This window comes from Mycobacterium colombiense, from assembly GCF_001672755.1.
Taxonomy (GTDB): domain Bacteria; phylum Actinomycetota; class Actinomycetes; order Mycobacteriales; family Mycobacteriaceae; genus Mycobacterium; species Mycobacterium colombiense_C.
On the sequence record NZ_LZKI01000052.1, the window covers coordinates 1 to 57,671 of the forward strand.

General features: G+C 67.6%; 52 protein-coding genes (1 of these 52 running past the window's edge). 34 read left to right on the plus strand and 18 right to left on the minus strand.

What is annotated here, in order from left to right:
* Positions 1-781: SDR family NAD(P)-dependent oxidoreductase (locus tag A5708_RS06740; RefSeq protein ID WP_065027878.1), on the minus strand; the 781-nt coding region annotated here is incomplete at its 3' end.
* Positions 782-988: 207 nt separating this feature from the next.
* Between A5708_RS06740 and A5708_RS06745 the strand changes: the two genes are divergently transcribed.
* Positions 989-2,032 carry an alpha/beta hydrolase gene (locus A5708_RS06745; protein WP_155765918.1) on the plus strand — a complete coding sequence of 348 codons (1,044 nt, stop codon included), beginning with the start codon at positions 989-991 and terminating at the stop codon, positions 2,030-2,032.
* Positions 2,033-2,193: 161 nt separating this feature from the next.
* Positions 2,194-4,860, plus strand: coding sequence for an ATP-binding cassette domain-containing protein (locus A5708_RS06750; protein WP_081292843.1), 2,667 nt, complete (start codon positions 2,194-2,196; stop codon positions 4,858-4,860).
* 7 nt (positions 4,861-4,867) lie between these two features.
* Here the strand turns inward: A5708_RS06750 and A5708_RS27155 are convergent, their stop codons facing one another.
* Positions 4,868-5,032: a hypothetical protein gene (locus A5708_RS27155; protein ID WP_167540309.1), complete on the minus strand. Its 165-nt coding sequence runs from the start codon at positions 5,030-5,032 to the stop codon at positions 4,868-4,870.
* 253 nt (positions 5,033-5,285) lie between these two features.
* Between A5708_RS27155 and A5708_RS06755 the strand changes: the two genes are divergently transcribed.
* Genes A5708_RS06755 through fadD1 form a run of 9 tightly spaced genes read left to right on the plus strand, consistent with a single transcriptional unit; the run spans position 5,286 to position 14,372 of the window.
* Positions 5,286-6,464, plus strand: a complete 1,179-nt coding sequence (locus tag A5708_RS06755) for an acyl-CoA dehydrogenase family protein (protein WP_065027880.1) — start codon at positions 5,286-5,288, stop codon at positions 6,462-6,464.
* A 21-nt stretch (positions 6,465-6,485) separates the two neighbouring features.
* Positions 6,486-7,604 (plus strand): acyl-CoA dehydrogenase family protein, encoded by a 1,119-nt coding sequence (locus A5708_RS06760; protein ID WP_065027881.1) that lies wholly within the window; start codon positions 6,486-6,488, stop codon positions 7,602-7,604.
* Entirely contained in the window at positions 7,601-8,101 is a 501-nt protein-coding gene (locus tag A5708_RS06765; RefSeq protein ID WP_065027882.1) for a MaoC family dehydratase, read from the plus strand. The genes A5708_RS06760 and A5708_RS06765 overlap by 4 nt, the downstream gene beginning before the upstream one ends.
* Positions 8,102-8,108: 7 nt before the next feature.
* A complete protein-coding gene (locus A5708_RS06770; protein WP_065027883.1) occupies positions 8,109-8,567 on the plus strand; it encodes a MaoC/PaaZ C-terminal domain-containing protein in 459 nt (152 codons plus the stop codon).
* Positions 8,564-9,766: a thiolase family protein gene (locus tag A5708_RS06775; protein ID WP_065027884.1), complete on the plus strand. Its 1,203-nt coding sequence runs from the start codon at positions 8,564-8,566 to the stop codon at positions 9,764-9,766. Before A5708_RS06770 ends, A5708_RS06775 begins: the two co-directional genes overlap by 4 nt.
* Before the next feature lie 2 nt (positions 9,767-9,768).
* On the plus strand, positions 9,769-10,170 hold the full coding sequence (locus A5708_RS06780) for a Zn-ribbon domain-containing OB-fold protein (protein WP_065027885.1): 402 nt from the start codon (positions 9,769-9,771) through the stop codon (positions 10,168-10,170).
* Between the two features lie 27 nt (positions 10,171-10,197).
* On the plus strand, positions 10,198-11,160 hold the full coding sequence (locus A5708_RS06785) for an alpha/beta hydrolase (protein ID WP_065027930.1): 963 nt from the start codon (positions 10,198-10,200) through the stop codon (positions 11,158-11,160).
* On the plus strand, positions 11,157-12,752 hold the full coding sequence (locus tag A5708_RS06790) for a flavin-containing monooxygenase (protein WP_065027886.1): 1,596 nt from the start codon (positions 11,157-11,159) through the stop codon (positions 12,750-12,752). Before A5708_RS06785 ends, A5708_RS06790 begins: the two co-directional genes overlap by 4 nt.
* A 24-nt stretch (positions 12,753-12,776) precedes the next feature.
* Positions 12,777-14,372, plus strand: coding sequence for a fatty-acid--CoA ligase FadD1 (fadD1, locus tag A5708_RS06795; protein ID WP_065027887.1), 1,596 nt, complete (start codon positions 12,777-12,779; stop codon positions 14,370-14,372).
* Between the two features lie 9 nt (positions 14,373-14,381).
* Here fadD1 and A5708_RS06800 read toward each other — a convergent pair whose 3' ends face one another.
* Entirely contained in the window at positions 14,382-15,254 is an 873-nt protein-coding gene (locus A5708_RS06800) for a DMT family transporter (protein WP_065027931.1), read from the minus strand.
* A 242-nt stretch (positions 15,255-15,496) separates the two neighbouring features.
* Here A5708_RS06800 and A5708_RS06805 point away from each other — a divergent pair, with 242 nt between their 5' ends.
* The 12 genes from A5708_RS06805 to A5708_RS06860 all read left to right on the plus strand — a co-directional run bounded on the left by A5708_RS06805 (position 15,497) and on the right by A5708_RS06860 (position 27,525).
* Positions 15,497-16,594, plus strand: coding sequence for a ferredoxin reductase (locus A5708_RS06805; protein ID WP_065027888.1), 1,098 nt, complete (start codon positions 15,497-15,499; stop codon positions 16,592-16,594).
* A gap of 16 nt (positions 16,595-16,610) precedes the next feature.
* A complete protein-coding gene (locus A5708_RS06810) occupies positions 16,611-18,017 on the plus strand; it encodes a fatty acid desaturase family protein (RefSeq protein WP_065027889.1) in 1,407 nt (468 codons plus the stop codon).
* A 55-nt stretch (positions 18,018-18,072) separates the two neighbouring features.
* Entirely contained in the window at positions 18,073-18,813 is a 741-nt protein-coding gene (locus A5708_RS06815) for an SDR family oxidoreductase (RefSeq protein WP_065027890.1), read from the plus strand.
* A 225-nt stretch (positions 18,814-19,038) separates the two neighbouring features.
* Positions 19,039-20,316 (plus strand): molybdopterin-dependent oxidoreductase, encoded by a 1,278-nt coding sequence (locus tag A5708_RS06820; RefSeq protein WP_065027932.1) that lies wholly within the window; start codon positions 19,039-19,041, stop codon positions 20,314-20,316.
* Complete coding sequence (locus A5708_RS06825) at positions 20,309-20,803, plus strand: hypothetical protein (protein WP_065027891.1); 495 nt, start codon at positions 20,309-20,311, stop codon at positions 20,801-20,803. The genes A5708_RS06820 and A5708_RS06825 overlap by 8 nt, the downstream gene beginning before the upstream one ends.
* 145 nt (positions 20,804-20,948) lie before the next feature.
* Positions 20,949-21,245, plus strand: coding sequence for a hypothetical protein (locus A5708_RS06830; RefSeq protein WP_155765919.1), 297 nt, complete (start codon positions 20,949-20,951; stop codon positions 21,243-21,245).
* A gap of 36 nt (positions 21,246-21,281) precedes the next feature.
* A complete protein-coding gene (locus A5708_RS06835) occupies positions 21,282-22,904 on the plus strand; it encodes a class I adenylate-forming enzyme family protein (protein ID WP_065027893.1) in 1,623 nt (540 codons plus the stop codon).
* Complete coding sequence (locus A5708_RS06840) at positions 22,891-23,664, plus strand: class II aldolase/adducin family protein (RefSeq protein ID WP_065027894.1); 774 nt, start codon at positions 22,891-22,893, stop codon at positions 23,662-23,664. Before A5708_RS06835 ends, A5708_RS06840 begins: the two co-directional genes overlap by 14 nt.
* 64 nt (positions 23,665-23,728) lie before the next feature.
* Positions 23,729-24,997 (plus strand): amidohydrolase family protein, encoded by a 1,269-nt coding sequence (locus A5708_RS06845; RefSeq protein ID WP_065027895.1) that lies wholly within the window; start codon positions 23,729-23,731, stop codon positions 24,995-24,997.
* Between the two features lie 159 nt (positions 24,998-25,156).
* Positions 25,157-26,152, plus strand: a complete 996-nt coding sequence (locus tag A5708_RS06850; protein ID WP_065027896.1) for an alpha/beta fold hydrolase — start codon at positions 25,157-25,159, stop codon at positions 26,150-26,152.
* 87 nt (positions 26,153-26,239) lie between these two features.
* The gene (locus A5708_RS06855; RefSeq protein ID WP_065027897.1) at positions 26,240-26,707 is read left to right on the plus strand and encodes a GbsR/MarR family transcriptional regulator; all 468 of its coding nucleotides are present in this window, start codon (positions 26,240-26,242) and stop codon (positions 26,705-26,707) included.
* Positions 26,704-27,525, plus strand: coding sequence for a class I SAM-dependent methyltransferase (locus tag A5708_RS06860; protein ID WP_065027898.1), 822 nt, complete (start codon positions 26,704-26,706; stop codon positions 27,523-27,525). Before A5708_RS06855 ends, A5708_RS06860 begins: the two co-directional genes overlap by 4 nt.
* A 4-nt stretch (positions 27,526-27,529) precedes the next feature.
* Here A5708_RS06860 and A5708_RS06865 read toward each other — a convergent pair whose 3' ends face one another.
* Positions 27,530-28,549 carry a nitronate monooxygenase gene (locus A5708_RS06865; RefSeq protein ID WP_065027899.1) on the minus strand — a complete coding sequence of 340 codons (1,020 nt, stop codon included), beginning with the start codon at positions 28,547-28,549 and terminating at the stop codon, positions 27,530-27,532.
* A gap of 115 nt (positions 28,550-28,664) precedes the next feature.
* On the opposite strand from A5708_RS06865, the gene A5708_RS06870 reads away from it, so the two are divergent.
* Positions 28,665-30,266, plus strand: coding sequence for an arylsulfatase (locus tag A5708_RS06870; RefSeq protein ID WP_065027933.1), 1,602 nt, complete (start codon positions 28,665-28,667; stop codon positions 30,264-30,266).
* A 28-nt stretch (positions 30,267-30,294) separates the two neighbouring features.
* On the opposite strand, the gene A5708_RS06875 is transcribed toward A5708_RS06870, so the two are convergent.
* Complete coding sequence (locus tag A5708_RS06875; RefSeq protein WP_065027900.1) at positions 30,295-30,960, minus strand: class I SAM-dependent methyltransferase; 666 nt, start codon at positions 30,958-30,960, stop codon at positions 30,295-30,297.
* A 105-nt stretch (positions 30,961-31,065) separates the two neighbouring features.
* Here A5708_RS06875 and A5708_RS06880 point away from each other — a divergent pair, with 105 nt between their 5' ends.
* Positions 31,066-32,058 carry a Gfo/Idh/MocA family protein gene (locus A5708_RS06880; RefSeq protein ID WP_065027901.1) on the plus strand — a complete coding sequence of 331 codons (993 nt, stop codon included), beginning with the start codon at positions 31,066-31,068 and terminating at the stop codon, positions 32,056-32,058.
* Here A5708_RS06880 and A5708_RS06885 read toward each other — a convergent pair.
* Both A5708_RS06885 and A5708_RS27865 read right to left on the minus strand, forming a co-directional pair.
* Positions 32,046-32,885, minus strand: a complete 840-nt coding sequence (locus A5708_RS06885) for a sugar phosphate isomerase/epimerase family protein (protein ID WP_065027902.1) — start codon at positions 32,883-32,885, stop codon at positions 32,046-32,048. The genes A5708_RS06880 and A5708_RS06885 overlap by 13 nt on opposite strands.
* The gene (locus A5708_RS27865) at positions 32,882-33,418 is read right to left on the minus strand and encodes a SecDF P1 head subdomain-containing protein (RefSeq protein ID WP_331250434.1); all 537 of its coding nucleotides are present in this window, start codon (positions 33,416-33,418) and stop codon (positions 32,882-32,884) included. Before A5708_RS27865 ends, A5708_RS06885 begins: the two co-directional genes overlap by 4 nt.
* A gap of 308 nt (positions 33,419-33,726) precedes the next feature.
* On the opposite strand from A5708_RS27865, the gene A5708_RS06895 reads away from it, so the two are divergent.
* The 7 genes from A5708_RS06895 to A5708_RS06925 all read left to right on the plus strand — a co-directional run bounded on the left by A5708_RS06895 (position 33,727) and on the right by A5708_RS06925 (position 42,117).
* Positions 33,727-34,410: a TetR/AcrR family transcriptional regulator gene (locus A5708_RS06895; protein WP_065027904.1), complete on the plus strand. Its 684-nt coding sequence runs from the start codon at positions 33,727-33,729 to the stop codon at positions 34,408-34,410.
* A 244-nt stretch (positions 34,411-34,654) separates the two neighbouring features.
* On the plus strand, positions 34,655-35,857 hold the full coding sequence (locus tag A5708_RS06900; protein WP_065027905.1) for a cytochrome P450: 1,203 nt from the start codon (positions 34,655-34,657) through the stop codon (positions 35,855-35,857).
* Positions 35,857-36,693, plus strand: a complete 837-nt coding sequence (locus tag A5708_RS06905) for a mycofactocin-coupled SDR family oxidoreductase (RefSeq protein WP_065027906.1) — start codon at positions 35,857-35,859, stop codon at positions 36,691-36,693. Before A5708_RS06900 ends, A5708_RS06905 begins: the two co-directional genes overlap by 1 nt.
* Positions 36,694-36,722: 29 nt before the next feature.
* Positions 36,723-37,691 carry an enoyl-CoA hydratase/isomerase family protein gene (locus A5708_RS06910; RefSeq protein ID WP_064877274.1) on the plus strand — a complete coding sequence of 323 codons (969 nt, stop codon included), beginning with the start codon at positions 36,723-36,725 and terminating at the stop codon, positions 37,689-37,691.
* A 19-nt stretch (positions 37,692-37,710) separates the two neighbouring features.
* Complete coding sequence (locus tag A5708_RS06915; RefSeq protein ID WP_065027907.1) at positions 37,711-40,062, plus strand: CaiB/BaiF CoA transferase family protein; 2,352 nt, start codon at positions 37,711-37,713, stop codon at positions 40,060-40,062.
* Positions 40,059-40,820: an SDR family NAD(P)-dependent oxidoreductase gene (locus A5708_RS06920; RefSeq protein ID WP_065027908.1), complete on the plus strand. Its 762-nt coding sequence runs from the start codon at positions 40,059-40,061 to the stop codon at positions 40,818-40,820. Before A5708_RS06915 ends, A5708_RS06920 begins: the two co-directional genes overlap by 4 nt.
* A 19-nt stretch (positions 40,821-40,839) precedes the next feature.
* The gene (locus A5708_RS06925; RefSeq protein WP_065027934.1) at positions 40,840-42,117 is read left to right on the plus strand and encodes a hypothetical protein; all 1,278 of its coding nucleotides are present in this window, start codon (positions 40,840-40,842) and stop codon (positions 42,115-42,117) included.
* Here A5708_RS06925 and A5708_RS06930 read toward each other — a convergent pair.
* From A5708_RS06930 to A5708_RS06965, 8 genes are all read right to left on the minus strand, one after another.
* Positions 42,114-43,475 (minus strand): HNH endonuclease signature motif containing protein, encoded by a 1,362-nt coding sequence (locus tag A5708_RS06930; protein ID WP_065027909.1) that lies wholly within the window; start codon positions 43,473-43,475, stop codon positions 42,114-42,116. The two genes, A5708_RS06925 and A5708_RS06930, sit on opposite strands and share 4 nt — an antisense overlap.
* A 75-nt stretch (positions 43,476-43,550) precedes the next feature.
* On the minus strand, positions 43,551-44,672 hold the full coding sequence (locus A5708_RS06935; RefSeq protein WP_065027910.1) for a M24 family metallopeptidase: 1,122 nt from the start codon (positions 44,670-44,672) through the stop codon (positions 43,551-43,553).
* Positions 44,662-45,897, minus strand: coding sequence for a M24 family metallopeptidase (locus tag A5708_RS06940; protein WP_065027911.1), 1,236 nt, complete (start codon positions 45,895-45,897; stop codon positions 44,662-44,664). The genes A5708_RS06935 and A5708_RS06940 overlap by 11 nt, the downstream gene beginning before the upstream one ends.
* Positions 45,894-47,066 (minus strand): amidohydrolase family protein, encoded by a 1,173-nt coding sequence (locus A5708_RS06945; RefSeq protein WP_065027912.1) that lies wholly within the window; start codon positions 47,064-47,066, stop codon positions 45,894-45,896. Before A5708_RS06945 ends, A5708_RS06940 begins: the two co-directional genes overlap by 4 nt.
* 34 nt (positions 47,067-47,100) lie before the next feature.
* On the minus strand, positions 47,101-50,604 hold the full coding sequence (gene car / locus A5708_RS06950) for a carboxylic acid reductase (RefSeq protein ID WP_081292844.1): 3,504 nt from the start codon (positions 50,602-50,604) through the stop codon (positions 47,101-47,103).
* A gap of 19 nt (positions 50,605-50,623) precedes the next feature.
* Positions 50,624-51,571, minus strand: a complete 948-nt coding sequence (locus A5708_RS06955; RefSeq protein WP_065027913.1) for an SDR family oxidoreductase — start codon at positions 51,569-51,571, stop codon at positions 50,624-50,626.
* On the minus strand, positions 51,565-52,788 hold the full coding sequence (locus tag A5708_RS06960) for a cytochrome P450 (protein ID WP_065027914.1): 1,224 nt from the start codon (positions 52,786-52,788) through the stop codon (positions 51,565-51,567). The genes A5708_RS06955 and A5708_RS06960 overlap by 7 nt, the downstream gene beginning before the upstream one ends.
* Positions 52,785-53,507 carry a TetR family transcriptional regulator gene (locus A5708_RS06965; protein ID WP_065027915.1) on the minus strand — a complete coding sequence of 241 codons (723 nt, stop codon included), beginning with the start codon at positions 53,505-53,507 and terminating at the stop codon, positions 52,785-52,787. Before A5708_RS06965 ends, A5708_RS06960 begins: the two co-directional genes overlap by 4 nt.
* Positions 53,508-53,642: 135 nt before the next feature.
* On the opposite strand from A5708_RS06965, the gene A5708_RS06970 reads away from it, so the two are divergent.
* Positions 53,643-54,119 carry a nitroreductase family deazaflavin-dependent oxidoreductase gene (locus A5708_RS06970; RefSeq protein ID WP_065027916.1) on the plus strand — a complete coding sequence of 159 codons (477 nt, stop codon included), beginning with the start codon at positions 53,643-53,645 and terminating at the stop codon, positions 54,117-54,119.
* 43 nt (positions 54,120-54,162) lie between these two features.
* Here A5708_RS06970 and A5708_RS06975 read toward each other — a convergent pair whose 3' ends face one another.
* The 3 genes from A5708_RS06975 to A5708_RS06985 all read right to left on the minus strand — a co-directional run bounded on the left by A5708_RS06975 (position 54,163) and on the right by A5708_RS06985 (position 56,230).
* Positions 54,163-54,654, minus strand: a complete 492-nt coding sequence (locus A5708_RS06975) for a DUF2231 domain-containing protein (protein ID WP_065027917.1) — start codon at positions 54,652-54,654, stop codon at positions 54,163-54,165.
* 29 nt (positions 54,655-54,683) lie between these two features.
* Positions 54,684-55,307: a hypothetical protein gene (locus A5708_RS06980; protein WP_065027918.1), complete on the minus strand. Its 624-nt coding sequence runs from the start codon at positions 55,305-55,307 to the stop codon at positions 54,684-54,686.
* Positions 55,308-55,420: 113 nt separating this feature from the next.
* Positions 55,421-56,230 (minus strand): SigB/SigF/SigG family RNA polymerase sigma factor, encoded by an 810-nt coding sequence (locus A5708_RS06985; protein ID WP_065027919.1) that lies wholly within the window; start codon positions 56,228-56,230, stop codon positions 55,421-55,423.
* Positions 56,231-57,078: 848 nt separating this feature from the next.
* Here A5708_RS06985 and A5708_RS06990 point away from each other — a divergent pair.
* On the plus strand, positions 57,079-57,671 hold the 5' portion of the coding sequence (locus A5708_RS06990) for an SDR family NAD(P)-dependent oxidoreductase (protein ID WP_065027920.1). 295 nt of this gene lie beyond the right edge of the window; the window shows 593 of its 888 coding nt (coding positions 1-593); its start codon is at positions 57,079-57,081; the stop codon falls past the right edge of the window.

The window sequence follows — 57,671 nt, forward strand, 5'->3', positions numbered from 1 at the left end:
CGGCCGCGCCGGTGCCGCCGTCGGTCGGGATGACGTGGCCGGTGACGAAGCCCGAGAGGTCGGAGGCCAGGAACAGGATGACCCGGGCCTGGTCCTCGGGCAGGCCCATCCGGCCGACCGGAACCCACTGCGGCCATTGCGCCTGTTCCTCGGCCGAAAGCCATTGCGAATAGGGCACTTGAAGGGATTCGGTGACGTCGGGCGCGATGGCGTTCACCCGCACCCCGTCGTTGCCCACCTGAACCGCGAGGCTGCGGGTGAACGCGTTGACGGCGGCTTTGAAGGCGGCATACACCGGATCCTCCGGATAGCCGCGCAGCCCCTCGACCGACGAGACGTTCACGATCGCACCGGCGTGTCGCTCGACCATGGCCGGCAGGAACGCGTGGGTCAGCAGGAAAACGTGGTGCAGGTTGATCCGGTAGAGCTCGTCCCACAGTCGTGGGTCGGTGCCGGCGAAGTTTCCGGGGTGCCGCAGCCAGTGGCCCACATTGTTGACCAGCACGTCGACCCGGCCGAACCGGTCGAGGACCGTTGCGGCCAGGCGGGAGACCTGATCGGGATCTCGGACGTCGGTGACGATCGCCAGCGCCGACCCGCCGGCTTCGGTGATCGAGGCTGCCGTCGCGTCGGCGAGTTGGGTGTCGATGTCGGCGATGATCACGTCGGCGCCGTGTTCGGCGAACAGTCGGGCGGTGGCGCCGCCGATTCCTCCCGCGCCGCCGGTAACGACCGCCACCCGGTCGGTCAGCAGCGGGTCGGGATGCGTACCGTGTGTCACCGCTCATATCTTCGGGCATTCAGGGGGCTGAGCAACAGCCGGTCCGATTGGATTGGGCCCGCGCGGCAACCGCTAAAGAGATAACGGGGTGATACCCATCTCTGCGCGCAGCAAACAGTGATGTACCTGACATTTCTCCCGCGTTAATTTCCCGTTAGCCCGCTGCGACGGCGGGTACTCGCCCTCCACTTAGGAGGTTGAAACCCAATGGTGAGTACAGCCGAACCGACACATATATTGCCGAGCGTGGCGACGACGAGGCACATTCATCATCGCCACAGCCCGCAATCAGTCGCCGTGGGACTCGCCAGCCGGTTGATCGTGAAGAACGCCATCCGCGCGTGGGCGTTGACGCCGAATCTGCATTGGCCCTTCGAATATGTCGACACCGTCGCGGGCTTGTTCCCCCGTGTCGGATACGCGGCGAAAACAGAATCGATTCGGCTCGACAACTGTGCCGCCGAATGGGTTCGCGCGCCCGGCGTATCGGGGGAGCGGGCAATCCTGTATTTGCACGGCGGCGCATTCCTCACCTGCGGCCTCAACACCCACCGCTCCATGGTGACCCGCTTGTCGAAGGCGGCCGATGCCCCCATCCTCGCTGTCGCGTACCGGAAGCTGCCCGCACACCAGATCACCGACGCCATCGACGACGGGATCAGTGGCCTGCGCTGGCTGCAAGATCGGGGCTATGACGGCGACCAGATCGTCGTGGCCGGCGACTCCGCCGGCGGATACCTGGCGTTCATGACCACGCTCCTGGCGATCCAGGACGGCATCATGGAACCGGCCGGAGTCGCGGCCGTCTCGCCGTTCACCGACGTGGATCCGGTGCGAAAACTCAAGCACCGCAACGCCCGCAAGTGCTCGATGTTCACCCGCCGGGCCTTCTCGCGGTTCGCCCAATTCCTCAGCAACGCACAGGTTGTGGACGGCGAAGGCGACACCACGGTCGCGTCCCCGGTGGACGCCGATTTGTCCTTGTTGCCGCCGGTCATCATTCACGCCAGCTCGGACGAGCTACTGCTCGCCGACGCCGAGCTGATGGCGAAGCGCTTGGAAGCCAGCGGGATCCACTGCGATCTGCATCTGTGGGATGGACAGATCCATGACTTCCCTTTGGCCGCAGACGTTTTGCCCGAGGGCAGGCGCGCCATCAAATACCTTGGTGACTTCGTCAAGGACGTCACCGCTGTTCGCGCCAAGGTCCCGAGTGTGCGCAGTCTGCGCAATGCCGCGGTGGCCGGTTGAAGGCGTCGAAAGTAACTGCGCCGCAAGCCGGTTCGCTGTCCAGTCGCTTCGGTGACCCCGTGCCGTGTCCCGGCGCCCGCTCTCACCTGTGGCCGCGCGAAACGGCGCCCGGTGAACAACCCAGCGCATAAGTTGCGTCGCTGCCGTTACAGTTGGTCCTGATGACCCCACCAGCCCCGCCTGCGCTGACCGTGCGGTACGAGGGAGCCGAGCGCACCTTCGCGCCTGGCAACGACGTAGTGATCGGGCGTGACCTGCGCGCCGACGTGCGGGTCGCCCACCCGCTGATCTCCCGCAACCACCTGATCGCGCGGTATGACCAGGGCCGATGGGTCGCCATCGACAACGGCAGCCTGAACGGGCTGTATGTGCACAACCGCCGCGTCCCGGTCGCCGACATCCAGGACGGCCTGCGTGTCAACATGGGCAATCCCGACGGTCCGGCGCTCACCTTCGAGGTCGGCCGCCACCAGGGCTCGGCCGGCCGGCCCCCGCTGACCACGTCGATACCGATCGTCAGCAACCCCAGCGAACCGATGGCGCGGGCGCCGCAGAGCCAGCCGTTCGGTACCCAGTGGCCGGGCCAGCCCCAGCAGCCGGCGTCGGCCTCGTTCCGCCACCCCGTTCATCCGCCCACCGCCGCGCCGCCGAGCCAGCCCGCCGGCGGTCCCACACCGAGCTCTCCGTCCGGACCGCAGCCCCGGTACCCGACCAGCGGTCTACCGAGCGCCCCGCCCAGCGGCTCCCAGCACGCCCCGCAGATCTACCGGTCACCGTCGGCGCATCCCGCGCCGCCGACCACCGCCGAGCCGGCGGCGCCCCAGACGGGCCGCATCGGCGGCGACTCGTCCGTCATCGCGACGTCGATGATGAAGATCCTGCGGCCTGGCAAGACCGGGCTGGACGTGCCCGGCGCAATCAAGATCGGCCGCGCCAACGACAACGACATCGTCATCCCCGAGGTGCTGGCATCGCGCCACCACGCCACCCTGGTCCCGACGCCCACCGGCACCGAGATCCACGACAACCGCAGCATCAACGGCACCTTCGTCAACGGTGCCCGGGTCGATTCGGCCGTGCTGCACGACGGCGACGTCGTCACGATCGGCAACATCGACCTGGTTTTCCACGGGGGGCACCTGGCCCGCCGGGACCAGGCCGCGACGGCGACGCGCAGCGGCGGGCTCGACGTGCGCGGGGTGACCTGGACGATCGAGAACAACAAGACGCTGCTGGACAACATCTCGCTGACCGCGCTGCCCGGCACGCTGACGGCGATCATCGGGCCCTCCGGCGCCGGCAAGTCGACCTTCGCCCGGTTGGTCGCCGGGTACACCCACCCCACGACCGGAACCGTGTCGTTCGAGGGGCACAACGTGCACGCCGAGTACGCCTCGCTGCGCAGCAGGATCGGGATGGTGCCCCAGGACGACGTGGTGCACGGGCAGCTGACCGTGCACCAGGCGCTGATGTACGCCGCGGAACTGCGGCTGCCGCCGGACACCACCAAGGACGATCGCGCCCAGGTGGTGGCCCGGGTGCTCGAAGAACTCGAGATGACCCAGCACCTGCACACCCGCGTCGACAAGCTGTCCGGTGGTCAGCGCAAGCGCGCGTCGGTGGCGCTGGAGCTGCTCACCGGGCCGTCGCTGCTGATCCTCGACGAGCCGACCTCCGGCCTGGACCCGGCCCTGGACCGACAGGTGATGACCATGCTGCGGCAGTTGGCCGACGCCGGCCGTGTGGTGCTGGTAGTCACCCACTCGCTGACCTACCTGGACGTGTGCGACCAGGTGCTGCTGCTGGCGCCCGGCGGCAAGACGGCGTTCTGCGGGCCGCCCAGCCAGATCGGTCCGGCCATGGGCACCACCAACTGGGCCGACATCTTCAGCACCGTGGCCAGCGACCCCGACGGGTCCCGCGCGCGCTACCTGGCCCGCACCGGCCCGCCGCCGGCTCCGCCACCCGCGGAGAGACCCGCCGAACTGGGCGATCCCTCGCACACCAGCCTGTTCCGGCAGTTCTCCACGATCGCCCGGCGCCAGATGCGGCTGATCGTCTCGGACCGCGGCTACTTCGTCTTCCTCGCGCTGCTGCCGTTCATCATGGGCTCGCTGTCGATGTCGGTTCCCGGCGACGTCGGCTTCGGCATTCCGAACCCGATGGGCGCCGCGCCCAACGAGCCGGGGCAGATCCTGGTGCTGCTGAACGTCGGCGCGGTGTTCATGGGCACCGCCCTGACCATCCGCGACCTCATCGGTGAGCGCGCCATCTTCCTGCGCGAACAGGCGGTCGGGTTGTCCACATCGGCGTACCTGCTGGCCAAGGTCTGCGTGTACACGGTCTTCGCGATCGTCCAGTCGGCGATCGTCAGCATCATCGCGGTGCTCGGCAAGGGCGCCCCGACCCAGGGTGCCGTGGCGCTGGGCAAGCCGGGTCTGGAGCTGTTCGCCGACGTCGCGCTGACGTGTGTCGCGTCCGCCATGCTGGGGCTGGCCCTATCGGCCGTCGCGAAGTCCAACGAGCAGATCATGCCGTTGTTGGTGGTGGCCGTCATGTCGCAGCTGGTGTTCTCCGGCGGGATGATTCCGGTCACCGCGCGCATCGGGCTGGACCAGATGTCGTGGGCTACACCGGCGCGGTGGGGATTCGCGGCGTCGGCCTCCACCGCCGACCTGACCAAGCTGGTGCCTGGCCCGCTCACGCCGAAGGATTCGCACTGGCGCCACACCCCGGCGACGTGGTGGTTCGACGTCGGCATGCTGTTCGTCATCAGCGCCGTCTATCTGGGTTTTGTGCGCTGGAAGATCCGCCTCAGGGGCGGCTGAGCGACTGTCAGGCGCCCTTGCGGACCAACTGCTCGGCCGCGGCGCGCATGCGGTCGGACAGCTGCAGCAGATCGTGCTCGCCCACGCCCAACGGCAGCGTGTATGCCAGCTGCCGCAATTCGACGGCGTAGTTGCGCAAGTCTTCGCGGAGGCGCATCTCAACAGTGGGCATGACTTCTCCCTTAGGCCGGGCAGAATGCCTGGTCTGCGTCGACCAGCCGATCTGAGAATTTTCGCAGGCCGTCCGGGTAACCGCGAGAGTGCCGACGCGTATTAACGGGAGTTTGACAGCGAATTTACAGTTCGCGCGCCGCCGAAGTCGTCGCTCGCGCGTGCCGCAATACGGAAATTCCCTGCGCCAGCTCGCCGTGGCGTTACGCTGACGACGCTCGGTGAAAAGCATGCGGAAAGGCACAGGCGCCGGAATGGATTTCGAACTCGACGCTGGGCAGCGCGCCTGGATCGCCGAGGTTCGTGAATTTCTGCAGCAGAACGCCACCCCGGAATTGCGCGCCGAGCTCGCCGAGCACGACCTGGAATTTCGCGGCGGCGAGGTCGCCCGCTTTCGCCGCAAGATCGGGGCCAAGGGCTGGTTCGGGCTGAACTGGCCGCGCGAATATGGAGGACTGGGGCTCGGCCCCATTCACCTGCATCTGCTGATGAGCGAATTCGAATATTGGGGCGTGCCCGGCCCCGACCTGACGGTGACCTCGGTGGCGCCGATGATCATGCGGCACGGCACCGAGCGCAACAAGACCGAATGGCTGCCCCCGATCGCCCGGGGCGAGATGATCTGCGCGGTCGGCTATTCCGAGCCGGAGGCGGGAACCGACCTGGCCAGCCTGCGCACCAGCGCCACGCTTGACGGCGAGGAATGGGTGATCAACGGCACCAAGATCTGGAACAGCGGTGCCCAGCGCGCGACGCACGAATGGCTCTGTGTGCGTACCGATCCCGGCGGTGCCCGGCACCGGGGAATTTCGGTCATCATCGTGCCGATCGACAGCCCGGGCGTCGACATCCGCCCGCTGTACGCTTGGTCGGGCTATCGGACCAATGAGGTGCACTTCCGTGACGTGCGGGTGCCGGCCACCAACCTGGTCGGCGAGGTCAATCGCGGCTGGACCTACATCACCGGCGCGCTCGATCTCGAACGCGGTGCGCTGACCAACGCCGGAGACCTGCGCCGCGCCGTCGAGGAGCTGCACCAGCTGGCGCGGCGACCGCGGCGAGACGGGTCCGTGCCCGCCGACGATCCGTCGCTTCGCCACCGGTTGGTGCGGGCCGAGGCCGACGTCGCGGTGGCCGTCCTGATGGGCTACGAGGCGGCGTCGATCCTCGACAGCGGCGTCATTCCCAGCGTCGAGGTCAGCGTCGAGAAGGTGTTCACCAGCGAGCTGCGCCAGCGCATCGCCGACCTGGCGCTCGACCTCCTCGGCCCCGACGGGCTGTTGGCGCATCGCAGCGAACAGGCCCCGCTGGCAGGCAAATTCGAGCGGCTTTACCGGGCCGCCCCGCTGATGCGCTTCGGCGGGGGCACCAACGAGGTGCTGCGCGACATCATCGCCCAGCGCGGGCACGCGATGCCCTCCTATGGACGCTGACCCCGAGCCCACGCACCGCCGATGAAGACGATCCCCACCGCTGAACAGCGCGAGTTCGCCTCGGCGTTGCGCGCCCTGCTGGCCGCCGAGAACCCGATCGCTCTGGTGCGCGCCCTCGGCGAACCCGGCGCGGACCGCGGCACGCCGGCGCTGTGGAAGGCGCTGGCCGATGCCGGCGTCTTCGGCCTGGCCATCGGTGAGGAGTACGGCGGCGCCGGCGGCTCGCTCGACGACCTCGCGGTCTTCTACACCGAGGCCGGTCGCGCGCTGTGCCCGACGACGGTGCACAGCAGCGTGCAGGCCGCGCTGGCCATCGACCAGCTCGGCCCGCCGGACGCCAAGGCGCGCTGGCTGCCGCCGCTCGCGTCCGGGAGCATCCGGGCCACCACCGCGCTGTGGAACGCCCGCGACGCCGCCGTCATCGCCCCGCCGCTGCATGCCGACCCCGCCGGAGAGCGGTGGCGGCTCAACGGAACCGCGGACTACGTCCTCGATGCCGACGTCGCCGATCTCATCGTGGCGTCGGCCGCGGCCGACGGGCGCGCCCTGCTCTTCGTCGTCGACGTCCGGGATGTCAGCGTGCAACCGCTCGACATGGCCGGTGGGTTCCGGGCCTGCACGGTGCGCTTCGACGACGTCATCGCCGACGCGGCGTTCGACGGGGTCACCGCGCCGGCGCTGCGCCGGCACGCCAACACCGCCGTGGCGCTGGGATCGCTCGACCTGGTGGGCGTCGGCCAGGCGGTGCTGGACCGCACCGTCGGCTACACCAAGCTGCGTCATCAATTCGGCCGGCCCATCGCGTCGTTCCAGGCCGCCCAGCATCTGGTCGCCAACATGCACATCGCGCTCGCGGCGGCGCGATTGGCCGCGCACGCGGCGGTGTTCTGGCTGGGGCGCGGGCGCCTCGCGACCAGGGAGACGGCGGTCGCGCGCATGCATGCGGCCGCCGCCGCGCGGCTGGTCACGCTGGACGCCCACCAATTGCACGGCGGCATGGGCTATGTCACCGAGACCGACCTGCACCTGTGGAGCGAACGCGCACGGCTCGGCTCGACATTCGGCGGTGGAGCCGACGTCGCCGCGTCCTGGCTTGAGCGGAGCATGCACGACGAGACAGACGGAGGGGAGCGCCGTTGAGCGAGGACAGTTTGATCGATGCGGAATCGGCATCGCGGGTGGGCACCGTCGCCGCGTCGGCGACCGGCGAGGTGAACCGCCGCGATTGGCAACGCTGGGCGGCGGCGGTGGGTGACCACAACCCGCTGTATTTCGACCCGGATTACGCCAGGGCCAATGGATATCGCGACATCATCTGCCCTCCGTTGTTCCTGCAGTACGCGATCCTCGGCGTCTCGCCGCTCGAGTCGCTGCGACCCGACGGATCATCCGGCGCGGTCTCCGGCAGTCTGGCCTTTCCCCGGGCCCCCAAGCGGATGGCCGGCGGTGAGAGCTTCACGTTTCACCTGCCCGCCTATCACCGCGACGAGATCGAGATGGTTCGCACCATCGAGTCGATCGTCGAAAAGCAGGGCCGCTCCGGCACATTCGTTCTCGTCACCTGGCACACGGTGTACCGCAACCAACATCGCGATCTGCTGGCCGAAGCGTCGACATCGATGATCGCCCGTCCCTAGGAGCGCCATGACCGAATCGCAGGTGTTCTACCAACCATTTTTCGAAGACGTCGCGGTGGGTGAGGACATTCCCACGCTGACCGTCACCGTCGACGAAACCCAGATGTTCTTCTTCAGCGCCGCCACCTACAACGGCCACCGCATTCACTACGACAAAGAGTGGGCCCGCGACACCGAAGGCTACGACAACGTCCTGGTCCACGGTCCGCTCCAGGCGGCGCTGTTGGCCCGCGCCCTGGGCGACTGGATCGGCGGGCGCGGGCGACTGGTGTCGTTCTCGGTGCAGAACCGGGCCGTCGCCTATCCCGGCGAATCGCTCAGCTTCGGTGGCGAGGTCACCGGTAAACGGCTGAGCGACGAGGGAACCGGGCTGGTAGATCTTGTCATTGCCGGGCGCCGCGACGACACGATATTGATGCCGGGGATGGCGACGGTCGAGCTGCCGATGCGGGGAGCCCGGCCGTGACCGGGCTGCGCGGCGAGGCGGCCATCGTCGGGATCGCGGAGTTGCCCGCCGAACGGCGGCCAACCCGTGCGCCGCTGTTCACCCTCGACCAATACGCGGTGCTGGCGAAGATGGCGATCGAGGACGCCGGAGTCGACCCCGCCTGTGTCAACGGCCTGCTGACCCACGGCATCGCCGAGTCGGCCATGTTCGCGCCGGCCACCCTGTGCGAATACCTGGATCTGGCCCTGGATTTCGGTGAACGCGTGGATCTCGGCGGGGCGACCGCCGCCGGAATGATCTGGCGGGCCGCGGCGGCCGTCGAACTCGGCGTCTGCGAAGCGGCGCTCGCCGTCGTGCCCGGATCGGGGTCGGTGCCCCGATCCGGGCGCCGACCCCCGCCCGACCCGAATTGGTATGGGGCGTCGTCGAACAACTACGGCTCGCCGCAAGCCGAATTCGAGATCCCCTACGGCAACGTGGGCCAGAACGCGCCCTACGCACAGATCGCCCAGCGTTACGCGGCGGAATTCGGTTACGACGCCGCCGCGGTCGCCAAGATCGCCGTCGACCAGCGCACCAACGCGTGCGCGCACCCGGGCGCGGTGTTTCACGGCACCCCGATCACGGTGGACGACGTGTTGGACAGTCCGATGATCGCCGACCCGATCCACATGCTGGAAACGGTGATGCGCGTGCACGGGGGAGTGGGCGTGCTGATCGCCAACGCCGACATCGCGCGCCGCTGCCGCCACCGCCCGGTGTGGATCAAGGGTTTCGGCGAGCACATCGCCTTCAAGACCCCGACCTATGCCGAGGACCTGCTGTCCACCCCGATCGCGCGCGCGGCCGACCGGGCCTTCGCGATGGCCGGGCTGAGCCGGTCCGACGTGGACGTCGCGTCGATCTACGACTGCTACACCATCACGGTGTTGATGAGCCTGGAGGATGCCGGATTCTGCGCGAAAGGCAAAGGGATGTCCTGGATTACCGAGCACGACCTTTCGTATCGCGGTGACTTCCCGCTCAACACCGCCGGCGGCCAATTGTCGTTCGGCCAGGCCGGCATGGCCGGCGGCATGCACCATGTGGTCGACGGTGCACGCCAGATCATGGGCCGGGCCGGCGGCGCGCAGGTGACCGACTGCCATACCGCGTTCGTGAGCGGCAACGGCGGCATCATGAGCGAACAGGTCGCGCTGCTGCTGCGGGGCGACTAGCCATGGCCCGCCCCATTCCCGAGCCCACGCCCGTCTCGCGGCCGTTCTGGGACGGCCTGGCGCAGCACCGGATCCTGGTGCAGTACTCGCCGTCGGCACAGCGCTACGTGTTCTATCCGCGCACGCTGGCCCCGGGCACCCTGGCCGACGATCTGGAATGGCGCGAGATCGACGGCGCCGGAACGCTGTACACCTTCACGATCGCCCGCCGGCCCACCGGACCGCCGTGGCAAGACGCGTTGCCCCAGCTGCTCGCGGTGGTGCAGTGGGATGTCGGGCCGAAGTTCAGCACCGAGCTGGTCGACGTCGACCCGGGCGACATCCGGATCGGGATGCGGGTGCAGCCGGTGTTCTACGATCTGCCAGAAGAGGGCATCACCCTCCTGAGATATCGGCCCGCATGACCTTGGGCGACGAGGTCGGAGGTGCACATGGATGACCCGGTCAACGGCGTAGTGCAGGCGATGCTCGATCAGTTGAATGCCGGATTCCCGCGCGTCGAGCACCTGACCGGTCCGCAGGCGCGCGCCGCGGTGGCGCAGCGGCGCATCCCGGTCGAGAACCTCGACGACGTCCGCAGCGCCACCGACCGCGTGGTTCCGGGGCCCGGCGGCGCGGTCGCGGTACGTGTCTACGAGCCGCACGGCGAGCCGTCGGCGGAGCGTGCCGCGATCGTGTTCTACCACGGCGGCGGATTCGTCTTCTGCGACATCGAATCTCACGACGGGTTCTGCCGGGCCCTGGCGCGCGGCAGCCAGGCCGTGGTGGTCTCGGTCGATTACCGCCTGGCCCCCGAGCATGCCGCCCCGGCTGCGGCGCTCGACGCGTTCGCGGTGTTTGGCTGGGCGGTCGAGCACGCGGCCGAGCTGGGCATCGACGCCGCACGCACCGCGGTCGCCGGCGACAGTGCCGGCGGCAACCTGGCCGCGGTCACCGCCATCCTCTGCCGCGACCGCGGCGCCACCCCACCCGCCGCGCAGTTGCTGATCTATCCGGCGATCGATCCGAGCTTCGACACCGACAGCTATCACCGCTACGCGACGGGCTACTTCAACACCCGCGCCGCGATGCAGTGGTACTGGAACCAATACCTCGGCGCGCAAACGGTTTTCGATCCGCCCTATCTGGTGGCCCCGGCCCGCGCCGACAGCCATGCGGGCCTGCCGCCCGCGGTGATCGTGACGGCAGGGCTCGATCCCCTGCACAGCGAGGGCTGTGACTACGCCCGCCGGTTGCGTGGCGCGGGAGTGCCCGTCGTGCACCGGGACTTTCCCGGGCTGTTCCACGGCTTCATGACGATGCAAACGTTTCCGCCGGCGGCGTCGGCGCAGCATCTGGTCTGCGCCGACTTGCGCGAGTTGCTGCATCCGGCGGACCGGAGCGCGGCGTCGTGACCGAAGACAGCGACGTCATCATCATCGGCGCCGGGTTCGCCGGGCTCTACGCCGTGCACCGGGCCGCCTCGGCGGGCCTCTCGGTGACCGCCCTCGAGGCCGCGCCCGACGTGGGCGGCACCTGGTACTGGAACCGTTACCCGGGCGCACGCTGCGACGTCGAAAGTGTGGACTACTCTTACTCTTTCGACGAGGAGCTGCAACGGAGCTGGCAGTGGACCGAACGCTTCGCCGCCCAACCCGAAATCCTGGCCTACCTGCGGCACGTCGCCGACCGTTTCGATCTGCGCCGCCACTACCGATTCGGGGTCGACGTCGTCGGTGCCACGTTCGAGCGGGGATGCTGGCATGTCGACACCGCGGCCGGGGAGAGCTATGCCGCACAGTTCCTGCTCTGCGCGACCGGTTGCCTGTCGGCGGTGAACCGGCCCAATATCCCGGGCGCCGAGACGTTCTCGGGCGAGGTGTATTTCACGGCGGCCTGGCCGCGCGAGGATCCGGAGCTGCGCGGCAAGCGGGTGGGCCTGATCGGCACGGGATCGTCGGGCATCCAGGTGGCGCCGATCATCGCCGCGAACGCCGATCACCTGGTGGTATTCCAGCGGTCCGCGAACTACACCATCCCGATGCCCAATCGGCCGTGGTCGGCCGAGGAGCAACGAGAAATTCAGGAGCAGTATCCCGAGCGTCGCCGGGTCTCCGCCTACGCCGCCGCGGGCACACCGCACGGCACCTACCACAAGAACGCCCTGGACACCGAGGCCCACGAGCGGTCCGAGGCGCTGTGGAAGCGCTGGCGCGAAGGCGGCGTCCTGTTCGCCAAGACGTTCCCCGACCAGACCAGCGACCTGTCCGCCAACGACGTCGCCAGGGTCTTCGCCGAGGAGCGGATCCGGGAGATCGTCGCCGATCCCGTCGTCGCAACGGATCTCATCCCGGTTGATCACCCGATCGGAACAAAGCGGATCTGCACCGACGACGGCTACTACGCCACCTTCAACCGCGACAACGTTCGGCTGGTGAACCTGCGCCGCGAGCCCATCGAGGCGATCACCGCCGACAGCGTACGCACCGGCGAAGCGACATATCCCTGCGACGTGCTCATCTTTGCGACCGGCTTCGACGCCATGACCGGGGCGCTGACCCGAATCGACCCGAAAGGGCCTGGGGGACAACGACTGCGCGACGTCTGGGCCGACGGCCCGGTGACCTTCCTCGGCCTGATGGTGCCGGGGCTGCCCAACCTGTTCACCGTCAGCGGGCCGGGCAGCCCCTCGGTGCTGGCGAACATGGTGCTGCACGCCGAGGTTCAGGTCGACTGGGTCATCGATCTGGTGCGGGCGGCGCGGCGCCAAGGGGTGAGCGAGGTCGAGCCACGCCGCGACGCGGCGCTCGCCTGGACCCGGCACGTGGGCCAGGCGGCCGACCGGACGCTGTTCCCCAAGGCTGCGTCCTCGTGGTACCTGGGCGCCAACATCGAGGGCAAGAAGCGCGTCTTCATGCCCTACATCGGCGGCTTCGGCACCTACCGGCGCCACTGCGACCGGGTGGCCCACAACGATTACGCGGGGCTGGTGCTGACCACCCGATGACGGCGTCGAAGAGGAAGTGAACCCGTGCCGGAGACGGTTCAGCAGCTACTGCGGCAACGTCGCGATGATGACGCCCCGGCGCTCGCCCACGGCGACCAGACGTGGACCTGGCGCGAGCACCTCGCCGAGGCGGAGGCGGAGGCCGCGGCGCTCATCAAGCTCGCGGACCCGGCACGGCCGCTCCATGTCGGTGCGGTACTGGGCAATTCGCCGGCCATGTTGCGGTCCATGGCCGCGGCCGCGCTCGGCGGCTACGTATTGTGCGGCATCAACACCACGCGGCGCGGAGGCGGGTTGCTGGCCGACATCCGGCGATCCGACTGCCAGATGCTGCTCGTCGACCCCGACCACCTGGAACTGCTGGATGGGTTGGACCTCAACGGTATTCAGGTGCTCGATGTGACCGGCGCACGCTACGCCCAAGCCGTCGCCGCGGCGCCACCGCTGATCCCCGTGCGCGAGGTGGCGGCCGCCGACACCCTGATGATGATCTTCACCTCGGGCACCAGCGGTGACCCGAAGGTGGTGCGGTTCGCCCACGGCATGGCGGTCATGTGCGGCGCCAGCCTGATCTATCAATACGGAGTCACCGCCGACGACGTCTGCTACCTGGCGATGCCGCTCTTTCATTCCAACGGTGTCGCCGCCGGGTGGTCGGTCGCCATCGGCTGCGGCGCCACCATGGTGCCGGCCCGATTTTCGCCGACCCGTTTTCTCGACGACGTCCGCCGCTACCGGGTGACATACGTGAACTACGTCGGCAAGCCGCTGGCCTTGATCCTGTCCACTCCCGAGCGTCCCGACGACGCGGAAAACACCCTGCGGGTGGCATTCGGCAACGAGGCCACCGATCGCGATATCACCGAATTCGCAAGGCGTTTCGGGTGTCGGGTCGTCGACAGCTTCGGCTCCAGTGAATTCGCGGTAATCGTGGTGCGCGAAGACGGCACCCCGCCAGGCTCCATCGGCAAACCGTACCCGGGCGTGAGCATCTACAACTCGACGACGCTGCGCGAGTGCGAGGCCGCGCGGTTCGACGAGCACGGGGCGCTGACCAATTTCGATGACGCGGTCGGTGAACTCGTCAACACCCAGGGCGCGGGCCCGTTCGCCGGCTACTACAACGATCCGGGCGCCACCGCCGAGCGGATGCGGCACGGGATGTACTGGTCGGGCGATCTGGCCTACCGCGACGCGGACGGCTGGATCTATCTCGCCGGTCGGACCGCCGACTGGATGCGGGTGGACGGGGAGAACCTGGCCGCCGGCCCGATCGAGCGGATTCTGGCGCGGCTGCCCGACGTCAGCCAGGTCGCCGTCTATGCGGTCCCCGACGACCGGGTGGGCGACCAGGTGATGGCCGCCCTGGTGCTGCGGCCCGGGGCAAGCCTGAACCCGGATGATTTCGAGAAATTCCTCGCCGCCCAGGCCGACCTGTCGCCGAAGGCGTGGCCGCGTCACGTCCGCATCAACGATCAGCTGCCCGCGACCGCGACGAACAAGATCCTCAAGCGAGCGCTGATCGCCGCGGGTGTCACCGCGCAGGACGGCCTGTTGTGGACCCGGCCCGCGCGCGGTACCAGCTACGCGCCGGTGGGCGACATCGCCGACGGCCGTTAGCGGGCGGCCTCAGCCCGCTTCCTCGGCTGGCGCAGGTTCGGGCGCTTCGCCGAAGCGCGCGAGCACCAGAGTTCCGGACACGGCGACGGCGAACCCCACGATCACCAGCCAGCCGAGCCCGTCGCGCGCGGTGTCACCCAGCCACACCACCCCGACGAACGCGGGCGCCAGAGTTTCTCCGACCACCATTCCCGCGACGGCCGTGGTCACCGATCCGCGGTGCAACGCCGAGGTGAGCAACAGAAACCCCGCGGCGCCCCCCGCGGCGGCCGCGTAGAGGGCGGGGTTGGTGTAGAACGAGCGTTTGCTGGGATCGATCGCGTCGATCAGGCGCACGCCCACCTCGACGACGCCGAAGCCGCTTCCGGCGCCCAGCCCCAGTGCGAGCGCACGGGCGCGGTCGGAGAGGCGCCCCGCGGCGGCGCCGCCGACGAAGATCGCGGCCACCACGCCCAGTAGGGCCCAGCCGAGCCCGGCCGGGGCGTGCCGGAAGTGGCCCGGTCCGGCGGCCAGGGCGAGGACGACCAGGCTGACGCAGACGACGCCGACGGCCGCCCACTCGGCCGACGACAAGCGCGCCGACAGCACCCACGCCGCGGCGACGCCGGTGACCGCGATCGAGGCGGCCAGCGCCGCCGCGACCATATAGATCGGGACCAGGCGCAGCGCCGCGACCTGCAGCGCAAACCCGGCGACGTCCAGGCCGACACCGACCAGGTAGCGCCACTGCCGCACAGCGCGCAACAGCAATACCGCGTCCACACCCGAGCCGCTGCCGGCTTCCACCTCGCGCGTCCCCGCCGCTTGCAGCACGGTCGCCGTCCCATAGCAAAGCGAGCAGCCCAGCGCGAGGAGGAAGCCGATCAGCACATCCACCGACACTAGGCGCCGCGACGGGCGGCCCGCGCGGCGGATGACCTCGCGAAACAGCTGAACAAACGTTTGGGCGCCCCTGGCCCGGGGCACCTCACAGGTATCTGTCGACAAGCCCAAAACCGAGTGACCAGCGGTCAGTGAACGGCCGAGTGGTATCGGCGCGCTCATTATTCATTTGTTTAGCGTTGTGCAGCAACAAGATTCAAAATTGCGTTTAAGTTCGGTGCACAGCTGTGTACTCTGTCGACATGGCTGAACGCGGTGCTGAGCCCCAAGTCCCATGGGGACGTCGGTGGTTCCTGCGAGCGGTGCGGCGGCTGTTCAGCCCGCTACAGCCCGACGATTACCTCGAGATGATCAACCCGCTCTGGACCACCAAGGAGCTGCGCGGGAAGGTCGAGGGCATCGAGGCGCAAGGCTCGGAAGCAGCCAGCGTTCTGATTCGCCCGGGATACGAGTGGCCCGGCCATAAGCCCGGTCAGTACGTACGCCTCGGGGTGGTGATCGACGGTGTTTACCACTGGCGCGCGTACTCGCTGACTTCGGACCCCAGGCCCCAAGACGGGCTGATCAGCGTCACGCCAAAGAGGGTCGACGGCGGAGTCGTTTCGCCGTATCTGGTGCACAAGATCCAGCCGGGGGATCTGGTCCGGCTGGGCGAGATCGAAGGCGTTTTCACGCTGCCCGAGCCCGTGCCGGCCAAGATGCTGTTCATCAGTGCCGGAAGCGGCATCACGCCGATCATCAGCATGCTGCGCGACCTCGACCATCGCGACGAACTGCGAGACGCGGTGGTCATTCATTCCGCGCGGACTCGCGAACAGGCCATGTTTTTGCCCGCCTTGGAAGAGTTGAAGGAACGTCACGAGGGAATGACGCTGGATCTGCGCCTGACCTCCGAGCAGGGGCGACTGACACCCGAGGACCTCGATGACGTGTGCCCGGACTGGCGCGAACGCGAGGCATTCTGTTCGGGCCCCGGCGAGATGCTCGATGCGCTGATCGAGCACTGGGAAGCCAATGGGGACTGCGAGCGCCTGCACTTCGAGCGGTTCCAGCCCAAGATCGGCGGCGACGCCAACGCCGGCGAGGGCGGCACCGTCTGCTTCCTCGACAGCGACAAGGAAGTCGAATGTGACGGCGGCACATCAATTCTCGAGGCCGGCGAGAAGGCCGGTCTCAATCTCGCGTTCGGCTGTCGAATCGGAATTTGTCATACCTGTGTCGGCACGCTGAAGTCGGGCAAGTTACGTGACCTGCGCTCGGGCGACGTGATCGAGCCGACGGAACAAGACGTGCGGATCTGCATCAACACCGCCGAAGGCGACGTCGAACTCGAACTGTGATCGAAAGGAGCGGCTTGTGACAACTGCCGTCAAAAGGGCCGGGGAAACACCGCTTTCCCGGCTGGGGGAACAAGAGCTGGAAAAGCTCGCGAAGGAATTCGACGCGATCCACGACGAGGTGTTCGCCGACCTTGGCGATCGCGATCGCCGGTACATCAAGAACGTCATCTCGGCACAACGACAGATAGTCGTGGTAGGCCGTGTGCTGTTGCTGGCGTCGCGCTCGAAGACCGCGTGGCTGCTGGGCACCGCCTGCCTCTCCATGGCCAAGATCTTGGAGAACATGGAAATCGGCCACAACGTGATGCACGGCCAATGGGACTGGATGAACGATCCCGACATCCACTCCTCGGTGTGGGATTGGGACACCGCGTCGACCGCCGAGTCGTGGAAGCACTCGCACAATTACATCCACCACACGTTCACGAACATCCTCGGCAAGGACAAGGATCTCGGCTACGAGATCATGCGGATCGACCCCAATCAGAAATGGGCTCCGCGCTTCCTGTTCCAGCCGATCTACAACGCGCTGCTCACCCTGTTGTTCGAATGGGGTGTGGCAGTGCACGACATGGACATCGACGCCATCCGTAAGCGCGAGAAGCCGTGGTCGGAGGTGCGCAAAGACTTGCGGGGCATCGGCGTCAAAGCGCGCGCGCAAATCTATAAGGATTACCTCGGCTGGCCGGCCATCAGCGCAGGCGCGTTCGGGCTGACCCAGCTGGCGTTGCGCGGCCGGCTCGAGCAGCCGAAGCATTCCCGTCTCGGCAAGAGGCTGCGCAGGGTATCGAAGGGCGGCCGCGTCGGCGCCGCGGCGGACTTCCTCGACAAGGTTGCGCCCGGGGTCGAGAGCACCTACCTGCGCACCATGACCGCCGATGCGGTGGCCAACGTCATCCGCAACATCTGGGCGCACGCGATCATCTTCTGCGGCCACTTCCCGGATCAGACCTACACGTTCACGCAGGAGGAGACCGAGAACGAGACGCGCGGCGGTTGGTATGTACGCCAATTGCTCGGCGCCGCGAACATCGACGGCAGTCCGCTGTTTCACATCATCAGCGGCAATCTCGGTTACCAAGTCGAGCACCACCTCTACCCGGACATGCCCAGCAGCCGGTACTCGGAGATCGCGCCGCAGGTCAAAGACATCTGCGAGCGCTACGAGCTGCCGTACAACTCGGGCCCATTCGGCAAGCAATGGTTCATGGTGCACCGCAGCATCTTTCGCCTGGCCTTCCCGGGTGGAAAGCCCCGGCCAAAGCCCGGTCCTTACCACGGCAACGTTCACCGGCCCGACCCCCAGCGTCCCAGTGAGGGCACCCGATCCCGTGACCGCGTCCCCGCCGAACACCCGGCGGCCGGCCCCGAACACGAATCCGGCGGTGTCGAGGTGCAGCCGCCGCCGCGCGGTGAGGACTGACACCCGCGGCTAGCCTTTCGCCACAAGGCGAGTCGACGGCACACGGGGGAGCGCGATGACGGGCATCGAAGGACGGGTCGTCGCTATCACGGGCGCCAGCAGCGGAATCGGTGCGGCGACCGCGCGGCTGCTCGCCGATCGCGGTGCCCGGGTGGTGCTGGGCGCTCGCCGGATCGAACGGCTCGATGCCGTCGCCCACGAGATACGCGAGCGTGGCGGGTCCGCCGCGACCTGTGCAACCGATGTCGCACGCCCTGACGACCTCGAGCGGCTCGTCGGGATGGCCGAGCAGGCGTTCGGTCGCCTCGATGTGCTGGTCGGCAATGCCGGCATCAGCAAGATCGGGCCGCTGGCAGATCGCGATGTCGATGGCTGGTCGGCGATGATCGACGTCAATCTGCGCGGAGTGCTGCACGGCCTCGCCGCTGCGCTACCCATCTTTCGGCGCCAGGGGCAAGGTCACTTCGTGACGACGGTGTCGACGGCCGGACTCAAGATCGTGCCCAACATGGCGGTGTACGCGGCCACCAAAAACGCCGTCCGGGCCCTGATGGAAGGGCTGCGCCAAGAATCTACCGACGGCGTGATCCGGACGACCGTCATATCACCGGGATTCGTCGATACCGAACTCGACAGCTCCATCGACGATGCGACAGTTCGAGAGCAAATCCGGCGCAACATGAACGACTTCGGTCTGCCGCCGGCGGCGGTCGCGCGTGCCGTCGCGTTCGCCATCGAACAGCCCCACGACGTGGAAATCGGCGACATCACCATTCGACCTACCGTCCAGGGCTAACGGCCTCACCGCGAACCTGGGGCGGCGGAATCTGAGCGATTTCGAACCATTTCGATCGCCGGGGCGTGAAGACTGTTGACGGCGCCATGGACGTGGTCGCCTACCGCGAATTAGGTCCAGATGAAGCGAGCTCTGACAACCCAGACGACCCGTGGACCCGATACCGGCGACATCGCATCGACGAACGACGGTGGCGGCTACGGTTTTCCCGCGCGGCTGTGGCGCATGCTGGATCGGCATCCCCCTCCCGGGGTCACGCGGGCCCAGCGATGGCGCAGCCCGTTGCGGGGCCCGTGGCTGACGTCGGCGTTCGCCTCGGTGCTGTTGGTGACGTTGCCGATCGTCATCCTCACCGGCTTGCTGTCCTACATCGCTTACGGGCCGCGGTTCGGCCAGGCGATCCCCGGCGATGTCGGCTGGCTCAAGCTGCCGAGCTTCGACTGGCCCACCGATCCGTCGTGGCTGTACCGGCTGACCCAGGGGCTGCACGTCGGGCTGGGGCTCGTCCTCATCCCGGTGGTGCTGGCCAAGCTGTGGTCGGTGATCCCCCGGCTCTTCGTGTTTCCGCCGGTGCGGTCGATCGCCCAACTGCTGGAACGGGTTTCGTTGCTGATGTTGGTCGGCGGCATCCTGTTCGAGATCGTGACCGGCGTGCTGAACATCCAGTACGACTACATCTTCGGGTTCAGCTTCTACACCGCGCACTACTTCGGCGCGTGGGTGTTCATCACCGGCTTCGTCATGCACGTCGCGATCAAGAGCCGGCACATGTGGGCCGGCCTGCGCTCGCTGTCGCTGCGCGACGTGCTGCGTACCGGGCGTGCGGACACCGAGCGCGAGCCATGGCAGCCCGACGGCCTGGTCGCCGCAGACCCCGCCCCGGCGACGATGAGCCGCCGCGGCGCCCTGGCGCTGGTGGGCGGCGGCGCCCTTTTCCTGGCGGTCATCACGGCCGGCCAGACGCTGGGCGGCTACGCCCGGCCCGTCGCGCTGCTACTGCCGCGGGGGCGCCGGCCCGGAGGCGGACCCAACGACTTCGAGATCAACCGCACCGCGGCCGCGGCCGGCATCTCCACCGCGGACACGGCGGAGCGCTGGCGGCTCACCCTGAGCGGCGGCCCCCGGCCGGTGGCGCTGGACCGCGCCGCCCTGCTGGCGATGCCACAGCACACCGCCGTCCTGCCGATCGCCTGCGTCGAGGGCTGGTCGACCACCCAGACGTGGACCGGTGTGCGGCTGGCCGACCTCGCCCGGCTGGCCGGTGTGCCGGCACCGGAATCCGCGCGGGTGTCGTCGCTGGAACGCTCGGGCGCATTCACCGGCGCGACGCTGCAACGCAACCAGGTGCTGCACCCCGACGCGATGCTGGCGCTGCGCGTGAACGGCACCGACCTGTCCCCCGATCACGGCTTTCCGGCGCGGATCATCGTGCCCGCGCTCCCCGGCGTGCACAACACGAAGTGGGTGGCCTCCATCGCTTTTCGAACGGCCGCATATGCCTAGCGCCTTCGCGCGGATCTACGGATCCCACCCGCTGCACCTGCTGACGATGATCGCCGGGTTCGCCCTGCTGGGCTACGTCATCGCCGTCGTCAACCCCGTCACGCTGTGGAACCCGCACGTCTGGTGGCAGTCGATCATCGTCTGGTTCGCGGCCGCCATCATCGCCCACGACCTCATGTTGTTCCCCGTCTACGCCCTCGTCGACCGGATGCTGTCACGCGGGCGCGCCCGGCCCGCGCGCGCCGATGCCGCTGTGCCGGTGCTCAATTACCTGCGGGTGCCCGCGCTGGGGGCGGCCCTGACACTGCTGGTATTCCTGCCCGGCATCATCCGGCAAGGCGCCACCACCTACCGGGCCGCGACCGGCCAGACTCAGGACCCGTTTCTCGGCCGGTGGCTGCTGTTGACGGCCGCGATGTTCGCGGTCAGCGCCGGGGTGTACGCCCTGAAGCTGGCAGCGGTGCGCCGACGGACGCGGCCGCGCTGACCCGGCTCCGGAGGCGATCTCCACCCGCCGGGCCCGGTATTCGCGGTCGGAGATGGCGCCCCGCGCTTGAAGAATCCTTGGAGTGTGCTCGTAGTTCGATGTCGTGGCCTGCGCGTCTACTGATGAGCAACTAGTGTTGTGCCTCATGCGGACCCGGAGCGCGACGGCACGTGCCGCGCTGTGCGGGTGCGTGACAGCCGTTGTCTTTACCGCCGGCCTCGCGTCGGGCGCCGCACCGGCGGCCACCGCCACGCCTTCGGTCGTGACGCCCGCGCCACCGGCCCCGGGCGGTTCCGTGCCGGTGCAACCCGTCGGGGGAGGCGGCTGCATCATCGGCCTCAACTGCGGGTGCATTCGCAACGTCACCTGCCCGTCGCCGCACCCGCGCCGGCCGAACGTCGACAACAACCAGCACGCCGCGCCCGCCCCGCCGAATCCCTAGCGCTGAAACCGCGCGCGGCTTTCCTATCATTTGGTGATGGGTGCCGGTGGGCTGGAAACCGTGGGCTCGCCGGCGTTCACCGACGAGGACTCGGCGCGCTTTCGTGCGGCCGGCTGGTGGTGCGATACGACGCTGTCGGACGCGGTGCGTCGCAACGCCGCACGGACACCGGACCATCCCGCTTATGTCGACCACCGCGGATCCGCGTTCACCTGGCATGAATTCGACCGTGCCGCAAGCGGTTTGGCCGAAGCATTGGCCGGGGCCGGCGTCGCCCGCGGTGACCGCGTGGCGGTATGGCACGGCGACTCCGCCGCCATCCACGTGCTGTTCGTGGCGATCGAACGCTGTGGAGCGGTGGTCGTCGGCATCGGCGCGCGCGCCGGCACCCGTGAGGCGACGGCGATCCTGCGCACAGCCCAGCCGAAGATCCTGATCAGTGACGCAGCCCGGGCGGGCACCGCCGCGGACGTGGCCGACGAACTGCGGGTGCCCGGCGTGGTGTTGAGCCACGACGGCGGGACGCTCCGGATCGACGTCGACGCCGAGCCCACGGCACCGGCGGCCGACTGCGAACTCGGGCCCGACGACGTGTTCCTGATCAACTCGACGTCCGGCACCACCGGGCTGCCAAAGTGTGTCGTGCACACCCAGAACCGTTGGCACTACTTCCACCAGAAGGCCGTCGCCAACGGGCTGCTGACGAGCGACGAGGTATTCCTGCCGGTCATCCCCACCCCGTTCGGGTTCGGGCTGTGGACCAGTCACACCACCCCGATCTACCTGGGCGCCGCCGCGGTGATCCTGGACCGGTTCACCACCAGAGCCACCTGCGAGGCGATAGTTCGACATAAGGTCACCGTATTATGTTGCGTCAGCACGCAATTGACCATGCTGATGGCGGACCCGGCCAGCCGCGGCCACGACCTGAGTTCGCTGCGCGTCGTGTACACCGGCGGGGAGGCGTTGCCGTACCGGCCCGCGGCCGAGTTCGAGGAACTCACCGGCGCCAAAATCCTGCAGTTCTACGGCTCCAACGAGACCGGGATGCTCAGCGCCACCACCGTCGACGACTCGCGTGAGCGCCGGCTGCGCACCGGCGGCCGTCTCATCCCCGAAATGCAGGTCCGGCTGTTCGACGGGGACCGCGACGTCACCGCGACGGGGCGCGGCCAGCCCGCGTGCCGGGGCCCGGCGACCAGCCTCGGTTACCTCGGCGGCACCGACCACGACAAGCTGTTCACCCGCGACGGGTGGATGCGAATGGGCGACATCTGTGAGATCGACGCCGACGGCTACCTGCGCGTCACCGGGCGCACGTCCGATTTCATCGTGCGCGGCGGCAAGAACATCAGCGCCAGCCAGGTCGAAGACGCCGTCATGACGCATCCCGCCATCGCGATCGCGGCGGCCGTCGCCATGCCCGACCCGGTGTTCGGCGAAAAGGTCTGCCTCTACGCCGAACTCACCGATGCCGCCACCGTCGACCTGCCCGGACTCGTCGAACACCTGCTGGCGCTGGGTGTTTCCAAGGAGCTGCTGCCCGAGCGGCTCATCGTGGTCGACGAGTTGCCCCGCTCATCCGGCGGAAAGATAGCCAAAGGCCGGCTGCGCGAGGATATTGGAGCCAGAATGGAGGCCGGTCATGAACGCTCCTGATGCTCGCCGCGGCGGGTTGGAAGTCTGGGCGCCGTCGGTGGTTCCCCCCATCGGCGTCGACCTGTCGAATCAGCAGGCGCTGGCCATCGCGTTCCGCCACCTGGCCGGCATCGGGTTCGCCGAGAACATGGCCGGACACATCACGTGGCAGCTCGACGGCCAGACCGACATGTTCGTCAACCCGTGGGGGCTGTGGTGGCAGGAGATCACGGCGTCCGACATCTGCGTGGTCGACGGTGACGCGCGCGTGGTCAGCGGGCGCTGGGACGTCACCCCGGCCATCCACATCCACACCGAACTGCACCGGGTGCGCGACGACGCCCGAGTGGTGATCCACAACCACCCGTACCACGTCTGCGTGCTCGCCGCGTTGGGCAGGCTGCCCGAGTTGGTGCACCAGACCGGTTCGCTGTTCCTCGATGACCTGTGCCTGGTCGACACCTACGACGGCGAGGTCGACAGCCCCGCGCGCGCCGCGGAACTCGCCGCGCGGATCGGCGGCGCCAACTTGACGATCCTGGCCAACCACGGCGTCATCGCGACCGGCCGCAACCTGCCCGAAGCCGTCTACCGTGCGGCATCCATCGAACGCGTCTGCAAGCTGGCCTACGACGTCCTGCTCACCGGCCGCGATCCGGTTCCCATGAACTGGTCGGATATGGCCGGCATGCAACGGTCGCTGATCGAGCGGGCGGCCGACGTCTACTGGGCCGGGGCGGCGCGCATGACCATCAAAGCCGACGCCGATGTGCTCACCTGAACGAGTGCCGGCCTGCCGATCAATCCTGCCGATCAATGACGCCGCCCCGCAAGGAGATTGACGAGTGAAATCGATCGACGAGCTGGCCACCGACCTGAACTTCACCACGGCCAAGACCGGCACGGAGCGCTCGGTCACCTTCCTGCCCGACCCGCCCCGGGCCGCGCGCCGCTACACGGTGATCTCGGTGGACGATCACATCGTCGAACCCCCGGACACCTTCACCGGCCGCCTGCCCCGCAAGTACGCCGACCGGGCGCCGAAAGTCGTCGACACCGACGGCGGGGGGCAGACCTGGGTCTACGACGGCAAGGAACTGCCCAACGTCGGCTTCAACGCGGTGGTCGGCCGGCCGGTGGCGGAGTACGGTTTCGAGCCCGTCCGATTCGACGAAATGCGCAGGGGTGCATGGGATATCCACGCGCGTGTCAAGGACATGGACCTCAACGGCATCTACGCCTCGCTGAACTTCCCGTCGTTCCTCCCAGGCTTCGCCGGGCAACGGCTGCAGCAGGTGACCAGCGACCGCGACCTGGCACTGGCCTCGGTGCGGGCTTGGAACGACTGGCATTTCGACGTCTGGGCGGGGTCGTATCCCGACCGGATCATTCCCTGCCAGTTGCCGTGGCTGCTCGAGCCCGAACTCGGCGCGACGATGATCCGCGAGAACGCCGAGCGCGGCTTTCACGCGGTCACGTTCAGCGAGAACCCGGCAATGCTGGGGCTGCCCAGCATCCACACCGAGCACTGGGATCCGCTGATGGCGGCCTGCGCCGAGACCGGCACCGTGGTGAACCTGCACATCGGATCGTCGGGGTCGTCGCCGTCCACCACCGCGGATGCGCCACCGGACGTGCAGGGTGTGCTGTTCTTCGCTTACGCCATTTCCGCCGCGGTCGACTGGCTGTACTCCGGGTTGCCCAGCCGATTCCCCGACCTCAAGATCTGCCTGTCCGAAGGCGGAATCGGTTGGGTGGCCGGCCTGCTCGATCGCCTCGACCACATGCTGAGTTATCACGCGATGTACGGCACCTGGCAGGCGCTCGGTGAGCCCTTGACCCCGGCGGAGGTGCTGACGCGCAACTTCTGGTTCTGCGCGGTCGAGGACAAGTCCTCATTCGTACAGCGTGACCGGATCGGCGTAGACAACATCATGCTGGAAGCCGACTACCCGCACTGCGACTCGACGTGGCCGCACACCCAACAAACGATTCACGAGCAGATCGGCGAGCTACCGCCCGACGTCATCCGAAAGTTCAGCTGGGAGAACGCGTCTCGGCTATACCGGCACCCGGTTCCGGTCGCGGTGCAAGAGGACCCCGAGGCGTTCTGACCGGGCGCGCGCCGCCCGCGCATAATGCGCAAAAGTGCGAAAATCGCTCGTTGCGTGGCTATCGCGCACAAGCGAGTCATGGCTCGTGCCGGTCCGTAACTTCGATCGCAACGAGGTGCCGGAACCCCCCTCGGCATCGCCAAAGGTCAGGAGTTCGCCGTGTTCATTGAGCCAGAACTGATTACGGGATCGAACGCGTACCGCTCGACCAACGTGACGCCGCCACAACGGCTGCAGGCCAAGCGCGACGGCTATGTCGAGCGGACGGTCACCACGAGTGACGGTGTGCGGCTTGCGGTCCGCGACTACGGCTCGGCCGCCGCCCGCGAGCACACCATCGTTCTGCTGCACGGCCTCTGCCTGACCCAGTCGAGTTGGGCGCTGCAGATTCGGCATCTGCTGCGCCGGTGGGGCAGCAGCGTGCGGATCATCACCTACGACCACCGCGGCCACGGCGAATCGACCGGCGCCGACATGCGCACCTACCGCATCGACCGGCTGGCCGATGACCTCGCCGAGGTTCTCACCGCATTGCGCGTCACCGGGCCGCTCACATTGGCCGGTCACTCCATGGGCGGCATGACCGCGCTGGCCTACCTCGGCCGTCCCGCCGCCGATCGTCCGGTCGAGCCGCAGGGCCTGGTTCTGGTCGCCACCGCGGCGGGCCGGCTCGCCGAGCGGGGCCTCGGCCGGCTGCTGAACACGCGCGCCACCGAGATGCTCTTCGAACTCGTCCACCACGTTCCCCACCGTGCGATGGACCGGGCGATCAACGGGCTGGTGCGCCCCCTGTGCGGCGGCCTGGCCAAATATTCCGGTGCCGATTGGCGGGGCGCGGCCGCACTGACGGTGTCGGCCATCCGCACCACGCCGTTAACCACCGCGGCCGGTTTTCTGCCCAGCCTGAAGCGCTACGACGAATACCATGCGCTCGCCAGCATCGGCGCCAACACCGTCATCGTCAGCGGCGGCGCCGACCGGACCACCCCCGCTGCGCACGCGCGCGACATGGCCGCGGCCATCCCGGGCGCCACCCACCTGCACCAGCCCGACGCCGGGCACATGCTGCTCGAAGAGCGACCGCGGTGTGTCAGCGACGCGATCGACAGCGTGCTGGGCCTGCGCACTCTGTCCGCGCGGGGCGCGGTGAGCTGACCCGAAGCGCCCGCGCCGAACGCGGTTCCCCGAACCTGCCAATCGGTGTAAGTTACGTTTAGTACGTACTGAACGAACTGGAGGCGCATGTCCCCGGAAGAGGCCGAGTTCGTCGACCGCCTCGGGCTGTTCTTCGAGCTCCTCGGCGCAACCCGCACAATGGGCCGGGTCTATGGCTGGCTGCTGATCTGTGATCCGCCGCAGCAGTCGTTGACCCAGCTGACCGAGGCGTTATCGGTGAGCAAGGCCTCGATCAGCACCGTCGCCCGCCAGCTGCTGGACGGCGGCATGGCCGAGCGGCTACCCAGCTCGAACCGTCAGCACCTCTACCGCGTGCGGCCGGGCGGGTTCACCAGCGTCCTGGAAACCCAGCTGTCACTGATGCGGCTGGGCATCGAACCCGCCGACTTCGCGCTGTCGGTGCTGGGTGAGGACCGCGCCGAACAACGCCAGCGCGTCGAGGACTTCCGCGACTTCTGTGAGTTCTGCACTCAGGCCTACGGCGATCAGCTCATGAAAATGTGGGCCGAATACCGGAAAAGGAAAAAGCCATGACCGCGACGGACATAGTCGACTTCAGCTCCGTCCCTTGGGGTTCGGTGGAGTGGACCAACCTCGTCACGCTGTATCTGCGCGCGCATGAGAGCCGCACGGAGCGGCCGATTCTGGGGGACCGTGCGGCCGCGGAAGCGGTGGACCGGATCGCGTATGACTTCAAGAGAATTCACCGGATGTCGTGGCCGGCGGCCAACCAATACCTGGTCGCGCTACGGGCCAGGCAGCTCGACGACTGGTGCGCCGATTACCTTGCGTGGCACCCGGATGCCGTTGTGCTGCACCTCGGTTGCGGCCTCGACGGCCGCTTCTTCCGGATCGCTCCACCGCCGTCGGTCGTGTGGTTCGACGTCGATCAGCCGAGTGTGATCGGGCTCCGCCGCCGGCTCTACGGCGACACCGACCGCTACCGGATGATCGGCTCGTCGGTCACCGAACTGCAGTGGCTCGATCAGGTCCCGACCGGACGCCCGACGCTGATCATCGCCGAGGGCCTGCTGATGTACCTGTACGAGGACGAAGTGCGGCGACTGCTGCAGCGCCTGACCGACCGATTCACCGGCGGCGAAATGCATTTCGACACGCTCTCCGCGCTGGCGCCGCTGATGTCCAAGCTCTTCACCCGGGGAATCATCAAATGGGGCATCCGGGACGTGCGCGAGATCGCCACGTGGAATCCCCGGCTGCGGTTTCTCGAGCAGGCGCCCGTGCTGGCCGACTACAACCGGATCCCGACGGCCGCGGTGCGGTTGATCTACCGGTTGACGTGGATGACGGCCGGTCGTCACTACGACGTGCTGAACCGCTTCGAATACTGACTGATCAGAGATCGGATGCCAGCCGGCGCAGAATGTCGACGGCGGATTCCGCGGTCGCGTGCCGGTATCCGGTGCCCGCCCAGAGGTGAACGAAGTCCGGCCTGCCGGCCGCCGCGGCGGCCTTGCGCAGCGGGCTGGTCAGATAGTGGATCGCGGGATAGCCCGCCGGCGCCTCGGCTTCGTGGGCATCGATGAACGCGTTGCGCAGGCCGCGGGCCGGCCGGCCGGTGAAGGCGCGGGTCAGCACCGTCTCGGTGTAGGCGGGATCGACCAGGGCCGCCTGATGAGTGGCCGAGGCGCCGCTCTCGGTGGCGCGCAGCAGCACGGTGCCCACGGCGGCTGCGGTCGCGCCCGCGCGGATCACCTCGGCCACCGCGGCCGGGGTGGCCAGCCCGCCGGTGGCCATCACCGGCAGCGGCACCTTGGCGACGACTTCCTTGACCAGGTCGACGATCGGGACCGGCGTCAACGGTCGCTGCGGCGAGAGGGTGCCGGAGTGGCCGCCGGCGTCGGCCGCCTGCACGGCGAGCATGTCGACGCCCGCGTCATGCGCCCGCGCCGCCTCGTCGGCCGTGGTGACCGTCTGCACCACAACGCTGTTGGCGCGTTGCAACGCGGCAATCACTTCGCGTGGCGGAATGCCGAAAGTGAACGACACCATCGGAACCGGGTCGTCGAGCAACAGCCCGATTTTCTCGTCGAACCTGTCGTCGTCCTCGATGGGCTCGGGTGGCAGCGTCAGCCCGAACTGGTCGGCCTCGGCCTGGACGATCGCGGCGTAAGCGTGGTAGCGCTGCGGGTCGACCGGCACCGGGTTGGGTGCGAAGACGTTGACCCCGAATGGGATCGCCTCGACGCGAACGGCTTTGATCTCGGCCTCGATAGCCTCGACGGTCTTGTATCCGGCCGCGAGCAGGCCCAGCGCGCCAGCGCGGGTGGCGGCCGACACCATGGCCGGGGTGGTCGGCCCGCCCGACATCGGCGCCGCCACCAGCGGAACGGACATTCCAAACTGCGCCAACATGTCCAGGCCCTTTCTCTGTGCCGCCGCGGTAAATGTCGTCTGCCTCGACCATATCGGCGCCCGGCCGGTGTGGCAGCGTTCCGCGGCGTCGGCCGACCTGGCAGGATGCGTGAGCGTGACGCGGCCCAACTTCCTTGTGATCGTTGCAGACGACCTCGGGTTCTCCGACATCGGCGCGTTCGGCGGCGAGATCGAGACGCCCAACCTCGACCGGCTGGCCCACGCGGGGGTCCGGTTCACCGATTTCCACTCCGCACCGGCCTGCTCACCGACCCGGGCGATGTTGCTGACCGGGACCGACCACCACATCGCCGGCATCGGCACCATGCTCGAGGTCGCGTCCCCCGACTTCCGCGGCGCGCCCGGGTACGAAGGCTATCTGAACGACCGCGTGGTCGCGCTGCCCGAACTGTTGCGCGACGCCGGGTATCTGACGCTGATGTCGGGCAAGTGGCACCTGGGCGCCACCATCGAGACCTCACCGTGGGCGCGCGGTTTCGAGCGCTCGTTCGCCCTGCTCCCGGCCGGCGCCAGTCATTACGGCGGATCGGGGGCACGCGGATTCTCGCCCGTGCCAACGCGTTACACCGAAGACGACCAGTTCGTCAGCGTCGGTGACGACTTCTATTCGTCGGACTCCTATACCGACACATTGCTGCGGTATCTGGACGAGCGCGCCCCCGACGACGACCGGCCCTTCTTCGCCTATCTGCCCTTCCAGGCGCCACACTGGCCCCTGCAGGCGCCCGACGAATCCGTCGCGAAATATCGGGGCCGCTACGACGCCGGGCCGGACGCGCTGCGCGAGGAGCGCCTGGCCGCGCTCAAGCGGCTCGGCCTGTGCCCACCCGACGTGGTCGCACACCCGGTGGTGGCCGACGGCGCACCGGAGTGGGCCGACATGACCGACGAGCAGCGCGCGCGCTCGGCCCGCAGCATGGAGGTCTACGCCGGGATGGTCGACCGGATGGACTACAACGTCGGCCGGGTCATCGACTACCTCTCGGCCAGTGGCGAACTCGACAACACCGTCGTCGTCTTCATGTCCGACAACGGCGCCGAGGGCGCGATCGTGGAGGCGATGCCGCTGCGCGGCCCGCAGATCGCCGCGCAGATCGAAAAGCACTGCGACAACAGCCTGGACAACCTGGGGCGGCCGACGTCGTTCATCTGGTACGGCCCCCGCTGGGCGCAGGCCGCCACCGCGCCGTCGCGGCTGCACAAGGCGTTCACCACCCAGGGCGGAATCCGCGTGACCGGTTTCGTCACCTGGCCCGGCTTCGCCCGGCAACAACAGATCGGTACCGCGTTCAGCACCGTCATGGACATCGCGCCGACCGTGCTGGAGCTGGCCGGGGCCACGCACCCGGGCACGTCGTATCGCGGCCGCGAGGTGGCCCCCATGCGCGGGCGCTCACTGGTGGAATACCTGACGGGCACCGCGGAGACCGTGCACGATGCGGGCACCGGCACGGGCTGGGAGCTGTTCGGCCGCCGCGCCATCCGGCAGGGCGACTGGAAGGCGCTCTACCTCCCGCCGCCGTACGGGCCGGGCCGCTGGCAACTCTACAATCTGTCTTCCGACCTCGGCGAGATCGACGACCTGGCCGAGGCGCGACCCGACAAGCTGGCCGAGCTGCTGGCGCTGTGGGATCGCTACGTCGAGGAAACCGGTGTGATCCTGGATCCCATCTCGGTGTACGACGTTCAGCTCTGAACGCTCTGAGCAGCGCGTTCACGCTAGATCACGCGTTGGGTCGAAGGGCCTCGAATAGCTCGACCGAACCACTGTGCCGTGCAACCAAGACTTCGAGTCCCGCATCCCTGAGCCAGCGCTGCACGTCACCGGCCTGGGGCGTGATCCCAAAAAAGCCCGCCGCCTGCAACGCCGCCACACAACGATCCTGACGCCAGCCGCGACCACGTACACACGTGCTCCCGCGAAGAATCCCACCTGGCTTGAGCACGCGGGCAAGCTCGAAAACCGCCGCTCGCGGGTCGGGAAGACAATGCAGGCCGTTGAACGTCAATGCCAGGTCAAAAGTGTTGTCCTGGAAGGGTAAATCTGTGACGTCAGCCTCGGTGAACTCCATCAGGTCGGCCACACCCAATTGAGTTGCCCGGCTGCGCGCCCGCCTCAGCATGTCCGAGGAGATGTCAGCGGCCACATAGCGGCAATCCTGTCCAGAGCGCAAGCCACGAAAGGCAAAGCCGCCACCGCACGGAATGTCAAGTACCTGGGCGCCGGCGCGAGCTTCACCGACCCGCTGAACCTCATCTAAAAGGTCATGTAACGTCAATCCCCACAACGCCTTTGCGCCCACCGCAGCGACGCTGTCGTGCGTTGCGGCCGTGTTGTACAACGCCGATGCCACCCGAGCGGCGCGCCAGCGGTCCGTTACCTGCCCCATCCGCCGACTCTAACTGGAAACCAAGGCGTGGCAACCCCAGCTGGATTCCGCCGGCGATCCTGGCGGGCGATAAGCTCAGTGGCGTGTACGGACAGCAGGACCGCGATGGCTGACCCCCCGATACGCATCGGCATCCTGGGGGTGGCAAGCATCGCGCCGTCCGCGTTGATCAATCCCGCAAAGAAGAACGCGGAGGTGGTGGTCGCCGCCGTGGCGGCCCGCGACGTGCCGCGTGCGGAGGCGTTTGCCGCAAAGCACGACATCCCCAGGGTGCACGGCGATTACGGGGCGTTGATCGCCGATCCCGACATCGACGCCATCTACAACCCGCTGCCGAACGGCCTACACGGGCGCTGGACCCGGGCCGCACTCGCCGCCGGCAAACACGTGCTGTGCGAAAAGCCGTTCACCGCCAACGCGGCCGAGGCCCGCGAAATCGCACAGCTGGCAGCGGATTCGGACCGCGTGGTGATGGAGGCCTTCCACTACCGCTACCACCCGCTGACGCTGCGCGCCGAGGAGATCATCGCCTCCGGCGAGCTGGGCACGCTGCGGCACGTGGAGGCCGCGCTGTGTTTCCCGCTGCCGAAGTTCTCCGACATCCGCTACGACTACGCGCTTGCCGGCGGGGCGACCATGGACGCGGGCTGCTACGCGGTGCACATGGCCCGCACGTTCGGTGGGTCCTCCCCGGAAGTCGTCTCGGCACACGCCAAACTGCGCGACCCCCGGGTCGACCGGGCGATGACCGCCGAGCTGCGATTCCCGGCCGGCCACACCGGGCGGGTGCGCTGCTCGATGTGGTCGCCGCGGTTGCTGCAGATCAGCGCCCGGGTGATCGGCGAACACGGGGAACTGCGCATCCTGAATCCGGTGCTGCCACAGTCTTTCCATCGGCTGTCGGTGCGATCGCGGCGGGGCAGACGGATGGAACGGTTCGGGCGCCGGGCTTCCTACGCGTATCAACTGGACGCGTTCGCCGCGGCGGTGTTGCGCGGCGAACCGGTCAAGACCACCCCGCACGACGCGATCGACAACATGACCGTCATCGATGCGATCTATCGCGCCGCGGGTCTCCCGCTGCGCTACCCGAGCTGAACGTCCGACAGCAACCGCTGTGCGGCCTCGACACACGGGCGCAGGCGGTCGATCGGGCTCACGCCGGCCAGCGCCAATGATCGCCTGGGCACTTCGATTTCGAGCACGGTGTCGCGGGGCAGCGCGGACAGCAGGTCGTGCAACGGAAGTTCGCCATCACCGGGCACCATCCGCTCGAACATGGCCTCCTCCATGTAGTTGTCGACGCGCGGCCGCAGCGTTGTGTCGTTGAGCTGGGCGTAGCCGATCTGCTCGGCATCGATGGCGGCCAGCTCGGCGGCCCCGGCGCCAGACCGCACCAGGTGCATGGTGTCGATCAACAGCCGGAATTCGCTGCGGCCAACGTATTCCGTGGCCGCCAGCGCGGCGTCCAGGCCACCGATGGTCAGGCCGGGCACCGGTTCGACGACCGTGCCGATGTCACGCTGCGCGGCGAGCTCGGTCAGTGCGGCGAGCTGATCGAGCGTCCGGGGCAGATCGGGGTCGAGGCTGACCACGTTGATGCGCGGGACACCGAGCTCGGCCAGCACGTCGAGGTCGCCGCCCAGCGCGCTCACGTCGGCGCCGGGCAGCACCAGGAATCCGTCGCCGAGCGAGATGCTCACGCCCCGGTCGTCCATCGCGGCGAGCAGGTCCTTGCGCAGAACGGTGTCGTCCTTCAACGAGAACGGGGGATAGCCGAGCGGCACCAGCGGCATCCCCTGCACGGCGACCGAGACGTAGCGGCACCCCAGATCAGCGGCGAGATTCACCAATTCGATTGGCGGCAAACCGAATACGCTGAGCATGCCGATGCCGAGGCGATCCGGACGCCCCGGGGTCGTCATGCGGGGCGACCCACCAACTGGGCCAATTGCGCCGCGCCCTGGGCTGTTTGGGTGGTCAGCACGATCCGCCCGGACGTGGCCGGTTGTTCGATGATCGGTGCTTCCAGGACCATGTTGTCCCGGACGAAGGCCATGTGGTCCTGGAGATGAGCGCCGGTGAATGCGGTCCACGCGGCCGCCGACGGCGGGTCCAGCACCAGGGTCAGCTCGTAATAGTCCGCGGTCAGCGACTTCGGTGGGTCGACGCGGACGAGCCCGAGCTGCATGGTCTCGGGACCCAACGTATAGACGGTGGTCCGCCCGATGTCACAGGTGGTAAGGACGTCGGTCGGCTTGACGGGAGTGTTCGGATCCGTGGCCGGGCACTTCACCGCGGGCGTCGTCGGCTGTGACTTCGTCACCGGCCGGACCGGCAACGGGGCGATCTTCACGACCGGCGGCGGTGGCGGGGGTGGCGGCGCGGTGGTGCTGGGCGGCGCGGTGGTCGACGAGGTGGACGGGGCAGGCTTGTGCGTCTGCTGGCAGCCACACATCGCCGCCGCGAGCAGGCCGATGGACCCGAGCCAGGCGGCGGCACTCTGCGCGCTGAATCGACGCACGCTCAATCGACGGTGAATCATCGTCGATGGACTCTACCCGCAGGATCTTTGATTCCATGTCCGATGGGAACTCCTGCACCGCAATTTCTTTGGGGATCGCCGGCGCGCCGCGTAGAAATCGCGCAATTCGCTGAAGGTTGCCGGACCGGGCTGGCCTGCATGCATGCGGCATTCCGGCGCGCACGGAAACGCGCCCTTTACTGACACTACGAAAATAGAGTAGGGTCGCGGTCTAGACGATTATGGATAAACGCCGAAAGCCCAACCCCGCCGAGCGCCGCCGCGATCTGTGCGATGCGGCGATCCAGTTGTTGGCCGATGACGGGGCCAAGGGACTGAGTCATCTGAAGGTCGACCGCGCGGCCGGGGTGCCGGACGGCACCACCTCGTTCTATTTCCGCACCCGGTCGGCGCTGTTGCGCGCGGTGGCCGAGCGCTCGGCCGAGCTCGACCTCGCCGAGTTGCAGGCGATCGCGGACAGCTCCGAGGGCGCGGGTGCGGATCGCGCGCCCTCGCGGTTGTCGCAGGTGGTCATCCAGGCGGGCAGCGATCCGCAGTTGTATCGGACCAGGGCCCGCTACGAGCTGACCATGCAGGCCACCCGCGACCCCGCGCTGGCCGCGATTCTGCAGCAGTCCACCGACGAGTTCACCAAGCTGCACCGGGAGATCCTGGTGCAGCTGATGCCGCACGGCGCGGACCTGGATCCGGCCGTCGTCGAGGATCTGAGCAACGTCACGCTGACGTTCATCAACGGCCTGCTACAGCGGTTCGCCCATGGCGACCGGATCATCGACAGCGCCGAACAGCTCGACGGGATCCTCTCGGCGATCGCCACCGGCATCCTGAAGAGTTCGGACAAGGGGCGGCTGACCCAGGCCGGCGGCCTGCGGGTGTTGCGCCGCGGGGCGGCCGGGTCCGCGTGAGGACGCCGCCGGAACACGCGGGCTATGGATCTTGCCACGGCATCCGCTGTATGGTTCTCTACGAGAATAGAGTAGGCCTACGTTCATGCGTCGTTTTCTCCCGCGCTTGTGCAGAAGTCAGAGCGACGCAATTAAGCGGAGTGTATAAATTGCCCTCGACCGAATCCAGCGCTGCGACGCTGGCAGCGCTAGCCCTGGTGCAGGTCATGCGGGCATCCAAAACTGCAGCGGTAGGAGGGTTTTCGTGACGGCGAGCACCGATAGCCATGTTCGGTTCGATCCATACGATGTCGGGCTGATCGCCGACCCGTATCCGATGTTCGCGCGATTGCGCGAAGAGGCGCCGCTTTATTACAACGCCGAATACGACTTTTACGCGGTGAGCCGCTACGCCGACGTCAGCAGGGCGCTTGTCGACCACGACACCTACAGCTCCGCGCGCGGCGCGATCCTCGAGCTGATCAAGGCCAACCTCGAAATCCCGCCGGGCATGTTGATCTTCGAAGACCCGCCGATTCACGACGTGCACCGCAAGCTGTTGTCGCGCATGTTCACCCCACGCCGGATTGCCGCGCTCGAGCCGATGATCCGCGACTTCTGCGCTCAACTGCTGGATCCGCTGGTGGGCTCGGGCCGTTTCGACTTCGTCGCCGATCTGGGTGCGCAGATGCCGATGAAGGTGATCAGCATGCTGCTCGGCATCCCCGAAGACGACCAGGAGTACATCCGCGACCGGGGCAACGCCCAGTTGCGCACCGAGGCCGGCAAGCCCATGAGCGCCGCCGAGCACGGCCTGGCCGTGGGTGAGCAGTTCGAGGCCTACATTGATTGGCGCGCCGACCACCCGTCCGACGACATCATGACCGAGCTCCTCAACGTCGAATTCGTGGACGAAACCGGGACCACCCGGCGGCTGTCTCGCGAAGAGATCCTGGTGTACCTCAACGTCGTTGCGGGGGCTGGCAACGAAACGACAACGCGGCTGATCGGTTGGTCCGGAAAGGTTCTCGCCGAACACCCCGATCAGCGCCGGGACCTCGTCGAGAACCCGACGCTCATCCCGCAGGCCATCGAGGAATTGCTGCGATACGAGCCGCCGGCACCGCACGTGTCGCGCTACGTGACCCGTGACGTCACGGTGCACGACCAGACGGTGCCCGAAGGCAGCGTGATGATGATGCTCATCGGATCGGCGTGCCGCGACGAGGCCCAGTTCGGGCCGGACGCAGGCGATTTCAACATTCATCGCACCGTCCGTCCGCACCTCACCTTCAGCATGGGGACTCACTTCTGTCTGGGATCGGCGCTGGCCCGCCTGGAAGGCCGCGTCGCGCTGGAGGAGATCCTGAAACGATTCCCCGAGTGGGAGGTCGACCTGACCAAAGCAGTCCTCAGCCCGACCTCCACGGTCCGCGGCTGGGAGTGCATGCCTTCCCTGGTGCCATGATGACCGGCCGGGTCGAGGGCAAGGTCGCTTTCGTCAGTGGCGCCGCGCGCGGGCAGGGCCGCAGTCACGCCGTCCGCCTGGCGCAGGAGGGCGCCGACATCATCGCGATCGACGTCTGCGGGCCGATCGACAACCTGGCCTATCCGCACTCGACGCCGGAAGACCTTGCCGAGACGGCGGATCTGGTCAAGAACCTCGACCGGCGGATCGTGACCGCGCAGGTGGACGTCCGCGACTACGACGCGCTGAAGGCTGCGGTGGACAGCGGGGTCGAACAGCTCGGCCGTCTCGACATCATCGTCGCCAACGCGGGCGTCGGCACCGATGGCAGGAAGCTGCACAAGATCCGCGAGGACGTGTGGCAGGACATGATCGACATCAACCTCAGCGGCGTGTGGCATACCGTCAAAGCGGCGGTGCCGCATGTCCTTTCGGGTGGACGCGGTGGCTCCATCGTGCTCACCAGTTCGGTCGGCGGCCGCAAGGCCTACCCGAACACCGGGCATTACATCGCCGCCAAGCACGGCGTGATCGGCCTGATGCGGGCCTTCGCCGTTGAGTTGGGCCCGCACATGATCAGGGTCAATTCGGTGCTGCCCACCCAGGTCAGCACCACGATGGTGATGAACGACAACACCTATCGGCTCTTTCGCCCGGATCTGGAAAATCCCGGACCGGACGACTTCGCCCCCATCTCGCAAATGATGCACACACTGCCGGTGCCTTGGGTGGAAGCCACCGACATCAGCAATGCTGTCCTGTTCCTCGCCTCTGACGAATCTCGTTATGTCACCGGCGTTTCGCTTCCCGTCGATGCGGGCAGCTTGCTCAAATAGGCGTCAACCCCAAGTGAAAGAAGAAGCCCATGCCCGAATATGACTACGAAAAGCTGAAGAAGGAAGCCGAGCAGTACATCAAGTTCGAGAAAGACAAGAAGAACCGGATCGCCTACATCACCTTTGATCGTCCCGACGCGCAGAACGCCACCAGTCTGGGCATGCGGCAGAACTACGCGGACCTGATCCACAAGTGCAACGTGGACGATGACGTCAAGGTGGTCGTGATCCGTGGCGAGGGCCAGGATTTCGGCAGCGGCGGCGACCTGCCCGAGCAGCGCCCAATGCTGGAGAATCCCGGTCTCCCGCTGCATCACGAGCTCGCGATCAACGATGACGACGTCAAGTACCCGCCGGGTGGTTCGTACCGCTACCTGTCCACCGTCACCGACTTCTACGCCAAGGCCCGTGCCGGAAACCGTCCGCTGCAGGAGCTTCGCAAGATCAGCATCATCGAGGCCAAGGGCTACTGCTACGGGTGGCACTTCTACCAGGCCGGCGACGCCGACCTGGTGATCTCCTCCGACGACGCCCTGTTCGGTCACCCCGCCTTCCGGTACGTGGGGTGGGGACCGCGGCTGTGGTGGTGGGCCGAGACGATGGGCCTGCGCAAGTTCTCCGAGATGCTGTTCACCGGAAGGCCGTTCAGTGCGAAGGAGATGTACGACTGCGGCTTCGTCAACAGCGTGGTGCCACGCGATCAGCTGGAAGCGGAGACCGAGAAGTACGCCATGGCGTGCTCACGGTCCCGCCCGACCGACACGGTCGCGGTGCAGAAGACCTTCCTCGAGCTGTACAAGCAGCACAAGGGCGAGTACTTCGGCAGCCTGCTGACCGGCATGGTCGAGGGCATGCTGCCGATGATCCAGAACGACGCGCAAGAAGTTGACCTCACCGAAGGCACTTTCAACAAGGGCCTCAACAACGTGGTCAAGGACAACGACATGAACTTCCCGCCGGAGTGGCGCCTGAGCCGCTCGGGCCGCGCGAAGCCCTGACCGTTTTGGCGGGGCGTGCATGTCCGCGCTGACGGGTATCAGGGTCGTCGAGTTAGCCGAATCGGTCGCGGGGGAGTACTGCGGGAAGCTGCTGGCCGACTTCGGCGCCGAGGTCATCAAGATCGAGGCGCCGAAGCGCGGCAGCGCGACCCGCGCCATGGCGCCCGTCCTCGCCGACGGGTGCGAAGGCAGCGCGTTGTTCGCCTACTTGAACACCAACAAGCGCTCCGTCGTCCTCGATCTCGGTTCGACGGCCGACGCCGAGCGGCTGCACCGGCTGATCGACACCGCGGACGCGGTCATCGACGGCCGGGCCACGGCCTGGTCCGCGCGGCACCCGTCGGTAATCTTCTGCTCCATCACCCCGTACGGCCAAGGGGTGGCCTCCGAGTTCGATAATGCCCGGAGCATCAACGTGTTCCACGCGAGCGGTTGGGGGTACCACACCCCGAGCCACCCGGACATCGGCAAGCCTCCGCTGCAGGGGCCGGGCCGCTTCCTGGCCGATTACGAGGCCGGGCTGGAGGCTGCGCTGTGTGTTGCGTCGTCGCTCTGGGGCCGGCTGCACACCGGCCGGGGCGAGTTCATCGACATCTCCCAGCAGGCCGTGCTGGTCTCACGTGCCGATTGCATCCTGGGTCGCCTCGTGACCGGCGAGGTACCGGCCGACGGTGAGCGGGGTGATTTCGATCAGGCCGGGCCGGCCTCGTTCTTCGAGTGTGCCGATGGCTTCGTCTACCTGTACATGACCAGCGGCGCGCACTGGGCCGGCATGAAAACCTTGATGGGCCATCCGGAATGGCTCGATACGTTCGAGGATGACTGGCTGGAGTTCTCCGTCACCGCCGAGAAGGTCGCCGCATTTCAGCGTGGCTTCGCCGGCTGGGTTGCCGGCCTGCCCAAAGACGAGGCCTCGGAAAGGGCCCAGCGGCTCGGTGTCCCGCTGGTGCCCGTCAACGGCGCCGCGGACCTGTATCACTCGCCCCAATACCGGCACCGCGGATTCTTCCAGCGGGTTCTCCATCCGGTGCTGGGTGAAGCGGCGTATCCGACCGTGCCCTACGCATTTAGCGCGTCGCCCGCGCACATCGCCAGTGCCGCACCCGGTCTCGGTGAGCACACCCGGTCGGTGCTGGACAGCATCGACTCCCCGCGCGCCCGCCCGACGGTCAAGTCGGCGCAACTGAAGCCGCCCAGGGATGCCCGGGGTGGACCGCTGGAAGGCGTGCGGGTCGTCGAGCTCACCAAGGTGTGGGCCGGCCCGTACGCGGGCAAACTGCTGGCGATGCTGGGCGCCGAAGTCATCAAGATCGAGACGGGAGCCAGCCCCGAGGAGATGCGCGCCTACGGCGGCACCGACATCAACCACGCACCGTATTTCTTGAGCATCAACCCCGAGATCCTCAGCGTGGATCTCGATATCAAGTCGGCCGAGGGAATGGCGCGGCTGCGCGAGCTGATCGCCCGCAGCGACATCGTCATCAACAACCTGCGCCCGGGCGCCATGGAGCGCCAGGGCCTGGGGTACCAACAGCTCACCGAGATCAAGCCCGACATCATCTCGGTGTCGATCAAGATGTGGGGCAACGACGGGCCGATGGGCCACCAAACCGGTTATGCCCCATGCTTTGCCGCGCTGGCCGGACCGGCCTCACTGGTCGGCTATCCCGATGGGCCGCCGCTCGGGACCAGCATGCGCTACGGCGACTCGACGGTGGGCGCGGCCGCCGCCTATGCCGCCGTGGTGGCGCTGCTGCATCGGGAACTCAGTGGCGTCGGGCAATTCGTCGACGTGTCGGCCGTGGAGACCCTCTCTTCGATGATCGGTGACTGCCTGCTGGAGCAATCGCTGACCGGACGACCCCTGGGGCCCAGCGGCAACGCCAACCCGGACCTGTGCCCGCATGGTTGCTACCCGTGCGCCGATGGGGCGTGGATCACGGTGGCCGTCGCGAGTGACGCCGAATGGCGCCGGTTGTGCGAGGCACTCGGCGCCGCACCACTGGCCGACGAGCCCCCCTACGCCAGGCGCGAGGCGCGACACAAGCACGCCGACGCGCTCGATGCGGACCTCGCCCGGCTCACCCGAGGCCAGGATGCGGAGCGACTCGCCGAGCGCCTGCGGGCGGCCGGGGTGCCGGCCGCAAAGAGCGCCACCTCGGTGGATGTGATTGCCGATCAACGGCTGTGGGACCGCGAGCTGTACCGCTTCGTCACGGATCACCGCGAGGGCCAGCGACCGGTGCTGGGTCCGTCCTGGCGAATGGCGCACCGTCCGGCCCGCATCGCGCGCGGTGCGCCGGACCTGGGCGAGGACACTGACTACGTTCTTCACGAGATACTCGGCAAGCAACCGATGGGCGGGACATGACGACACTGGCGCGCACAGCGGCCCTGGTTACCGGCGCCAGCAGCGGCATCGGCGCGGCGACAGCCCGAGCGTTGGCGGCCCAGGGCGCGGCGGTGGCCCTGCTCGCACGCCGTGCCGACCGGTTGGCGGAGCTGAAAGCCGAGATCGAATCCGCCGGTGGCACAGCGCTCGTGGTGGCCGCCGACGTCACCGATGCCGAACAGGTGGCGGCCGCGGTGCAGCGCACCGCTGCGGAGCTGGGACGGCTCGACATCCTGGTGAACAACGCAGGCCTGATGCAGTCGGCGCCCGCGACCGAGGCGTCGCTGCAGGATTGGGACCAGATGGTGTCCGTCAACGTTCAGGGTGTCCTCTACGCCACCCGCGCGGGGCTTCCCCACCTGATCGACGCGGCCGCCGACTCGCCGCGCGGCGTGGCAGACCTGGTCACCATCAGTTCCACCGCCGGCTGGGTGGCCCGGCCGAACACGGCGGTGTATTCGCTGACCAAGTTCGGCGTCAACGCCTTCAGTGAGGGTCTTCGGCAGGAGGTGCTCGGCAAGCGGGTGCGGGTCGGAGTGGTGGGCCCCGGAACGGTCGACACCGAAATCTTCAGCCACCTGGCCGAAACGTCGCGCGAGGCGTTCGAACGGCAGACCGCCGACATGGTCATGCTGCGGCCCGAGGACATCGCGGATGCGGTGCTGTTCATGGTGACGCGTGACCGGCGGGTCGCGGTCAATCACATGCTGGTGCGCTCCGCCGAGCAGACCTGGTAGCGGCGTGGACTCGCATTGGGTGATCGGCGACCAGCACGGATTGCCGCTGCCGGCTGACCCTGCGGCGTTGCACGTCGGGGGAGCATCGTTCCTCACCAACGCGTTTCGGGCCTCCGGTGTGCTCACGGAGAGCAGCGTCGCCCGGATCAGCGAATTTCGCGAGATCGGCGGTGGCAGCACGGGCCGCAAGGTGATGCTGTCGGTCGAATACGACCGCCCCGCGCCGAATCTGCATACCGAGCTGTTCGTCAAATTCTCCCGCGATCTCGACAATCCGGTGCGCGACCGCGGAAAGAGCCAGATGGAGTCCGAGGTCCGATTCGCCTCGCTGGCGCGTGCGCCCGGATTCCCCATCGCGGTGCCCATCCCGCAGTTCGCCGATTACCACGCGCAGAGCGGCACCGGGATCCTGATCACCGAACGAATCGGCTTCGGCGCTAACGGGATCGAACCCCAATACCATAAGTGCCTCGACTACGAGATGCCCGAGCCGTTGCAGCATTACCGCGCGCTGCTGACCGCCCTCGCGCGGCTTGCGGGCACGCACCGGTCCGGCCGGCTGCCCGCGGAACAGATTGAGCACTTTCCGCTGGACGTGCAGTCCGCAACGGTGGGGGAGCGGGCACCGCTGTCGATGGACAAATTGCAGCGACGGGTGCATCAGCTGGGTGAATTCATCGACACCCACCGAGGGCTGGCGCCGGCCGGCGTGGGCACCCCGGAGTTCCTGGCGCGATTGGCCGACGAGGCACCGCGGTTGGCCCTTTTCGAGGACGCGATCGCGGATCACTTGGCCGCCGACGGTGACTACGTCGCGCTGTGCCACTGGAACGCCAATGTCGACAACGCGTGGTTCTGGCGGGATGGCGACGGCACTTTGCGCTGCGGCCTGATGGACTGGGGATGCGTCGGCCAGATGAACCTGGGCATGGCCCTGTGGGGGGCGATGTCCGGCGCCGAGAACGAGATGTGGGATACCCATCTCGACGACCTTTTGGACTTGTTCGTCGCCGAATTCGAGCGTTGTGGCGGTCCGCGCCTGGAGCCGGACCGGCTGCGTCGGCACACGCTGCTGTATGCGGCGGTGATGGGCGTGGCCTGGTTGCTTGACGTTCCCGCATTGGTACGCAAGCGATTCGACATCGCGCCGTGCAGCCGGATGGATCCGCGGATCAGGGATGACGAGGGCGTGCGCGCACCCCTGCAGATGCTGTCGAACCTGCTGTTGCTGTGGCAGCGGCACCCGCTGGGCGACCTGCTTGACGAGGCGCTGGCCGAGGAAGGGCGCGTCGCCTAGGGCTCGTCCTCGTCGCGGTCCTGGAGCAGCTTCTCGGGATGGTGAAACACGTTGGTGCGGGGCCTTCCCCGGTCCAGGTGCGGAGGCGGCAGCCATTCGGTATCACCTCGGGCGTTCTTGCGGGTGGTCCAGCCACCGGGTCGCAGTAGGCGGTGCTGGGGTCCGCAGGCGAACGTGAGGTCGTTGACGTCGGTGTTGCGGCACGTGGCGTATTCGGTGACGTGGTGGACTTCGCAGTAGTAGCCCGGCGTGGTGCACCCAGGGGCCGAGCAGCCGTGATCCTTGGCGTACAGGACGATTCGCTGTCCGGGTGAGGCCAGGCGTTTGGTGTGATACAGCGCGAGCGCCCTGCCCTTGTCGAAGATCGCCAAGTAGTGGTGTGCGTGGCGAGCCAGGCGGATCACGTCGCTCATCGGCAAGATGGTGCCGCCACCCGTCAAGCCGTGCCCGGCGGCGGATTCCAGCTCTCGCAGCGTTGTGGTCACGATGATCGCGGCCGGTAAGCCGTTGTGTTGCCCGAGGTTTCCCGACGCGAGCAGTCCTCTGAGTGCGGCATTGAGCGCGTCGTGCTGGCGTTGGGCGGCTGATCGCGGATCACGCTCGATGGCTTCCTGGGTGGGTGCGCCGTCGACGCACGGGCTGTCGTCCAGGGGATTGCACATCCCCGGCGCGGCGAGTTTGGCCAAGACGGCTTCGAACGTGGCGCGTGCCTCTGGGGTGAGCCACCCGCGCAGCGGCGACATGCCGTCGGCTTGCTGGTTGCCCAGCGTCAGGCCGCGTTGCCGAGCCCGGTCTTCGTCGGTGAAGGTGCCGTCGGGGTTGAGGCAATCGGCCAGAATGTCGGCCAGCTTGCCGAGTTGTTCGGGCCGATAACGGGTTCCCTCGATGGCGAGTTTGGCCTCGGCCTGCTCGCGGGTGGCCGCATCTATCCAGCCGGGCAACTGGTGGTAGAACTTGCGGATCACCGCGACCTGGCCGGTGCCGACCGTGCCGTCCCGTTGCGCGGCCGCGGTGGCGGCCAGCATCGGTGCCAGCGGTTCGCCGGTCAGCCCGTGCCGTGGACCCAGATCCCGCGCCTCCTTGATGCGCCGGGACGCTTCGGAGCGGCTGATCAGCGTGGCCTCGGTGATCGCATGCGCCAGCGTGCCCCCGAGCTCCTCGGACGGGGCTTGGCGGGCAAGGGAATTGACGAGTGGATGCTCGATTGCCGGCAACCGGCGACGCACCTTCTCGCAGCGTTCCAACAGCGCCAATTGCTCGCGCGCGGTCAGTGCATCGGAGTCGTACCCGACCAGATCGTCGCAGGCAGCGTCGATGACGTCAAACGCCGCGGACAGGGCCTCCCGATCTACGCTCACACCCCGAAGCTAGCGGAGCCCACCGACAAAAAACGTGAGCTTGTGACCACTGGAACTCAAGTGGCACAAGTTATTTCACGGAGTCCACGATGGACTTGTGGTCAGCACCTCGACTCCACTCCCGGTGATGTGCACGGTGTCTCGGCGGAACACGGCGCCAACGCCTTGCTGCCACACGTACCCGGTGATCGCCAACACCATCCCGGCCTCGAGTACGTCGTGTTCGCCTGCGGCAACCAGCGTTTCGGACACCACGGGCGGGTCGAAACCCAGCCCCAGCCCGTGCGCGACCGGCATCGGCGGGATCGGCTCACCCGCCCCCTCGTAGGCGGCGAGTAGATCGCGGGTGGACGCAGCCGGGCGACATGCGGCAAGCATCCTGTCGTACAACCCATTCGAGCGCTCGAAGAGCGCGCGTGCCTCGCCGGTGACGCTATCGCCGGCCGGCCACGTTCGGCCGACCTCGGCAACGTAGCCATTCGCCAGCGCGCCGGCGGCGAACGCGACGAGATCGCCCGGATGGACCTCGTGAGCGGCCGCACGACGCCACGGCTGTTCCCGCGAGGTGACCCATGCCGCGTCCTGGGTGGCCGGAGTGCTCACCCCGCCCGCGGCCATCGCCTCCATCATCACCCCGGCCAGCGTCCGCTCCGCAACACCCGGCGCCAATTCGCCCAGTGCGGTGGTCAATCCGTGTTCGGCGACGCGCAAGGCCTGATCCATCGCCGCGATTTCGCCGGGCGTCTTGATGCGTCGCGCCGCACGCATCGCCGGCTCGGCGTCGACGAGCTGGGCATTGGGAAACGCCTCGGGCAGCAGCGCGGCGAAAGTCGGTGTGATCGCGTCGGTTCCGACCCGCCGCGCCGCCTCGGCGCCGTCGACCTTCTTCAGGACATCGATGAGCGTCATCGGGTTCCAGGCCAGACCGTACAGGTGATCGTGGCCGATCTCTTCCGGAACGCCCTCGTCGTCGGTGCTGTTGAGGTAGATGTCTCCGGTGGAGCGCACCAGCACACACATCGGACCGAACGGTCGGGTGCCCGCTATCCACAGCTGCGGAGCGCCGGTGACGTAACGAATGTTGGCCTGCCGGCCGAGCACCAGGATGTCCAGGCCGTGCTCGTCCATCGCGGCCAGCGCCCGTTCCCTCCGGCCCAACCGCAACGCCCGTGCGTCGGGCAGTACTTCAGTCGCCATAGGGGGTGTACGGGTAGTCGGTGATCGGCGCGTAGCCGTCTTCGGTGATCACCACGATCTCCTCACTGCGGTAGCCTCCTGTGCCGTCCTCCCACACCACGGGTTCCAGCACCAGCACCATGCCGGGCGGGAAGACGAAGTTGTCATCGAACTCCTCGCCGAGATCCGTTCCGATCATCGGCGCTTCGGCGGGGTAGGTGCCGATGCCGTGGCCCAGATAGAAATGCGGCAGCCACGGTTTGCGACCGCCGTTTGCCGCGATCGCAGCGCGCGCCAGGTCGCCTGAGGTCACGCCGGCTTTGGTGACCGCGAGCACGGCGTCCAAAATGGTGCGCCACTGCCGGAATTGGTCTTGCTGTCGTGGCGTGGGCGTCTCGCCGACCACCCAGGTGCGGCCGAAGTCCGAGCAGTATCCGTGGTAGGTGATGCTGATATCCGTCCACAGCACGTCGCCCGCGGTGAGCTCCCGATCCGTGGGTAGCAGCGGCAGCGCGAGATCGCCGTGGGTCGTCCACACTCCGGCTTCCCGCGAGCTCGGCATCACCTGCCAGATGGCCTCCAGCATGTTGGTGGTGGCGCCAAGCTCGAATGCGCGACGCACGAACGTGGCCGAAAGATCGATCTGACGCACACCGGGTTTCAACGCCTGCTGCACGTCGACGATCGCCCGTTCGGTGATGCGGGCCGCCCGACGCAGACAAGACAACTCGTCCCGGGTCTTCACCAGTTGCGCGGCGCCGAGCACGATCGCCGCGTCGGTCGGCGCACCCGCGGGAAACAGCTTGGCCGCCGCCCGCCGCATCGCACCGGTGAGTTCGTCGACGGCGACGTTGGACCCCGGCGGGACGAGCCCGGCCAGCTTTCGCGCGAAATCCTGGACACCGTGCTCGAATTCGAGGTAGGCGGGACCGTGCAGATGGTCGTCGGGCACGGGATACTGCGCGGACGCCCCGCTGCGGAACGGCATGAACAGGTGCGGATGCACGTCGTCGGCGAGGACGACGGCGACCGGGCGCTCCACGTGTGACAGGCCGGCGTCCAGGAGGGGCCAGCTGGCGCCGGTCGCGTAGCCGACGTAGCCGTTCATCAGCAGGATCAGGGCATCGACACCGTGTTCGGCCATGGCGGATCGCAACCGCGCGCCGATCTCTGTGCGCATGCGCGCCCAATCCGGCTCATCGGGGATGTCGAGCACCGAGGCGCGGGCAGTAACCGAATTCGTCATGTGGGGATCCCCAGGAAGTTCTTGATGTTGCCACCGACAACTCGGACGGCGTCCTCGGGACCGACCGCGTCGACCACCGCGGCCAGCGAACGCTCCGAATAGCCGAAAGTGCTTTCGTTGTGCGGGTAATCGGACGACCACATCACCTTGCCGATACCGATCTCGTCGATCTGCCGCAGCCCCAGCGGATCGACCATGAACGAGGCGCACATATGTGTGTCCCAGTAATGCCGGACGTCACGTGCCGGCTGGTGGGCCAGCATGTGCCGATAGGAGGCCAGCACGTGCTCGGCGTCCTGCAGAGCGGTTGGGACCCAAGCGATTCCGCCCTCGAACCAGCCGATCCGCAGTCGCGGATGCCGGTCCAGGATGCCGCCGAAGATGTACTTGGAGAACATCTCCCGGAACGAGTCGATGTTGACCATCATGGCCACCGCGACGCTGTTGACCTCGCTGGGGAATTTGGGCTGGCTCTCGCCGATGTGGTGGGTGACGGGCAGCCCGGCCTCCTCGATCTCGTCCCATACCGCGCTCATCGCCGTGCTCGAATAGTCGATGGGCAGCCCGTCGCGATCGTTTCCGGGGCTGATCGGCATCAGAAACGTCTTGAGCCCCAACGCCTTCAGCTCAGCGAGCGTGCGCTGCGCCCCGGCCGGGTCCCACCAGTTGATCAGCCCAACCCCGTAGCAATGGCCCTTGGAGCGCTCCTGGACGCCGGCGATGTGCTCGTTGTAGACGCGGAAGATCCGCTCGCGAATCTCGTGGTCGGGGTGGTGGAACAGCGCAAGCACCGCGTTGGGGAAGGCCAGTTCCTTGTCGACGCCGTCCTCGGCGAGCTCGCGAACCCGGGCGTCGACGTTGTTGGTGGCGGCCCCGGCCAGGTCGTCGTATTGCATCAGCACCGCGCTGAAATCGCCGACCACCATCGACTGCCCGGGCGGGCCGAGCAGATACGCACCGTCCTCGTACCAGATCCGGGGCGCCTGATCCTTCAACTCGGCGGGAAAGCCTTCGTAGAAGATGTCGTCGGCCACCGAGATGTGGTTGTCGGCGGAGAACACCTCGGTGCCCGCCGGCAGGCCGGTGCTGAACTCCGCCGCGTGGCCGCGCCGGTCCTTGGGTGCACCGATCACGCCTTCGGGGTAAAGCGTTGGGGCTGGGCTGGACATCGTCGTCCCTTCGTTTTCGGAGATCAGTTCGCGTTCAGCGGGTCAGCACACCGATCCGCTGGAGATCAGCCAGGTATTTGTCGATGAGCTCCCTCGACAGGTGGGGGATCGCACGCCCGGCGGCATGGACGGCCCCCCGGAATCGCGCTCCGGGCACCGGCGATCCCGCCATCGCGGCCATGGGTTCACGGTAGACGTCGAGCACCGTCAGCACCGACGGTCCGCGCTGATTCTCCGGAAGAGCACGCATCGCCGTCTCGAACCGAGCGAGCCAGGCCGCATAATCGTCGATCTTTTCCACCGGAAATCCCGCCGCGATGATCCAGTCGACGAACGTATCCAGCGAGATTCCGTCGTCGTGCGGATTGGTCGTGTTGTAGGTGTCGAAGCTGCTGCCGTGCTGTGGCCCGATCGCGGCGATCGCGTCGGCCAGGAAATCGACCGGCAGACCCTCGTAGTGCGGGCGACCACCGCCACCCCGATAGAACGAGCGTGGAGCGACTCCGGTGGCGACCAGGCTGAACAGCAACCGGGTGAAGATGTCGGGCACGTTGAGCTGTCCCGCGTAGCGGCGGTCGGCCAGGATCATGCCGGGGCGGAACACCGCAATGGGCAAGCCGCACAGGTCGTGTGCCTCGCGCATCAGGACCTCGCCCGCCCACTTGCTGATGCCGTAGCCGTTGGCGTAACGGTCGTCGACCGTGCAGCTGGGCACCGAGCGGCGGATGTCGGTCTCCTCGTCCACGAGCTGATGTGCGACGGCGCTGACCCCCATCGTGGAGACGTAGTGAATCGGCTTGAGCCGGCGCGTGATTGCCAGCCGGATGATTTCTGCGGTGCCAGCCACGTTCGGCGCGAACAACTGGCGGTAGGGCAGCACGTGGTTGACGTGCGCCGCCGGGTGCACGACGAGATCGACCGTGTCGGTCAGGCGCCGCCACGTCGCCTCGTCCAGCCCGAACCTCGGCTCGCCGATGTCACCCGCGACGACGTCGAGATGATCGGCGGCCAGGGCCCGGAAGCGTTCCAGCAGCGCCGGGTCCGAGCCCAGCACCGCTTCGATCCGCTGGCGGGCCCGCGTGGCGTCGGCGCCCCGGGTCAGGCAGATCAGGGTGCCGCCCGATTCGGCGAGGCCCTCGAGCCATTCCATGGCCAGGAACCGGCCCAGGAATCCGGTTGCGCCGGTGAGCAAGACGGTGCGAACCTCGGCCGTCGGCTGCGACAGCAACATCGCCGATTTCAGGATGTCGTCATCGATGAATTTGTTCAGGGTCAGGTCCTCGGCGTGCACCTCGGCGGTGCCGGCACCGTGCACGGATGCGTACGTGGGCCGGCCGGTGCCCGGGGCGCGCTGCCGTTCGATGAGGCCGGCGATGGTGAGCAGGTCTCCGGTCGGGTCGATCACCACGCCGACCGGAACCTCGATGCCATAGATGTCGGCGAGCAGGGTCGAAAAGGTCAGCGCCGAAAGGGAATCACCGCCCAGGTCGATGAACCTCGCCTCCGGGGACACGTCGGCCGCGGCGATACCCAGGGTGGCCTGGACCGCTTTGGTAACGGTCGCCAGCACCGGCTGATCGGCGCCGCCGGTGCGCAGGACGCGAAGCTGCCCGAGTTGGTCGTCGGCGATGCGCGCATAGAGCTCTTCCAGCCTGTCGCCGTAGCGCGCTTTGAGCTTGGGCCGCAAGAACTTTCCGACGCCGGACAGCAATCCGTTGGCCAGGCTGAACGGCTCCGTCTCGATGAGGAAGTCGCGGGGCAGTTCGTAGCCGTTGAGTTGGTTGTCGCGTGCGACCTGGCGCAGCGACTGGGCGATCGCGGCCGGGTCGGCGCCGTCGTGGGTCGGCACGACCACGGCGAGCAGGAACGAGCGGGCGCTGTTGCCGTAGATGTAGATCTGATGGATCAGGGGGCTGGTCGAGTACAGCGCCTCCAGGCGGGAGACCGCGACGAACTCACCCTGGGCGAGCTTGATCACATTGTTGCGGCGGTCGACGTAGCGCAGCCGGTCCGGTCCGACCTCGGCCATGATGTCGCCGGTCTTGTAGTAGCCGTCCGCGTCGAACATCGTCGCGGTCAAATCGGGCCGGTTGTAGTAGCCGGCCATGAAGCGCGCCGACTTGACCGCCAATTCCCCTCGCGGATAAGGCTTGTCGGTGTTGAAGTAGCCGAGCTCGGGGACGTCGAGCAGCTTGTAGTCGATGACCGGCGGGCGCAGCACGTGCTCGTCGGCAACGATCATTCCGCCGGCGATCTCGGTGGACGAATAGCCGATGAGCAGGTGCTGGTCGAGCACCTCTTCCATGAACTCCTTGATCTCCGGCGACAACGCGGCCGAGCCGCAACCCACCGCCAGCACGCGGCCACCCAGGATCTCTTCCCGGATAGCCGCGGTGATCTGTGGTCCGGCGGCGTCGGGGTCGGCGCCGGCCATCAGGGCGCGGTCCAGCTCGCGCTGGTAGTGGTGGTAGAACATCTCGCACACCCGCGGCACCAGGCTCATGGAGGTGGGCCGCACCAGTGCCAGGTCCTCGAACAGTGTCGACAGGTCGCTCTTGGCGGCGAAGTAGCTGGTGCCCCCGTTGGCCAGGGTCAGGATGACGTACCCGTACCCGATCAAATGGCTCATCGGCATGTAGCTCAACGTGATGACCGGCTGATCGGACTGCGCCAACCAGGTTCCGATGCACAGGCTCTCGGTGAACATCGCGCCCTTGGGGGTGCCGGTGCTGCCCGACGTGTAGAACACCCATGCCAACGGATCGTCGCCTTCCGCGGCGACGTGCAGGGGCGCGGGTGGCAGGACCGCGCCATGGGTGGCGACGGTGTCGATCGTCTCGATGGTCAGCGCACTGTCGGCCTCGGACAGCCGCGCGACCGCGGCCTCGAAGCCGGCGCGCTGCTCGTCGTCGCGCGGTTCGTAGTCGAAGACGATCAGGCGGTCCGGCGCGGTGCCCGCCAGCGTCGCCTCGACGGCGCTCGCGAGATTGTCGATGCCCACGGCCAGAATCCGCGGCCGGGTCTCGGCGAGGATGGGTGCGTGCTGTGCGGCAGGCGCGCTGGTCTGCAACGGCACCACCACCGCGCCGAGGTGGATGCAGGCGCACTCGATGGCGGTGTAGTCGATGCTGGCGAATCCCAGCACGCAGACGAAGTCGCCGGCGCGAACCGGGTGGCGTTCGTGGTGATGCCAATCGGCGGCCGTGGCCTGCACGCGCGCCCACAGGTCGGCGTAGGTGATGGTCTCGAAGCGCGGCAGGAAGTGCAGCAGCGAACGCCCGGTTGCCGGGTCGGTGACGACCTCGCGAGCGCGCTGCGCGAGCGCGGGCCTTGTCGCGTAGCCCTGCAGGACGGTCGCCATCACCTCGGCGATCCGCAACCCGGGTGCGCGCGCGGCGGCGGCGATGTCGTCGTCGGGCTTGGTGTTGCGGAACTGTTCGTCGTCGGCGTACAACCGCTCGCGCCGGCGCGCCACCCGCTCCCACTGGTCCTGCTGTGCACCAGGATCTTTGACGTCACTGCGACCGACGAACGCCATCTATCACCACTTTCTGACGTCAACCCGGATAGCTGACACCGGTGAGCTGCTCGGAAAGCTGCCACAGCTGTCGCATATCGGCCTCGCTGCGCGCCAGCCGCGGGACGCCCGCGAAAGTGACTCCACCCCTGACCGTTTCGTAGAAGCCGCGCGGTCCGTAGTATGTGGCGCCCTGCGCGTCCGGCGACACCGCGGCGTAGAGGGTCGGCTTTATGCCTTCGTCGATATCGAGCCACATGAACGGCAGCAGCCGCCACGTCAGCCGCGTCAGCCGGGCCTGCAACGTCGGTGTAGCGCGGCCGTACGACGCACCGCTGAGCAGGTTGGTCTTGGTCAGGCCGGGATGGGCGGCATTGGACATCAGCCCCCATCCACCCGCGCGGCTGCGCCGATCCAATTCGACGGCGAACATCAGCTGCGCCAATTTGGCAATCCCGTAGGAGCGCATGGGTTTGTAGCCGTGTTCGGCGTTGACGTCGCCGAAGTCGATACTGCCCTGGGTGGCGGCGATGCTGCTGACCGTCACCACGCGTGCGGATTCCGCGGCCCGCAGCAGACCCAGCAGCCGTCCGGTCAACGCGAAATGGCCTAAATGGTTTGTCCCGAACTGCAATTCGAAGCCGTCGCCGGTTTCCTGCCGTTGCGGGGGTGTCATGACGCCCGCGTTGTTGATCAGGATGTCGATCGGGCGACCTTCTGCGGTCAGCTCCTCGCCCAGCGCGGCGACGCTGGACAGCGACGCCAGGTCGAGCTGCCTGATGCTGAGCTTGGCCTCCGGCACCTCCCGGCGGATCTCGGCGATCGCCCGTTCGCCCTTGCCCCGGTCGCGAATCGCCATCACGACGTCGGCACCGGCGGCCGACAGGCGCTTGGCCAACCCGAACCCCAAACCGCTGTTGGCCCCGGTCACCACGGCAAACCTGCCACGCAGATCTGGAACGTCCAGCGACAGATCGGGCTTCACCATGTCACGGGCAGCTCGTAAAGGCCGTACGCCAGTGCGTCATGTTTGAACGGCAAGTCATTCAGCGGCACGGCAAGCTGCAGTGTCGGAATGCGGCGGAGCAGCGTGGGCAAGACGATCTGCAGTTCCATGCGGGCCAGCTGCTGACCCACACACTGATGGCGACCGTAGCCGAACCCGACGTGCGGCCCGTCCTCGCGGAGCAGGTCCAGCCGGTCCGGGTTGGGGAACTGGCGGTCGTCCCAGTTGGCCGGGGCGACGTCCAGGATGATGCCGTCGCCGGCGCGGATCGTCTCGCCGCCGATCTCTATGTCCTCGACGGCGATTCGCCGCTGACCGGTCTGGATGATGCTCAGATAGCGCATCAGCTCTTCGACCGCGGTGGCAACCACCTTCGGGTCATCGGCGTCACGCAGCACCGCTCGTTGATCCGGGTGTTCGAGCAACGCCGCAATGCTCAGGCTGATCATGTTCGCGGTGGTCTCGTGGCCCGCGATCAGCACGCCGGTGGCCAACTGTGCGGCCTCGCGCACGCTGATCTCTTCGGCGTTGACCCGCTCAGCCAGGTCGGATACCAAATCCTCTGACGGGCTTTGCATCTTGGTCCGAACCAGGTTGGCCAGATACTTCGCCAACGAGGCGGCGCCCTGTGCGGTGTCCTCCTCGGTCGCGTAGCGGCCCATTCCCCGCTGGGCTTGGGTCTGGAAGAACTCCGCGTCCTCGTAGGGCACGCCCAGCAGTTCGCTGATGACCAGGGAGGGGACCGGCAGCGAGAGGGTGCTGACGATGTCGCCCGGCTTCGGGCCCGCCAGCAGGGCGTCGATGTGGTCGTCGGTGATCTTCTGCACCGCCGGCCGCAGCGCTTCAACTCGCTTGAACGTGAACGGTTTAGACAGCATCCGGCGGAACCGGGTGTGTTCTTCGGCGTCGGAGGTGAACACCGAGCGCGGGCGCTTGTGCACCGTGGCCAGCATGCCCGCGTTCCAGTGCGGATAGCCGGGCAGCCGGTCGTCGACGCTGGTGCGGGAATCGGTGAACAGGGCGCGTATCGCGTCGTAGCCGTGGATCAGCCACGGCGTGCTGTCGTCCCAGATCCGGACCCTGCTCAGCTGCTTGTCGGCGTTGAGCTCCAACACCTTCGGAGGCGGCGCGAACGGGCAGCCCGGCGCCCGTGTCATCGGGAACTCCGGAATATCGGTGGCGGTGGGTCCTTCGGTCATCGTGCTCCTCGGTTGTCGGCCTGCGCGGTCGTCTGCGTGGGCTGGCCGCCGGCCGCGCCCACGTGAACCGGCGCGCGCCACAGGCCGACGATCGCGTCGATCAGCCCTTCGCCGGCCACCGGCCACGCCGAACGCGACCGCGGTCCGCTTTCGGCGAGCGCGCCTTCGTGTTCCGCGCAGGTGTGCATGAGCAGGTTGCGCACCATCACCATTCGTTCCGAACGCACCCGCTTGGGCAGCTCCGGCAGGCAGCGGTTGATGCCGTCAAGCGTCTGCACCAGCAACGGCGACGCCAGTGCGTCTCTGGTGACCACATGGCGGTAGGTCGGATCGGCCATGGCCTGCGCGGCGAATCGGGCGTACCAGGTCGGGGAGCCCAGCGCGGACAGGTGGTCGGTCAACGGGCGCACCAGGGCGCCGACCCAGTCGCGTAACTCGGTCGAATCGCCGATTGCGGCCAGCATCTGGGCGCGCAGCTCCTCGATCGGCTCGCGATGCTTGCTTTCGATCGCGCGGAGCAGGTCGACCCTGGTGCCGAAGTGGTAGCACGCCGCGGCGTTGTTGCCCTGGCCGGCCGCTTCGCTGATCTGCCGGTTGGACACGGCGTACATGCCCCGCTCGGCGAAAAGCACCTCGGCGGCCGACAAGATCGCCTCTCGGGTGCCCGTCGACCTGTCGGAGCGAGCGGCCCGTTCGGCAGTCATCGCCTCAGTGAACACCTCGCGCCGGGTTAAATCAAGCAATTTATTTATCCCGGCGGGTCGTGTGCGGATGCTCACCGAAAGCTTGGTTCGTCAGCGGCATTTCATCGCCGGGACGCCCTGACCCGGCGGCCGGCGAATACAGTCATGCCCATGAATCTGCTGCAGCGGCTGGCGCGCAACCCGACGGCCTACCGCGTGCTGGTTCTGAGCGGTCACCAGATCGTCGAGGGGCTCGAATCCGTGCTTCGTTTCCTGACCGGTGGACGGCTCGGCGCGTTGGATCTGGCCGGCCTGCCCAACGTGCGGATCACCATTTCCGGTCGCAAGACCGGTCTCGCCCGCAGCGCGACCGTGCAGTATGTACCCTTTCGCGACGGCCTGCTGTTGGTCGGATCGAACTGGGGGCGCGTGCGCCACCCGTCCTGGGCGGCGAATCTGAAAGCGGCGCAACGTGTCACCGTGCGCCGTCGTGGCCACCGGTTCGTGGCATCGGTGCGGCTGCTCGGTGGTGCGGAGCGCGACGAAGCGTGGGCCCAGGCACTGGCGTCCTGGCCGAATTATCGCCTCGCCCAGGAACGCGCCGGCGCGCGCCGGTTCCGGCTGTTTCTCCTCACGCCGGCCCCGTGAGTTTTTCGGTCCACGCCGACGCGTTCTGCCGCGATCGGCGTCGTCAGCCCTGGTGGTTCTTCGTCAGGCGCGCGATCTCGGTGCCCCAGACCGACTGCGCACCGGCGTCGCCCACGCGGTAGATCTGGACCATCGACGCGATCCCCACCGCCAGCACCACAATCGCGACGAGTATCCGGGTGGCGACGCGGCCCTTGTCGGACCGGCGTTCGATCACCCGCACGACGACCAGCACGACGGCGGCGACCAGCAGCGCGGCGGAGAAGTAGGTCATCAGGCCGCCGCGCTCAGCATGTTCGCGCAGGATCGGGCTCGGATTCGTTCTCAGGCCGTAGAGCCATCCGCCGGCGTTGATGGTGATGGGCGTCAACACCATGGTGACCACGGCCAGCGCCAGCGTGAGCCACATCAACTGCCCGCGCCGCGCCGCGGGCCATAACCCGCAGGCGATCTCCAGCAGGGCGGTGAGCGGCACCAGCACCAACACGAAATGCAGCAGGAGTGCGTGCGCCGGCATGCCGTTGATGACGTTCATGGCGTCCCCCGATGGTGGTGGGGCAGCGGCTAGCTGCCGAGCCCCTTCTTGATGGCCGCATCCTGCTTCTGGCCGACGTCATTGACGAATTCCGGCGGGGCCAGCGTGTCGGTCGGGCCGTCGAACTCCAGCGTGGCGAGCGCCTTGCCCTCGGTGAAGAGCAGGAGGACCACGCCCTTGCTGCGGTCCGGGGTGTTGCCCATCAACATCGTTCCGCCGCTGCCGATGTTCGACGGTTGCGTAGACGGATCTTTGATCATGCCGCCCTGTTGCCCCTTCGCGGCGTTCAACGCGTTCGTGGCGGAGTCGGGGTCGTCGTAGACCTGGATGGTCACCTTGATCGCGTGGCTACCGTCGTCGTCCTTGAAGGTGGTCGCTACGCCCGGCTGGCCGTTGGGGTTGCCGGTCGGAGGCGAGGCGGTGAAGGGGACCGGGGCGTTGATGTCACTGGGCTGGATGAGCAACTTGTCGTACTCGTTGGGCTGGGCCGGCGCCGATGACGCCGGTGCCGAGCCGGGGCTGCTGGGGGCCGAGGTTGCCGAGGTGGACTTCGACGGCGACGGCTGCGGCTTGTTGCTCCCACAGCCGGTCATCGATACCGCCAGTGCCGTCGTCACGGCGACACCCGCGATCACCGTTCCTGACATCCTCATCGCATCCAGCTCCCTTCCAGGCCTTCCTGGCGATAAAGTCGGATTCCTTCGATCGCACAGTACAGGGCTGCGCGGCAGGGTATGCCGCGCAGCGTCCTGGGGGAACTGGCCTGCTACTCGAGTTGATCGCGCAGGCTGCTCAGCGTGTTTGCCAGAATGCGGGATACCTGCATCTGTGACACGCCGATCCGCTCCGCGATCTGGCTTTGCGTCATGGATTCGAAGAACCGCATGCGCAGTACCTCGCGTTCACGCTGCGGCAGGGTGGCAACCAGCACCCGCAGCGCTTCCCGATTGGTGATGTGCTCGATCTGTGGATCGATGTCGCCGACCGAGTCGGCCACCGAGCGCGGCGTTCCCGAACTGTCGGCGCCCAGCGGTGCATCCAGGGAGTCGAGCCGATAGGCGTCGCCCGCGACGAGGCATTCGACGATCTCCTCGCGCGGCACCTCGAGCACCTGAGACAGCTCGCCCGCGGTGGGCGCGCGCCCGAGCTGCTGGGACAGGTCCGCGGTGGTCCTGCTGATCTGCACGTGCAGCTCGCGCAACCGGCGTGGGACGCGCATTCCCCAGCTGTAGTCGCGGAAGTAGCGCCGGACCTCGCCCATCATGGTGGGCACGGCGAACCCGATGAAGCTGGGCCCCTTCGCGGGGTCGAATCGGTTGACGGCGTTCATCAGCCCCAGCCGCGCGACCTGAATCAGGTCGTCGAGACCCTCGCCCCGGCGGGCGAAGTGACTGGCCACGTGGTCCGCCAGCGGCAGGCACCGAGAAACGATGCGTTCGCGCTGGTGCGCGTACTCGTGCGATTCGGCGGGCAACTGGTGCAGCGCCAGAAACATTTGGACCACATCGTCGTATGAATCGTCGGTCTTGGTGGTAGGTGGTGGAGCGGGTCGGGTCGCAGAAATCACATTGGTCATCGGCCTGCGCACCCCGCGTTCACTCGAAAAATCGTGTAAACGGTTGCGCGAAAATAAGTTTGCATACTGACTCTCTTCCTGAGTCGTGTGCAATGGGCGGTCGCAGCTCTGCGCACATCTCGCCCCCACTGCATCTCAATCCGCCGGACGGGTCGTTAACCCACGCACGAAGGAGCGGGGAGATGACTGGGGCTGGTTCGCCGGAGCCATACCAAGCTCAGTAGCCGTGCGGCTGCTGGACCGCTTTTAGCTAAACGGCGACGCGTCCATAACGGACTTCATTGGAGACTATACGCCCCTTCGCCTAGCCCGGCGATCGCTTGGGGGAGTGAATTCATATGAATTCTGAACAATTTCCACGGTGTACCACAAAGGCGTCCGCAAGCCGCCGGTGCGAAGCCGACGGCTTCCTTGAGAGCGGATGCACCATCGGCGAGCTGCGGCGTTGTCGGCCTTGGCCACCCTGCCGACGAGACGCCCGCGCCATCGGCAAACAAATTCCACCGGGTTGGTGCTACTTCTTGATGGTGGTGATTTATTCAGCGGTGCCACCAGGACAACCGCCGAGCCGCCGGGCAGACCGTCGAAGTCGGCCGCAGCGTGATCACGGCAGCGGGACGCCAGCACCAACCTCCTCCGGACATCGAGGCCGGCCGGGGCTTCCTCGCAGCATCCAGCGCGCCATGGGCCGGGAAATGTCGGCTTCCGTTCTCATTTCCGACGCGGCTGGGTACTGTTCGCCTGGTGTTCGTCACACCGATCGGTCGCCAGGGTTCCATTCGACTGCGAGAGCGATTCGCGCGCAACGCATTACGTGAGGATCGGCGGGGCGGCCGACGGAGCGGGCGATGAGCGGCACCGAGGCTGCGCTGGATGGGCACGGAGTGGTGGTGTCGGGCGGCAGTCGCGGCATCGGGCGAGCGGTCGCAGAGCTGCTGGGCAGCCTGGGCGCCGGTGTGGTCGTCAACGGGCGCGACGAACACGCCGTGGAAGAAACAGTCGCGGCGATCACGGCGTCGGGCGGGCGAGCCACCGCGGTGGTCGGAGCCGCCGACGACGAGCGCGTCGCCCGATCGCTCGTCGACGAATGCCTCAGCGCGTTCGGACGGCTGGACACCCTGATCAATTGCGCCGGCATCGCCGAACCCCGGGGTTCGTCGATCCTGACGATCACTGCGGACGAGTTCGACCGGCTGATCAGTGGCCACCTCGGCACGGCCTTCCACACCTGCCGGGCGGCCGCCCCGGTGCTGGCCGAGCAGGGGCACGGAGCCATCGTCAACACCAGTTCGGTCGCGTATCTGGGTGACTACGGCGGGACGGGATATCCGGCCGGCAAGGGCGCCGTCAACGGCCTGACGATGGCCATCGCCGCCGAACTGAAGCCCTACCGGGTGCGGGCCAACGTGGTGTGCCCGGGCGCCCGGACGCGCCTGTCGAC

What these genes read in the sequence shown, in the direction of transcription:
- A5708_RS06745 (WP_155765918.1), top strand. Translation starts at nt 989, where the DNA reads ATGGTGAGTACAGCCGAACCGACACATATATTGCCGAGCGTGGCGACG.
- A5708_RS06750 (WP_081292843.1), top strand. Translation starts at nt 2,194, where the DNA reads ATGACCCCACCAGCCCCGCCTGCGCTGACCGTGCGGTACGAGGGAGCC.
- A5708_RS27155 (WP_167540309.1), bottom strand. Translation starts at nt 5,032, where the DNA reads ATGCCCACTGTTGAGATGCGCCTCCGCGAAGACTTGCGCAACTACGCC.
- A5708_RS06755 (WP_065027880.1), top strand. Translation starts at nt 5,286, where the DNA reads ATGGATTTCGAACTCGACGCTGGGCAGCGCGCCTGGATCGCCGAGGTT.
- A5708_RS06760 (WP_065027881.1), top strand. Translation starts at nt 6,486, where the DNA reads ATGAAGACGATCCCCACCGCTGAACAGCGCGAGTTCGCCTCGGCGTTG.
- A5708_RS06770 (WP_065027883.1), top strand. Translation starts at nt 8,109, where the DNA reads ATGACCGAATCGCAGGTGTTCTACCAACCATTTTTCGAAGACGTCGCG.
- A5708_RS06780 (WP_065027885.1), top strand. Translation starts at nt 9,769, where the DNA reads ATGGCCCGCCCCATTCCCGAGCCCACGCCCGTCTCGCGGCCGTTCTGG.
- A5708_RS06785 (WP_065027930.1), top strand. Translation starts at nt 10,198, where the DNA reads ATGGATGACCCGGTCAACGGCGTAGTGCAGGCGATGCTCGATCAGTTG.
- A5708_RS06805 (WP_065027888.1), top strand. Translation starts at nt 15,497, where the DNA reads ATGGCTGAACGCGGTGCTGAGCCCCAAGTCCCATGGGGACGTCGGTGG.
- A5708_RS06815 (WP_065027890.1), top strand. Translation starts at nt 18,073, where the DNA reads ATGACGGGCATCGAAGGACGGGTCGTCGCTATCACGGGCGCCAGCAGC.
- A5708_RS06820 (WP_065027932.1), top strand. Translation starts at nt 19,039, where the DNA reads ATGCTGGATCGGCATCCCCCTCCCGGGGTCACGCGGGCCCAGCGATGG.
- A5708_RS06825 (WP_065027891.1), top strand. Translation starts at nt 20,309, where the DNA reads ATGCCTAGCGCCTTCGCGCGGATCTACGGATCCCACCCGCTGCACCTG.
- A5708_RS06830 (WP_155765919.1), top strand. Translation starts at nt 20,949, where the DNA reads ATGCGGACCCGGAGCGCGACGGCACGTGCCGCGCTGTGCGGGTGCGTG.
- A5708_RS06835 (WP_065027893.1), top strand. Translation starts at nt 21,282, where the DNA reads ATGGGTGCCGGTGGGCTGGAAACCGTGGGCTCGCCGGCGTTCACCGAC.
- A5708_RS06840 (WP_065027894.1), top strand. Translation starts at nt 22,891, where the DNA reads ATGAACGCTCCTGATGCTCGCCGCGGCGGGTTGGAAGTCTGGGCGCCG.
- A5708_RS06855 (WP_065027897.1), top strand. Translation starts at nt 26,240, where the DNA reads ATGTCCCCGGAAGAGGCCGAGTTCGTCGACCGCCTCGGGCTGTTCTTC.
- A5708_RS06860 (WP_065027898.1), top strand. Translation starts at nt 26,704, where the DNA reads ATGACCGCGACGGACATAGTCGACTTCAGCTCCGTCCCTTGGGGTTCG.
- A5708_RS06865 (WP_065027899.1), bottom strand. Translation starts at nt 28,549, where the DNA reads ATGTTGGCGCAGTTTGGAATGTCCGTTCCGCTGGTGGCGGCGCCGATG.
- A5708_RS06875 (WP_065027900.1), bottom strand. Translation starts at nt 30,960, where the DNA reads ATGGGGCAGGTAACGGACCGCTGGCGCGCCGCTCGGGTGGCATCGGCG.
- A5708_RS06880 (WP_065027901.1), top strand. Translation starts at nt 31,066, where the DNA reads ATGGCTGACCCCCCGATACGCATCGGCATCCTGGGGGTGGCAAGCATC.
- A5708_RS06885 (WP_065027902.1), bottom strand. Translation starts at nt 32,885, where the DNA reads ATGACGACCCCGGGGCGTCCGGATCGCCTCGGCATCGGCATGCTCAGC.
- A5708_RS27865 (WP_331250434.1), bottom strand. Translation starts at nt 33,418, where the DNA reads ATGTGTGGCTGCCAGCAGACGCACAAGCCTGCCCCGTCCACCTCGTCG.
- A5708_RS06895 (WP_065027904.1), top strand. Translation starts at nt 33,727, where the DNA reads ATGGATAAACGCCGAAAGCCCAACCCCGCCGAGCGCCGCCGCGATCTG.
- A5708_RS06905 (WP_065027906.1), top strand. Translation starts at nt 35,857, where the DNA reads ATGACCGGCCGGGTCGAGGGCAAGGTCGCTTTCGTCAGTGGCGCCGCG.
- A5708_RS06910 (WP_064877274.1), top strand. Translation starts at nt 36,723, where the DNA reads ATGCCCGAATATGACTACGAAAAGCTGAAGAAGGAAGCCGAGCAGTAC.
- A5708_RS06915 (WP_065027907.1), top strand. Translation starts at nt 37,711, where the DNA reads ATGTCCGCGCTGACGGGTATCAGGGTCGTCGAGTTAGCCGAATCGGTC.
- A5708_RS06920 (WP_065027908.1), top strand. Translation starts at nt 40,059, where the DNA reads ATGACGACACTGGCGCGCACAGCGGCCCTGGTTACCGGCGCCAGCAGC.
- A5708_RS06935 (WP_065027910.1), bottom strand. Translation starts at nt 44,672, where the DNA reads ATGGCGACTGAAGTACTGCCCGACGCACGGGCGTTGCGGTTGGGCCGG.
- A5708_RS06940 (WP_065027911.1), bottom strand. Translation starts at nt 45,897, where the DNA reads ATGACGAATTCGGTTACTGCCCGCGCCTCGGTGCTCGACATCCCCGAT.
- A5708_RS06945 (WP_065027912.1), bottom strand. Translation starts at nt 47,066, where the DNA reads ATGTCCAGCCCAGCCCCAACGCTTTACCCCGAAGGCGTGATCGGTGCA.
- car (WP_081292844.1), bottom strand. Translation starts at nt 50,604, where the DNA reads ATGGCGTTCGTCGGTCGCAGTGACGTCAAAGATCCTGGTGCACAGCAG.
- A5708_RS06955 (WP_065027913.1), bottom strand. Translation starts at nt 51,571, where the DNA reads ATGGTGAAGCCCGATCTGTCGCTGGACGTTCCAGATCTGCGTGGCAGG.
- A5708_RS06960 (WP_065027914.1), bottom strand. Translation starts at nt 52,788, where the DNA reads ATGACCGAAGGACCCACCGCCACCGATATTCCGGAGTTCCCGATGACA.
- A5708_RS06970 (WP_065027916.1), top strand. Translation starts at nt 53,643, where the DNA reads ATGAATCTGCTGCAGCGGCTGGCGCGCAACCCGACGGCCTACCGCGTG.
- A5708_RS06975 (WP_065027917.1), bottom strand. Translation starts at nt 54,654, where the DNA reads ATGAACGTCATCAACGGCATGCCGGCGCACGCACTCCTGCTGCATTTC.
- A5708_RS06980 (WP_065027918.1), bottom strand. Translation starts at nt 55,307, where the DNA reads ATGAGGATGTCAGGAACGGTGATCGCGGGTGTCGCCGTGACGACGGCA.
- A5708_RS06985 (WP_065027919.1), bottom strand. Translation starts at nt 56,230, where the DNA reads ATGACCAATGTGATTTCTGCGACCCGACCCGCTCCACCACCTACCACC.